Here is a 54,177-nt window from a genome sequence, read left to right on the forward strand (position 1 = left end):
TTCGAGTCCCACCCGCCCCGCACAGCACCGCAGCCTCACGCCTCCCCAACCTCGCCGCTCACGCTTCGCGGCTGCGCCGCTCGCGTTCGCGGCGTCCCTCGCGTGTGCTCCTCGCGGCCGCCGAGGGCGGCCGCTCGCAGGCACGCGCCGGCCGCATCCGCCGGCTAAACGGCCTCGTTCGGTCGCGTCGACGGGACGCGATCGCCCGAGGCGCCGAGGGACAGCCTCTTACCGGTCGACCGTCAGGAACGGACGGACATGCTGATCGCCGGAACCGTCGTCGCCGACTCCGAGACCGTCATCCCCGACGGCGCCGTCGTCGTCGAGGGGAACACGATCGCCGCGGTCGGCGAGGAGCCCGACCTCCGCGACCGCTACCCCGACCACGAGCGGCGGACGTTCGACCTCGTCGCGCCCGGCCTCGTGGGCGGCCACATCCACTCGGTCCAGTCGCTGGGTCGGGGGATCGCCGACGACGCCGCCCTCCTCGACTGGCTCTTCGACGCCGTCCTCCCGATGGAGGCCGCGATGGACGCCGAGGCGACTCGGGCGGCCGCCGAGCTGGGGTACCTGGAGTGTCTCGAATCGGGGACGACGACCGTCGTCGACCACCTCTCGGTGAACCACGCCGACGAGGCGTTCGAGGCCGCGATCGAGACCGGGATCCGCGCGCGGCTCGGGAAGGTGCTGATGGACCGGGACTCTCCCGACGGGCTGCTGGAGGAGACCGACGCCGCGCTCGCCGAGAGCGAGGCCCTCATCCGCGAGTACCACGGCGCCGCCGCCGGCCGCGTCCGCTACGCGGTGACGCCGCGGTTCGCCGTCACCTGTACCGAGACCTGCCTGCGCGGCTGCCGCGAGCTGGCCGACCGCTACGACGGCGTGACGATCCACACCCACGCCAGCGAGAACGAGGACGAGATAGCGACCGTCGAGGCCGACACCGGGAAGCGGAACGTCCTGTGGCTCGACGAGGTCGGGCTGACGGGCCCGGACGTGACGCTCGCGCACTGCGTCCACACCGACGAGCGCGAGCGCGAGGTGCTCGCCGACACCGGGACGGTCGTCACGCACTGCCCCTCCTCGAACATGAAGCTCGCCTCGGGAATCGCGCCGGTCCAGGACTACCTCGACCGCGGGATCCCCGTCGCGCTCGGCAACGACGGCCCGCCGTGTAACAACACGCTCGACCCGTTCACGGAGATGCGGCAGGCGAGCCTCCTCGGCAAGGTCGACGCCCGCGATCCGACGCGCCTCCCGGCCGCGACCGTGCTGGAGATGGCGACGGAACACGGCGCCCGCGCCGCCGGCTTCGACCGCCTCGGCGCGCTCCGCGAGGGGCACCGCGCCGACGTGATCGGGATCGCGACCGACCTGACCCGGGCGACCCCGATCCACGACCCGCTCTCGCATCTGGTGTACGCCGCGCACGGCGACGACGTGACCTTCGCGATGGTCGACGGCGAGGTCCGCTACGCCGACGGCGAACACGTCGGGACCGACGCCGCCGCGGTCCGCGAGCGCGCGACGCGCCACGCGGAGCGCGTGGCCGAGACGGCCGGCATCGACGTCGCCGAACCGTAGCCTCGTCGCCGTCGCTCTCGCGTCGTGAGAAGCGCGGGGAGGCCGGCGACCTACGAGGGGCGCTCCGCCGACGAGGCGACCGCGGAGGGGGACTGCGCCCACCGCATCGCGGCGTCGTCGTCGTTGAACGCCTCGGTGTCGACCCCCTCGACGTCGATGGTCCGCTTGAGGAAACGCCGCTTCGAGCGCTGCCCGACGACGGCGAAGCGGTCGACGCCGCGCGCGACCGCGATCTGCGCGGACTCGCGGAGGGCCCGCCGGCCGGCGTCGGAGCACGGCCTGCTGGTCCGGACGACGATCACGACGGCGTCGATCGCGTCGGGATCGGTCGCGGTCCGCCAGCGATCGAGGAGCGCCTCGCCGTCCGCGGGGCTCAGCCCAGTCCCGTGAGGGAACTCGACTACGAGGACCTCGTCCTCGACCCGCAGCAGCCAGCGCTCGCTCGGTTCCATGACACGACCTCCCACGTGCTTGGGTATAAACCACACTCTCCGATTATCGTATCAGATACTTGAATCCGTACGACGGAGCGGTCCCGGCGGCGCCGGTCGCCCGCCCGAGAGGATCAGTTCCGCCGGCCGGCCCCCTCGTCGAGCGCGTCGACGACCGCGGCCGCGAGCGCCTCGAACGACGCCTCGTCGGGGACGACGTCGACGCCGAGGCCCCGGTCGCGAGCGGTCTCCGCGGTCGGCGGGCCGATGACGCCGACGACCGCGTCCGTCAGCCCGGCGCGGGCCGCCTCGTCGACGCCGCGGTCGGCGGCCGCCGCGAGGAAGTTGTCGACCGTGAGCGAGGAGGTGAACGCGACCGCGTCGAGGTCGCCGGTCGCGGCCAGCTCGGCCGAGTCACCGGCGTCGTCCGGACGCGCGAGCCGGTAGAGCACGGTCTCGGTCACGTCGGCGCCGGCCTCGCGCAGGCCGTCGAGGAGCACGTCGCTCCCGTGGTCCGAGCGAGCGACGACGACGCGCTCGCCCGCCACGCGCGCCTCCAGCGCGGTGACGAGCCCGGCCGAGGTGTACTCCTCCGGGACGACGTCCACCGTCCAACCGACCTCGCGGGCGGCCGCGGCGGTCGCCGGCCCGATCGCGGCGACGTCCGCGTCGCCGGGCTCCCAGCCGGCCTCGGCGGCGAGCTCGACACCGGTCTTGCTCGTGAGCACGACGAGCGGCGCGTCGGCCGGGACCGCGCCCGTCGACTCGACTTCGAGCATGGGGTCCGGGACCGGCTCCGCGCCGAGTTCGCGGAGCAGTTCGACGGCCGACTCGATCCGCTCGTCGGCCGGGCGGAAGACGGCCACCCGCGGCCGGTCGGCGCCCCCGCTCACGCCCCGTCACCACCGGTCGCGTCGCCGCCGCGCCCCTCGCCCGGCGACCGAACTGGGGCCGAGTCGGCGTTCTCGAGGAAGGTCGCGACGCGGTCGCGGGTCGCGGCCACGTCGCCGATCACGGTGATCGCGGGCGGTTCGATCCCCGCCTCGTCGCGGACGTCGACGATGGTGTCGAGCGTGCCCGTCGCGACGCGGCTGTCGGGCCAGGTGGCGCGCTCGACGAGCGCGACGGGCGTGTCGCCGTCGAGGCCGGCGTCGCGGAGCTCCGCGGTGTACGCCGGCAGCTTCCCGACGCCCATCAGCACGACGATGGTCCCGCCGGTCGCGGCGAGCGCCGCCCAGTCGACCGCCGACTCCTCCTTCGTCGGGTCCTCGTGACCGGTGACGAACGATACGGAGGAGGCGTGGTCGCGGTGGGTCACCGGGATCCCGGCGACCGCGGGGCCGGCGATGGCCGAGGTGACGCCGGGGACGACCTCGAAGGGGACCCCCTCGGCCGCGAGGTGCTCGGCCTCCTCGCCGCCGCGCCCGAAGACGAACGGATCGCCGCCCTTCAGCCGAACGACGCGGTTCCCCTCGCGGGCCAGCTCGACCATGCGCCGGTTGGTGTACTCCTGGGGCGTCCACTCGCCGCCGGCGCGTTTCCCCACGTCCTCCCGCTTCTCCTCGGGGATCTCGCCGAGGATCTCGGGGCCGGGGAGCTTGTCGTGGAGGACCACGTCCGCCGACTCGATCAGGCGCTTCGCCTTGACGGTGAGCAGGTCCGGGTCGCCCGGCCCGGAGCCGACGAGGAAGACGGTGCCGACGCCGTCGTCGCGTCGTCGCGTCGGCGGCTCCTCGGCGTCCTCCCTTGGGGTCGCGCCGCCGTCAGTCATCGGTCTCCGCCTCCTCGCGCGCCTCGGCGATCAGGTCGTCGGCGCCGCGGTCGGCGAGGTCCGCGGCGAACTCGGCCGCCGCGGTCGCGTGCGACCGGATCGGCAGGTCGCGGGTCCCGGCCACCTCCTCGGTGCCGTCCGTCGAGAGCACCCGCGCCCGGACGTGGACGTGCTCGCCCTGGACCATCGCGGCGACCCCGATCGGCGCCACGCAGCCGCCGTTGAGCTCGCCGAGGACCGTCCGCTCGACGGTGACCGCCACGCGGGTCCGCTGGTGGTCGACCGCGTCGCGGACCGCCTCGACCACGTCCGGGTCGCTCGCGGTGACCGCGATGGCGCCCTGGCCGGCCGCGGGGACGAACTCCTCGCGCGGGAGCCGCGTCGTCTCCACCTCGTAGAAGAGGTTCGAGCGGCGCAGCCCCGCCTCCGCGAGGACGACCGCGTCGTACTCCGTCTCGACCTTACGCTCCATCGCCGAGCGTTCGAGGTCGGACAGCGAGTCGAACCACTCCTCGACGCTGCGCTCGAACTCCTCGTCGACCTCGTCGTCCGCGTCCTCCCCGTCGGCGCTCTCGCCGTCCGCGTCGCCCTCGCCGTCCCCCTCGGCGGTCAGCGCGCTCTCCTCGCCCGACGCGATCAGGCGGCGCTCGTGTTCCGCCTGGAGGCCGGGCGCGAGCAACTTTTCCAGCCGCGTGTCGACGTTGCCGCGGATCGGCTCGACGGTGAGGTCCGGGCGGGCCGCGCGGATCTGCGCGCCCCGGCGGAGCGAGCCGGTCCCGACGACGGCGCCCGACGGGAGGTCTTCGATGCCCAGCCCCTCCGGGTGGACGAGCACGTCGCCGGAGGGGGCGCGCTCGGGAACGCCCGCGACGACGAGGTCCGCCATCTCCTCGGTCGGGAGGTCCTTCAGCGAGTGGACCGCGAGGTCGGCGTCGCCGGCGAGCACCTCCTCGTCGAGGGCGCGCACGAACGCGCCCGTCTTTCCGAGCCGGTGGATCAGTTCGTCGGGGATCTGGTCGCCGCGCGTCTCCACCTGCCGGAGTTCCACGTCGCGGCGCCGGCTCGACAGCGCCTCGCGGACGGTCTCGGCCTGCCGGAGGGCCAGGTCCGACCCGCGGGTCGCGAGCCTGAGCGTTTCGGTCATACGCGGACCGAGGTCCCCCGCGTTCAAAAGCGCACCAGTTCGGCCGCCTCGGCGACCGCGGCGCCGTGGTCGCCGAGGCGCCGACGCGCGCTCCGGCTCGCTCGCGCCCGTCCTCGCGTACCGAGGCAACTCCGGCCACGGTCACGGGCCATTTATCCGTCCGCCCCGAAGGGTGGCTGAGATGGCACGCGCGAGCGTCGGGGCCCGACTCCACTTCGGCTTCTGTAACCTCAGCCTCTCCCACGAGCGGCTGTACGGCGCCCTCGGCGTCGGGCTCGCGGCGCCCCGCGCGGTCGTCGACGCGGAGCCGGCCTCGGCGGTCCGCGTGACGGTCGACGAGGCCGCGGGGACCCCCGCCGAGTCGACCGGATCCGCCGCGGCGGTGCGCGACGACGTCCGCGGGTACGCGACCGCGGCCGCCGACCTGCTCGGCGTCGACGGCGCCCGGGTCGCGGTCCGCGAGTCGCTCCCGCGGCACGCCGGCCTCGGCAGCGGGACGCGGCTGGCGGCGGCGACGCTCGCCGCGGTCGCGACCGCCCACGGCGAGCCGCCCCGGGTCCGCGAGCGCGCCCCGGCCCTCGGCCGCGGCGGGCGCTCCGGCGTGGGCGTCGCGACGTTCGAGGACGGGGGGTTCGTCCTCGACGCCGGGCACCCGACGGCGCGGTTCACCACCGACCGCCCCGCCGACGGCGAGTGGACCGTGCCGCCGGTGGCCGCCCGCCACCAAGTCCCCGACGACTGGCGGTTCCTGCTCGTCGAGCCCGGCGCGGACGCCGGCCGGAGCGGACCGGCCGAGGACGACGCGATGCGCGCCGCGGTCGAGCGCGCGGACCCGGCCCTCGCCGACCGGATCGGCGGGACCGTCACCCGGCGCGTCCTCCCCGCGGTCGCGACGGGCGACGCGGAGGCGTTCGGGGCCGCGGTCGCGGAGATCGGGCGGCTCAACGGCGCGTGGTACGCCGACGAGCAGGGCGGCGTGTACCGGCCGCCCGTCGGCGCGGTCGTCGACTCGCTGTCGGGCGCCGCGTCGGTGTTCGGCGCCGGCCAGTCCTCGTGGGGGCCGACCGTCTACGGCGTCACCGACGCGGCCCGCGCGGACGCGGCGCTGGCGGCCGGCGAGCGCGCGCTCGATCGGGCCGGCGTCGACGGCGAGGTGTCGGTCGTCCGGGCGTCGAACGACGGGGCGCGGATCGACGCGGCGGGCGGGACGGACCCGCCGTCTGCCGACCCGGAGAGGGGTAACACTAAGCCCCGCGGCGACGGGGCGTAAGGCATGTCCAGTGTTCCGTTCGGGGTCGCGCGCCTCGACTCCATCCTCGGCGGCGGGGCGCCGTCCGGCAGCGTCGTGCTGCTCGCCGGCGAGGCGGGCGCCGGCGCGCGGGAGTTCGCGTACACCAGCGCGGCGATGAACTCGCTGGCGCACGCCGACGAGGAGCTGTTCGACCTCTACTACGGCGACGTCGACGACGACGCGACCCTGCCCGAGTCGGTCCACTACCTCTCCTTTACCGCCGACACCGAGGCGATCACCCGGGAGATGGGGTACACGATGGCCGACGAGATCGTCGACGCGGCGGTCGACGGGATCTCCTTCCGGGACCTCTCGGCGGAGTACTTCCAGCTGTCGCCGGTGCCGCGCGACTGGTACGAGACGGCGACGACCTCGATCACCGAACTCGGCGAGCGCGGGGAGTACGAGGACGTGCTCACCGCGTTCGGCGACTACCTCTCGGAGCACGGCGAGCGGAGCCTCGTCTGTATCGACTCCGTCACCGACCTCGTCTCGATGGTCTCCGACGACACCGACTGGAGCGACGTCGCCATGGTGATGAAGGGGCTGAAGAAGGCGGCCTACGAGTGGGACGCCTTAGTCCTCGTGTTGGTGAACTCCGAGGCGCTCCGCGACCGCGAGTTCGGCACCCTGATGGACGCCGCGGGCGGGACCCTCCAGTTCACGTGGGAGAGCGGCGGCTCCCAGCGCGCCCGGACGATGTTCGTCCGCGAGTTCCGCGGCGTGCTCTCCCGGCTGGAGGCAGAGAACATCGTCCGCTTCGAGACCGAGATCCACGAGGGCGGGTTCGACATCAGCGACGTGCGGAAGATCCGGTAACGGCTCGGGGACGTGGTGAGCGCCCAGTATCGATCCGGAGAACGGCGCGACAGGTTACTTAAGCCTCGCCGCTCAACGGCAGGTAGATGACGGAGGATCCGCGATGAGCGACCACGACCCGGCGACGGCCGCCCTCGACGCCGCGGCCGAGGACGCCGGCGTGAGCCGCGAGGAGCTCCTCAGGCGCGCGCTCGTCTCGCTCGCGGAGTCCGAGGGGATCGACGTCCCCGACGCCGAGGAGGTGGCGGCGGTCGAGGCCCGCCTCGACGACCTCGACGCCGAGCTCGACGAGAAGGTCACCGACCTCCGCCAGCGGTTCGTCGACCTCTACCGCGAGGTCGAGTCGCTCGACGCCGGCGGGGACGGCGCGGGGGACGCGGCCGCGTCGCGGATCGACGACCTCGCCGACGAGCTGGCGGAGGTCGCCGCCCGGCTCGACCGCCTCGACGCGGCCGTCGCCGACGCGCCGACCGCGGACCGCGTCGACGAGCTCCGCGACCGACTGGACGCGCTCGACGACCGGACGGACGAGCTGGACGCCGTCCGCGTCCGGGTGGACGAGTTCGGCGACCGCCTCGACGAGGTGGACGGGCGGGTCGACGAGATAGACGGGCAGGTCGACGACGTGGACGACCGCCTCGACGGCGTCGAGGCGGACCTCGACGCGATATCCGCGGACGACCTGTCCGATATCGACGACAAGCTCTCGCGGGTCGCGAGCGGGGTCGTCAGGGTCAAGCGCCGGCTCGACGCGGCGGAGCGCGACCGCGCCGACCGCGAGCGCCTCGACGCGCTGACGCGGACGGCGAACCGGCACGGGGTGCGGGCGGCCGACTGCGACCACTGCGGCGGGGGCGTCGAGCTGGGACTGCTGTCGGCGCCGGAGTGCCCCCACTGCGGGCGCCGGTTCGAGGACCTGGAGCCGAACACCGGCTTCCTCGGCACGTCGAAGCTCCTCGTCGGGGACCGGCCCGCCATCGACGGCGACGTCGCGGACGGCGCCAGCGGCGACGAGACGAGCCGGACGATGAACCGGACGAGCACCGCCGCGAGCGACGGCGGGGCGGAGGGTGACCGCCGATGAGCGACGACCGCTCCGACGACGACGCGGCCGAATACGACCCCTTCGACGATGACGGCTCGGAAGCCGACCCGTTCGGCGACGACGGCTCGGAGAGCGGCCCCTTCGACGGCGAGACGTTCGCCGAGGGACCGAGCGACGAGGCCGGCGACGACCTCGACGGGCCCGACGCGGGCGGGGTCGACGACCCGTTCGCGGCCCTCGGCGAGGGGGTCGGGAACGACGCCGGACCCGACCGAGGCGAGGGCCGTTCCGGTGAGCGCGGCGAGACGCGGTCCGGCGCGGACCCGGAACCGGGCGCGCCCGCGGACGACCCCTTCGCGGAACTGGACGCGGACGCGGCCGACGGGCCGACCGACGGGGACCCCTTCGAGTCGATGGGGAGCGGGGACGTCGGCGAGGAGGACGTGTGGGCGGCGCTCGACGAGGGCACCGCCGTCGGCGCCGACGCGACCGATCTCGGCGACGCGAACGGCCCGACTCCCGGGACGCCGGGCGCGGCGGCGACCGGCGACGAGCGCGTGGTCGACAAGCGAAGCTACTGCCAGCGCTGCCCGCACTTCGCGGCGCCCCCGGAGACGGCGTGTACCCACGAGGGAACGGAGATAGTGGAGTCGGTCGACTTCTCGCAGTTTCGCGTCCGCGACTGTCCGATGGTCGACGCGGACGGCCCCGCCTTCGACGGCGAGTGACCGGAAGCAGTTTCGCTTCGGCCGCCGAGTACCCGCCGCCGATTTCTGAACACGTTCAAGCCTGACCGCCCGGTACGTCGTCCGTACCGTGGTAGAGTCCGGTTTAGAGGGGCGGCGGTCGGTCGAGCTCGGTCCGGGAGCGGTCACCGGCGCGATAGGGGATTCGATTACGGTGATCCCGCTCGTCGTCGCGCTGGCGCTGCTGACGGACGCCTCGCTGCCCCACGCGCTCGCCGCGTTCGGCACGTTCCAGATCGTCTGGGGGGTCCGGTACGGGCTGCCGGTGTCCGTGGAGCCGATGAAGGCGCTCGCCGCGCTCGCCATCGCCGGCGCGCTCACGTACGCCGAACTCGCGCTCGCGGGGGTGGTACTCGGCGTCGTCCTCCTCGCGATCGGACGCACCGGGACGCTCGGGTACGTCGAGCGGTGGATCGGCGAGCCGGTCGTCCGCGGCGTCCAGTTCGCGGTGGGCCTCGTCCTCCTGGAGACGGGGCTCGGCCTCGCGGTCGCGGACCCGCCCGTCGCGCTCGCCGGGGTCGCTGTCGCCGGCGCGGTCGCGCTCGCGGGCCACGGGAAGGCGAGCGCGCTGGCCGTCGCCGGCGTCGGCGTCGCGACCGCGCTCGTCGTCGCCGGCGTCCCCTCGCCCCGGCTCCCCGGTGCGCCGCCGACACCGGCGTTCGGGGCGGCGCTCACGCGGGCGGCGTTCGACGGCGCGGTCGCGCAGCTGGCGATGACCATCGGCAACGCCGCGCTGGCGACCTCCCTCCTCTTCTCGGACCTGCTCGACGCGGAGGTGGCGCCCGACGAGCTGTCGACGAGCATGGGCGTGACGAACCTGATCGCCGTGCCGCTCGGCGGGGTCCCGATGTGTCACGGCTGCGACGGGGTGGCCGGCAAGTACGCCTTCGGCGCGCGCACCGGCGGCGCGAACGTCGTCCTCGGCGCCGGCTACCTCGTCGCCGCCCTCTTCGCCACGCCCGCGCTGATCGCCGCGTTCCCGCTGGCGATGCTCGGCGCGCTGCTGGCCGTCGTCGCCGTCTCGCTGGCGCGCAACGTCACCGACTCCGACAACTGCGCGCTCTCGGTCGGAATCGGCCTCCTCGCGGTGGCGACGAACCTCGGCGTCGCGTTCCTCGTCGGCATCGTCGTCCACCTCGCGTGGGGGCGGATCGGCGGATAACGAACCGCGTGTATCTCATTCGGACAGAACTACCGTGGCGCGTGCCTGCGAGCGGCCGACAGGCCGCGAGCCAGCACGCGCGAGGGAGTCGGCCGACCGTAGGGAGGCCGACGAGGCTGGGGAGGCGTGAGGTGCCGTGCGGAGCGGCCGGGCAGGAATCAAAGGGGCAGTCGCCACGGCGCGGTAGGCGACGTAAGCACCGCAGCGAGCGACGCGAGCGAGGAGCGCAACGAGCGTACCGCGCCGTGGCGACTGGGGCTTTGGCGGCGTTCGGTGGAAACGACCCACACGCGCTGAAATCTCGGAAGGCGCGCGCATCAGTTCACGCCCGCTATCTGGCCGCACCCACCGGACCTAAACCTCTCAACCCCGTATCGAACGAGTATATGCAGTTCTGTGACGACTGCGGTTCGATGATGGTCTCTCGCGACGGGGAGATGGTGTGTCAGAACGACGACTGCGGCGCCACGACCGAGCGCGACGAGGCGCTCGCCGCCGAGTTCGAGTCGACGACCGAACAGACCGGCGACGAGGTGATCGAGACGGAGGAGGGCGCGAACTTCGAGGGGAAGCCGACCGCGAACGACGTCGTCTGCGACGAGTGCGGCCACGGCGAGGCGTGGTACACGATCAAACAGACCGGCGCCGCCGACGAGCCGCCGACGCGCTTCTTCAAATGTAAGGAGTGCGGCCACCGCTGGCGCGGGTACAGCTGACCGCGATGGACGCGGCCCCGTCGCGGCGACAGCCCTTCCGCGCGTCCGCCGTCCGCGCGTTCGCGGCGCTCGCGGTCGTCGCCCCCGCGGCGTTCCTCCTCGGCCGCGCGGTCGGATTCTGGCGCGTGCGGCTCGTCGTCGGCAGGTTGCTTGCGCTGCTGCCGGACGAGGGGGCTCCGGACCACGTTCGGGTGCTGCCGCCGCCCGCGGACGAGTACGCCGGGACGGTCCCGACGAGCCCCGCGGAGACCCGCGCGATGCTCCCCAACCGGGGCTTCTCGGAGCTGATCCGGGCGTACTTCCACGCCTACGAGCGCGACGGGGAGACGGTCCACGAGGTGGGAAGCTTCGTCCACCGCCCGGAGGGGATCACCGGCGACTGGCAGGTCCACGTCCGGCTGTTCCCCGCGCCCGACGGCTCGACGGAGGTGTGGGCCCACTGGGAGCGGAACCCCTACGTCGCGCCGCTGGCGCACCTGCGGATGGAGGGGTACGACCCCGCCCGCGGCGAGCGGATCGCGGCCGAGTTGATCGACGACCTACGTTAGCCGACTGACCCGCCCCTGCCGCCCGCTCACGGCTCGTCGCGAAGCCGCTCCCCGAGGAACGCCGCGGCCGCCTCGCCCACCGTTCCGCTCCGCCCGACGAAGAAGTGGTCCGACTCGAACGCGACCGTCTCGATCCCCAGTTCTCCCGCGCGCTCGACCACGGGCGCCCAGTCGGCCGTCGAGTCCCGGGTCGCGTACAGCACGCGCGTCGGCACGCCGCGCTCGGCGAGGTCATCGAGCGCCGCGACCGCGTCGACGTCGGGGTTCAGACGGGCCGTCGGCGCGAGCGCGCAGACGCCCGCGAGGCCGGGTCGCGAGGCGGCCGCGACGAGCGCGACCGTGCCGCCGAACGAGAAGCCGAAGAGGCCGACGCGGTCGTAGCGCTCGCGCGCCCAGCCGACCGCCGCGTCCGCGTCGGTGGTCTCGCCGTACCCCTCGTCCCAGTCGCCGTAGTCGAACCGGAGGCAGTCGACCCCGCGGTCGGTCAGGGCGTCGCTCACGGCGCGCAGCCGCTCGTCGCCGCGGTGACCGCGCTGCTGCGGGTGCGGCGGACAGGCGACGACGACCGCGTCGGCGCGCGTCGCGTCGTCGGGCCCGTCCCGGGCGCCGTCGTCCGCGGCGGCGTCGAGCGTGGCGCGCACGTCGCGGCTGCCGGGGATCAGGACGGTGTCGCTCACCGGGTCCGGACTCCGCGGTCGCTTCCGGTCACGGGACCTGCGTCACGCGGTCGACGTGCTCCATGTCGGCGAGGTCGGCTGCGAGCGCCTCCTGGTCGACGCCCGCCTCGTAGTAGAACACGATGTCGAAGGCGCCGCCGCGGAGGAGCTGCTGGCACTCCCAGACGAACTCCTCGCCGTCGAGCGTCAGCCCCTGGAACTGGTTCGACGAGAAGCTCGTGTCGTCGTTGCCCGCCTCGATGTACGTCTCGCCTTTCCCCGCGTGGTCGGCGATGACGTCGTTGGCGGCGACCGTCAGCTCGTGCATCTCTAAGTCCTCCTGGCCGTCGAGGTCCGTGTGGACGATACAGCCCACCAGCTCGATGTCGCCGGGCTCTAAGAGCGCCTTCGTACGGGTGTATAGGTCGGCGTCGACGGTTTCGCTCATGCGCGATCCTTCCGGCTCCCGTAATAAACGGGTGACGGTTCACCGGGCGGAGGGCGCCGGACGCCGACGCGGCTCAGCGTCGGAGCGACACGACGACCCCGTCCCCGCTCGCGTCGGACTCGACCAGGCCGTCGTCCGCGAGGTCGTCGACGAGCCCGCGGAGCCACTCTCGACCGTGGTCGCCCTCGGGCGCGTAGTCGACGCGGATCCGGTGGCCGAGCGCGTCTAGGTCCATCTCGTCGTGCTCGCCGAGCAGGCGGACGATCCGGCCGCGGAACTGCCTCCTGCTCCCCTCGAAGCTCGGCTGCTCCGGCACGTCCGGCGCGGTGAAGTCGCCCGTCTGGTAGGCGTGACACCACTCGCGCCACGGGCAGCCCGCCTCGTCGCAGCGCGGCCTCTTTCCGCAGGCGACGCCGCCGAGCTCCATGACCGCGTTGTTCCACACTCGGGACTCGCCCGCGGGCATGAGCGCCGAGGCGATCCGCCCGAAGGCGTCGTCGTCGTCCGGGGCGTCGAACGCGCGGTACAGCACCCGCTTGACGTTGGTGTCGACGACGGCGTCGCCGTTGTCGAACGCGAACGAGGCCACCGCGTTGGCGGTGTACGGGCCGACGCCCATCAGCTCGCGCAGCCCCTCCGGGTCCTCCGGGAACGACCCGTCGTAGTCGTCCTCGACCTGCCCGGCCGCCTCGTGGAGGTACTTCGCGCGGTTGTTGTACCCCAGCGAGTGGTCCGACCAGAAGGCGACCACGTCGGCGCGGTCGGCCGCGGCGAGGGCGGCGGTCGTCGGCCACTCGTCGAGGAAGTCCTCCCACGCCGGCACGACCCGGTCGAGCTGGGTCTGCTGGCTCATCACCTCGCTGACGAGGACCTCGTAGGGGTCCTCCGTGCGGCGCCACGGGAAGTCCCGGTGGTCCGCCTCGTACCAGTCGACGAGCGCCCCGCGGACCGCGTCGAGGTCGGCCGGGAGCTCGGGGACGCCCTCCGCGTCGGTCATGCGGATCCCTCCGGCCGGCGGCGGTTTATCGGTGCTGGTCCCCGTCGGCGACGACGGGCTCCATCGTCCGCGGGTCCCGGTCGGGACCCGGGTACTCTCCCCCGACGGCGTCGGGGTACAGCCTCGCGGGGTCGAACACCGTCGCGAACGCCCGCGGCTCCCGGACGCTCACGGGGAGGCGGTCGCGGAGCCCGGCGGCGGCCCCGGGCCCGGTCAGCGACGGGTCGAGTGTCACGACCTGCATCGCGCCGCCCCGGTACGCGGACGCCAGCGCGGGGTGGTCGCCCGGGGGCTGCGTCGCCGGCTCGCGCCACTCCCCGGCCGCCGCGCGCCAGTCCGCCGCCAGGTCGGGGTCCGACAGCGACGCGATCACCGCCTCGGCGTCGTCGAGGAGCGGGTCGCTGGCGACGAGCGTCGTCCACGCGTGCGACCGCAGCGCGTCGAGCGCCTCGCGCGCGGCCCCGCCGAGGAGGAGGTCGGCCGCGAGCGCGTCGGCGTCGGCGACGACGCGCGCCGGGCTGGGCTCGGGAGGCTCGGGGACCGCGTCGTCGCCGGAGGAGTCCCCGGCCTCCCGCGCCCCTCGCGCGTCGTCGAGGGCGCTCCGCACGTCCGCTTCGTCGCGGTCGCCGTCGAGCGCGGCCGCGCGCTCGAACAGGTCGCCGAAGGTCATGTACCACGGTCGGCGCCGCGGGCGTATCGTCCTTGCGGCCGCGGTCGGGTGCCGGGAGCGAACGCGCGGTCTCGGTCCGCGAGCCCGGACTTATTGGTCGCCCGGACCGAACCCGGCCCCGTGAGCGACCGATCCGCAGCCGACCCGACAGTCGCCGTCCCGCAGGTCCCGGTCGACGACCTCCGCGTCGACGCGAACGTCGACCGGCTCCGGCGCCGAGCGGCCGACTTACCGAGCGGGGTCGACCTCGCCGTCTTCCCGGAGTACGCGCTCACGGGGTTCGCGGCCGACGAGCGACTCCGCGGGGCCGCGCTCTCCCGCGGCGCCGCGCGCGAACGGCTCGAGTCCGTCGCGCGGGCGGCGGAGGCGGCGGTGATCGCGGGCTACGCCGAGCGCGACGGGGGGAGCGTCTACAATGCGACCGCGTACGTTCCCCCGCCGGACCGCGGCGCGGGCGGCGGGCCGACGGGCGAGACCCGCGACGGCCCGGGCCGGTTCGCCGTCTACCGCAAGCGACACCTGTGGGACGACGAGGCCGCGCGGGTCGAGCCCGGCGAGGAGCGCGTCGTCGTCGAGACGGCCGCCGGACCGACCGGCCTGCTGACCTGCTACGACCTCAACTTCGTCGCGGAGAGCGCGTGGTTCGCGGAGCGCGCGGTCGACGCGCTCGTCGTCGTCGGCGCGTGGCCCGCCGACCACGTCGCCAACTGGCGGCTCCTCTGCCGCGCCCGCGCGCTCGACGGCGTCAGGTGGGTCGTCGGGGCGGGCCGAACCGGGAGTTCCGGGGGCGGGCGCGCGCCCGACGAGGCGGCGTACGCCGGCAACTCCCTCGTCGCGCGCCCGGACGGCGCGGTCGCGACCGAGCTCGACCGAGCGCCGACGACGCTGACCGCGACGCTCGACCGCGACACGCTCGCCGCGCAGCGAGACCTCGTCGGCGCTATCGGCAAATACTAAATATAATTTTCTAATCTCGAAAAAGTACTTTTCTTAGTAGGAACTATTAAGTGGATCGCGCGTGTACATTGGGATGAAATGAGTACCCAGAAGCAGGCCCGTCAGCGATACGGCGACGTTCACGAGAGCGAAGCGCTCCGCGTCCCCGAGGAGAAGGCCGAACAGCTCGTCGACGCGCTCAACAGTGACCTCGCGGCGACGTACGTGCTCTACCACCAGATCAAAAAGCACCACTGGCTCGTCGAGGGCGCCGAGTTCCTCGACATCCACGAGTACCTCGGCGAGGTCGCGGCCGACCTCGAGGAGGGCGCCGACGTGCTCGCCGAGCGCGCGCAGGCGCTCGGCGGCGTGCCGCTCTCGGGCGGCGCGAACTACGAGGAGCACGCGCCGGTGACCCCCGAGGACGCCGACGCCTACGACATCCGGACGTCGCTCGCACACGACCTCGAGATGTTCGGCGACATCACCGAGCAGCTCCGCGAGCACATCCAGCTCGCCAACAACCTCGGCGACTACAACACCGAAGAGCAGCTCCGCGACATCCTCGAAGACATCGAGGAACACGGCCACCACATCGAGCACTACCTCGAAGACGACACCCTCGTCACGAGCGAGACGCTCGAATAAGCCGGCCGCGGCGGACCGCTTTCGGGCCGTTCCAGGTCCCGATTCTTCGCTTTTTCCACACCGCCGAGCGGCGCCGCCGGCCGCACTCTCGCCGACCGCGCTTCCGGTCAGTCCAGATCCGGCGCCCGCTCGCCGGCCGGTATCACGATCTCCAGCCAGTTCTCCTCGGGCGGGAGCGGACAGGAGAACGTGTCGCTGTACGCGCAGAAGGGGCTGTACGCGAGGTTGAAGTCGATCGTGACGGCGTCGCCGTCGTCGAGGTCGCCCTCGGGCTCCAGCTCCATGTACCGCCCCTGGTAGTACGTCTGCTGGCCGGTCGTCTTGTCGCGGAAGGGGACGAAGATGGCGCCGTCGTCGCCCGCCTGTCGGTACCCCGCGAGCGTGTGCTCCTCGCCGTCGACGTCGAACGCGAACGTGACGACCCGGAGGTACCGGACCGGGTTGCTCGCGGTTGTCTCCATCTCGACCGGCTCGGGATCGTCGTGGACCGTGACGGTCGCCTCGACGCGGTAGTCCGGGTCCGGCGGGAAGTAGTCGAGCCCGTCGAACTCGCCGCGCCGCTCGGGCGGGATGGGCGACTGCGGGTGGTCGTCGAAGAACTCGTCTTTCTCCCGTCGGTTCGCGCGGAGCCGCTCGGCGTAGTCCTCGCTCATGGCCGGTCCGACGGGCGCCGGCGGTTTCAGGCCCGCGGTTCGGCCGCCCTCCCGCCCCGCGACGCCCTCACAGCGCCTGGAGGTCCGCGAGGCAGTCGTCGAGGTCGCGGTTCGACGTGGCCAGCGAGACCCCGTCGACGCGGGCGAGGTCGGCGGCGTGGTCCCACAGGTCGCCGTCCTCGATGCCGTGGAGCACGACCGCGTTCGGCGTCGGGCTCACGACCCGGAGCGCCACGAGCGGCGACTCGCCGCGCGTCACCCGCGTGAACACGAGCGCGCGGTTCGTCGACTGGCCGTACAGCCGGTAGAACTCCTCGCTGGAGAGGCGCGTGATCGCCTGGATCGAGTCGATGACGGTGTGGCCGTTCACGTGGTCGTGGTCGCCGCGGACGATCTCCGTCGCGCCCATCGCCTCGTAGAAGTCCTCCAAGGGGACCGCCGTCGAGTACTCGCGGAGGTCGTGGACGATGTCGCTCTCGAACCCGGCCGAGAGCACCCTGGCGTGCTGGCGGAGGCGACCGCCGCCCCGGCGCTCGTCGATGTCGAGTAGCCCCTCGACGGTGCGGCGGACGACGCCGATCCCCGGGCTCTCGCGGCGGCCGCTCTCGTAGTCGGAGATGACCGACGAGGAGACGCCGAGCTGGTCGGCCAGCTCCGTCTGCGAGACGTCGAAGTCGGTCCGCCACTTCCGGAGGGTCGCCCCCGGATCGTCGCTCAGCGTTATCTCGCCGGCGATCCGGCGGGAGAGCTCCTCGCGTGCGTCGCTCATGGCGTGAACGGACGGCCGAGCGCCGCAAAAGGGTACCGTTCGTCGCGCGTCGAACGCCCCCGGATCACTCCAGGTACAGCGAGTAGACGATGACCGCGAACCCGACCGCCGTGAGGAGGCCGTCGATGGCGATGCCGACGGTCAGGCTCGCGCCGATGATCTGGTGGGAGACGCCGCCCAGCAGCGCCCCGACCGTGACGATGCCGAAGCCGACGCCCAGCTCCCGCAGCGACCGGTCGCCGGTCCGGTCGTACGCGCGGAGCGCGTAGTAGGTGATGCTGCCACCGAGCACCAGGATGGCGGTCTTTGCGACGATGATAGTCAGGTCGATGTAGGGGTTCATGTTTCCTCTCGTAGCTCCGACCACAGGTCGGCCAGTCGCTCGTCTCGGGTCCGCTCGGGCCGAGAGAACTCCACGTCGAACTCGCGGCGGTCCGCGTCGCCGTCGCCGTCGACCGAGACGGTGACGGCGTCGAACGACACCGAGTACCGCGTCGTGTGCTGCCCGTCCCGCCGGATGTCAGTCGACTCCGAGAGCAGGGAGGCGTCCGTGAGCTTCTCCAGCTTCCGGTAGGTCGTCGACAGGGGGATGTCGCACTCCTCGGAGAGCTCGCTCGCGGTCTTCGGCTCGGTGAGCGCCGCGACGATCCGACGGGCCGCGTCGTCGGCCAGCGCGTCGAGCACCTCGTCGACCGACGGCGGCTCCGGCTCTCGCGACGGGTCCCGCACCATGCCTGACGGTTCGGCCCCCGGAACTTAAACCATCGAACTTCGGTCCGAGCGCCGACCGATCGCCTGAGGGCGCGGCCGGCGGTCGCCCGGAACCGGTCGCGGAAGTCGCCCCGCGCGAGGCCGCCCGTTTTTGTACGGCCGCGGCGTACCGCGGGCCGATGGACACGTGGAAGCGGCGGGTCGTGTTGTACACGGTCTTCCTCGGCGTCGTGCTCACGGTTACCGCCGTCGCCTACCGATGGGGGATGCGGGTCTACGAGGGCGACCCTCGGACCCTGATCGAGTCGTTCCAGTTCGCGATCGAGATGTTCACGACGACCGGCTTCGGCGGCGACGCCTCGGACTGGCAGAGCCAGCAGATGCACGCCTTCGTCGCCGTGATGGATCTGGTCGGAATGCTGCTTCTCATCGGCGCGCTCCCGGTGGTCGCGACCCCGCTCCTGGAGTCCGCGTTCTCGACGACGGTCCCCCGGTCGCTGGAGGGCGACGTCGAGGGGCACGTCGTCGTGTGTTCCGACACCACGCGCTCCGACGCGCTGTTGAACGAGTTCGAGTCGGAGGCGGTCCCGTACGCCGTCGTCGAGCCCGACCCTGACCGGGCGCTGGCGCTGTACGAGGCGGGCCACACCGTGGTCCGCGCCGACCCGGAGACGACCGCGGGGCTCGAGAGCGCCCGCCTCGGGGCCGCCCGCGCCTTGGTCACGGACGTCTCCGACCGCGTGGACGCGAGCATCGTGCTCGCCGCGCGGGAGCTCTCGACGGACGTCCGCGCGATAAGCGTCGTCGAGGACCCGTCACGCGAACGCTACCACCGCCTCGCCGGCGCGGACGAGGTGCTGTCCCCGCGGTCGCTGCTCGGCGAGAGCCTCGCGTCGAAGGTGACGACGGCGGTGCGGACCGACCTCGACGAGGCGGTCGCGGTGGGCGACTCGCTCCGGATCGCCGAGGTGTCGGTCCACCACGGCAGCGGCCTCGCCGGGTCGACGCTCGCGGGCAGTCGGATCGGGGAGCGCACCGGCGTCGACGTGATCGGCGCGTGGTTCAACGGGTCGTTCGAGGCGGCGCCGCCGCCGGACGCGACGCTGTCGGCCGGGACGGTCCTCCTCGTCTCGGGCACCGAGGGACAAGTCGAGCGGCTCGTCGACCTGACGAACTCGGCCGCCCGCCGGTTCGGCGCCGGCGAGACGGTCGTCGTCGGACACGGACAGGTCGGACAGACGGTCGCGACCGCCCTCGAAGACGCCGACCTCCCGGTGACCGTCGTCGACCGCGAGGACGGCGAGGCGATCGACGTCGTCGGCGACGCGACCGATCCGGAGACGCTGCGGGAGGCGGGGGTCGACGACGCGCGGACCGTCGTCCTCGCGCTCCCGGACGACACGACGGCAGAGTTCGCGACGCTCGTGATCCGCGACCTGGCGCCGAACGTCGAGCTGCTCGCCCGGGTCGAGGACCCGGAGAGCGTGCCGAAGATGCACCGCGCGGGCGCCGACTACGTGCTCTCCCTCTCGACGGTGACGGGCCGCATGTCCGCGTCGGCGGTGCTCGCCGACCGTGACGTGCTCTCGCTCGACACGCACGTCGAGGTCGTCAGGAGCGAGGCGCCGGTCCTTTCCGGTCGAACCGTCGGGCAGGCGGCCGTCCGCGAGACCACCGGCTGTACCGTCATCGCCATCGAGCGCGGCGGCGACCTCATCACCGACGTGGGCCCCGAGACGCGGATCGAGCGCGGCGACGAGCTCGTCCTCGCCGGCACCGACGAGGGGGTCCGGTCGTTCGAGCGCGCGTTCGCCTGACCGGTTCGCGCCGCTGCCCCGCCCGCGCCACCGCTTCCGCCGGGACGAGTCGAACGCTTCAAGTATTCGCTGGCTGTTCGTACCCGTATGAAAGACCAGGGACGCTCCGCGCGCAAGCGGACCGGCGGCCGACTCAAGCACGCCTCGAACAAGAAGCGCCACCAGCTCGGCCGCGAGCCCGCCGAGACCACGGTCGGCGAGACGCGACTCCAGTACATCGACTCCCGCGGCACGGACACGAAGGTCCGCGCGCTCTCGACGAACGTCGCGCAGGTCGCCGCCGACGGCGAGGTCAGCGAGGCCGAGATCGAGAACGTCGTCGACAACCCCGCGAACGTCAACTACGCCCGCCGGAACATCGTCACCAAGGGCGCCATCATCGAGACGTCCGCCGGCCGCGCCCGCGTCACCTCCCGTCCGGGACAGACCGGCCAGGTCAGCGCGGTCCTGCTCGACTGAGCCCGCGCCCTTTCTGAAGGTATTTCCCCCCGCACGCCCACCAACCACGCGTGTACCTCGGCGTCGACGAGGCCGGCAAGGGGCCCGCACTGGGCCCGATGGTGGCCGCGGCGGTGATCGCCGACCCCGCGAGCCTGCCGGCCGACGTGGACGACTCGAAGCGCGTCGCGCCGGCTCGGCGGGAGGAGCTGGCCGCGGCCCTCCGAGACGACCCGGCCGTCGCCGTCGGCGTCGCCCGCGTCGAGCCCGCCGAGATCGACCGGGCGGACACCGACATGAACACGCTCACCGTCCGCGGACAGGCGCGCGCGGTCCGGGCCGCGCTCGCCGGTCTCCCGGCGGGCGTCGCCGAACCGGTCCGCGCCGTCGCCGACGCGGGCGACACCAGCGAGGAGCGGTTCGCGGAGCGGCTCGCGCGCTTCGTCGCCGAGGGCGGCGAGGCGGACGCCGCCGCGGGGGCCGACCGCGTCCCACCGGTCGACGTGACGGCCGCCCACGGCGCCGACGAGGACGACCCCGTCGTCGGCGCGGCGAGCGTCGTCGCGAAGGTGGAGAGAGACGCCGCGATGGCCGAGATCGACGCCGCGTATCCGGACTACGACGACCTCGGTAGCGGTTACCCGAGCGACCCGGCCACTAGGGCGTTCCTCGCGGCGTACGTCGGCGACAACGGGACGCTACCGGACTGCGCGCGAGCGTCGTGGGCGACCTGCGAGGACGCGCTCGCCGCCGCCGAGCAGTCGGCGCTCGACGAGTTCTGACCGCTGCGTCAGGGAAGAAGCGCTTGAACGCGTTGATGACCGCCCACTTGGTCCGCTCGATCGGCTGGCCGCTCTCGCCGCTGATGACGATGTCGTCGTTCGCGACCGCGCCGCCGGTGGCGGCGACGAGGACCAGCAGCGCCACGGCGAGCGCGAACGGACCGCGTGTGAGCTTCATTGCTGCCGCGGGGCGTCGCGAGTATTTAACCAGCTCAGCGATGCGCCCGTCCCGGTCGCCGGACGCCGATTCCGCATCGCGCACGCGGAGGCGCGGGCTTCAGAACAGTCCGGCCGCGAACCCGCCGACCGCGCCGACGAACGTCTCCCACACCGAGAAGCCGGTCGCGATCGCCAACACGGTGTCCGCGCCGAAGAAGGCGAACAGCAGCGCGGAGCCCAGGTGCGCGAGCCGCATGTCGATCCGCCCCGCGAACGTGTGGAAGAAGTACGCGTTCGCGAGGCTCACCGGGACGATCGCGAGCATCTCGCCGACCCAGATGGCGGAGGTCGCGCCGTACTGGACGCTCAGCCCGATGGTCACCAGCTGGGTCTTGTCGCCGAACTCGCCCGTCGCGGTGAGCGCGAAGATGGGCAGGAAGCCGCCGAAGGACCCGGAGTACCTGTCGAGCGGTCCGGGGAGCGAGAGCTCCTCGAACGGGTCGCCCCCGTCACCGTCGCGCTCGGCCGCGGGGGACGCGCCGCGCGCCGGCGCGGAGCGGTACAGGGCCACCGCGAAGACGAAGAACAGCGTCGCGGTCACGGCGTCGAGCGCGACCGGCGGGAGCGCCGACTGGAGCGCCCGGCCGAACGCGATCTCGACCGCGGTCCAGCCGGCGAACGCCGAGCTCGCGGCGGCGACGACGACCTTCGGGTCGTACTTCGTCGCGAGCCCGGCGATCATCAGTTGGACCTTCTCGCCGGGTAGCACCGCGAGCTGTGCCACGAGGGCGATGACGACGATCTCGGCGTAGCCGGTCATGCGTCACTCGCCTCCCGCCGGCCCGCGGGTCGGCGTGTAATCCCGGACGACATCGGCTCGGCTCACCTGACCGTCAGCAGGCGGCGCAGGATGTCGCCGTACGCTGGGCGGGTGATCAGGACGCCGACGAGGACGCCGAGGACGGTGAAGATGGCGAACCCGGAGAGGTCGCCGAGCGACAGCACCATCAGCGGCGACATCGCGATGATCGTCGTCGCCGCGGCCGCGCCGATGACCCAAAACGCTTGGCGGAACCGTGAGTTGAACACCGTCCGGGAGCTCACGTCGCCCTCGCTCATCACTTGGTCGGCGATGATGACGAGGTCGTCGACCCCGGTCCCGACCACCGCGATGAAGCCGGCGATCACCGCGAGTTCGAGCGGGTAGCCGAGCAGCGCCGCGAACCCGAGGAGCGCGTACACCTCCGTCAGCGCGGTGACGATCATCGGGAGGGCGACGCGGGGCTCGCGGTAGCGGAGGAACACCATTCCGGAGACGGCGAACACCGAGAGGACGCCGATGATAAGCGAGTACGTCCGGAAGTTCTCTCCCTGCGAGGCCGAGATAGACGAGGAGGTCCCTTCGCCGCTGATGTCGAGGTCGGCCGGGAGCGCGCCGGCGCGGAGGTTCAGCGAGATGGTCTGCGCCTCCGCGAACTCGCCGGTCGTGAGGCGGAAGTTCCCGGTGTCGGCCCACGAGCCGGCCGCCATGCTGTCGGCGAGCCCGGGATCCATCCCGAAGGAGTTGACGACCTCCCCGTCGACGACGAGCAGGAGACACGGGTTCCGGTCCCCGTTCACCACCTCGATGCCGCCGGTCTCGGGGTTGTACCCGCACCGGTCCGCCTGGGTCTGGTACGCGTCCTGGAACCCCCGCTGCGCGACGGCGTCCTGGAAGCTGTGCGCGGGCGACTGGCCGTTCTCGGCGGTGTTCCGGACGGTGACCGGCACGTACGCACCCGTGCCGCGGTCGCTCTGTGCCGCGGTCCCGATCTCCTCGAAGTCGTCTTGGATCAGCGCGCCCTCCTGCACGGCGGTCCCGTTGCCGTCGGGATACGCGATGTCGATCCGCACGGTCCCGCGCTCTTCGAGGAGGTCGATCACCTCCTGGCGCCCCTGTCCGGGCACCTCGACGAGGATGAAGTACTCGCCGGTGATCGACTGGACCTGCTGGACGCTCCCGCCCGAGAGGCCCGCCTCGTTGATCTTCCCCTGGATGACCTCCATCGTCTCGTCGCGGGTCTCCTGGGTGACGCCCTCGCGGATGTCGCCGTACTCGTACCCGCTCGCGTCCATCGCCGCGCGGAACTGGGACTCGGTCACGGACGGCTCCGTGACCTCCACCGCGCCCTCCTCGGGGACGACGCCGACGTTCCGGACCGACGCGTTGTCGAGCTCGGCCGCCACCGCCTCGGCGACCGTCCCCGGTGTGTCACCCCCGAACGCAACGTCCGTCGCGGTGTATCCCGACAGCGGCGCGCGGACGCGCGTCCCGCCGGCCAGGTCGAGCCCGTACTGGAGGTTCGTGATCCCCTGGCGGGCCTCGCTCGCGTTCTCGCCGGGCGCCGGCTCCGGCCCGAACCCGGGGCCGAACAGCGTCACCGTCGACCCGACCACGACGAGGACGAGCAGCAGGATCCGCCAGTTCTCCTTGATCGGTTCGAGCATTACCGGGCCACCCCCTCGAACTTGTACCAGCGAAGCAGCGAGACGTTCAGCAGGTACGTGTTCATCAGGTCGGCGCAGAGCCCCACCGAGAGGATGATCCCGATGTCACGGAGGAGCCCGACCCCGAACACCGAGGCGACGACGGCCATCACGACCATCGCGGCGATGGAGGTGAGCGTCATCGTCACCCCGGTCCGCATCGCGCGGCTGACCGACTCGTAGAACTCGCCGGTCCGGCGCAGCACGGAGTCGTTCAACAGGATGTCCGAGTCGACGCTGTACCCGATGATCATAAGCAGCGCCGCGATCGTTCCGAGCGTCATCTGGATGCCGAGGAGGTTCATCGCCGCGATCGGTATCACGAGGTCCGAGAACGCGGACGCGACGACCGCCAGCGAGGGAACGAACGTCCGGAACAGCGCGAACACCAGCACGCTCATCCCGAGGAACGCGAGCGCCACGCCGAACAGCGCGGTCCGCGCGGTGTCGCTCGCGAAGCTCGGCGACACCTGGTCGACCGCGGTCGTCGTCAGGCCAGCCGCCTCCGCCTGGTCCTGGAGGTCGTCCGCGAGCCCCTCCGGGTCGTCCTCGGCCGCCTGGAACGTGACGACGACCACGTCGTCGCCGGGGATCGTCCGGACCGAGTCGGGCTCGCGGTCGAAGGCCGTCCGGATCTGCTGTTCGACGTCCCCGTTCGCCTCGTCCGCGACTCGCAGCTCGACGCCGCCGGTGAACTCCAGTCCGAGGTTCGCCGGCGCACCGGTGGCCACGACCCAGCCGCCGATGATCGCCAGCGCGAGGACCAGAAAGGCGAGCGGCACCGCCGCGAGCTGCCGGTTCGAGTAGTCGGTGTAGTCGACTTCCGGCACCTCGATCGCTACCATAAATACCGCTTCCTCTGCGGGCGCGAATAAGCCTTCTTATCTGGGTGGCTGCGGCCTCTCGTCCGACCGTCCACGGCCTCGATAACGCGGCCGCTCGGCGCCTTCGAACGGCCTACCCGCTCGGCGGTAACGGTCAGTCAGGTCCGACGACGAGCCAGTCGGGTTTGACGACGACTGAGCGACCGGCGCGCTCGCGGGGCCTACGGGAGGTACCGCACGGCGACGACGCCGGGCTCCGACCGGATTTCGACGCGGTTCACGCCGAGCCGGGCCGCGCGCGAGAGCGTCCCCTCGCGGTCGTCGATCACGTCCCCGACCGCCGCCTCCGTCTCCGATTCCGGCGGCGTCAACACGTGGACCTCGCCGACGCCCGCTCGCTCCTCGCGGGAGAGCTCCCCCGTCGCGGTCTCCGCGGCGAGCTCCCGCTCGTGGACGGTCGGCGGCTCCGGGCTCTCCTCGATCGACAGCGACCGGCGCTCCGCGACCTCGATCACCTGATAGGTCACCTCCATCGGCGGGTCCGGCGCGACGGTCGCCTCGACGGCGTCGTCGACGTCGAGGCCGGGGTTCGAACTCAGCGTGTGGACCTGTCCGTCGTGGACGTCCTTCAGCACGGCCGAGTCGCTCTCGACGTGCGTGACGAGGAACGTGCTCTCCTTCTCGTCGGTCATTGCGTCCGGGTAGTCGGTCCGGCGCCTTCGGGCTTTCGAGCCGCGGCCGGCGGGGGGCGGCTCACGCCGAGCCGCCGCCCTCGGTCGACTCGGCGCGGTCGGGGGACCCGTCGTCGGCGCCGCCGCGGAGCCGGAAGTGCGTCGCGAAGACGGCGAGCCCGGCCGCGACCGGCGGGACGAACCCGGCGAGCTGCGGGAGGTCGTACAGCGCGTTGACGATCACGGAGTCGCTCGGGTCCCGGAGCCCCTCGGGCGCCGAGACGATCATCCCGAGGTACAGAGAGAGCAGGAAGAGGAAGCCGGCGACGCCCATCCACCGGTCGTACGTCGCCGCGACGCGGTCGCCGCGGCGGTGGCGCCGGGCGACGAACAGGATCGGCGCGAGCAGCGGCCCGACGGCCGCGAGGCCGGCGACCACGTACAGCGACCGCGAGAAGAGGAACGTCCCCCCCTGCGCCGAGGCGGTCTCGCCCATCCAGACGACCAAGGCGAGGGTGACGACGAGCGCGACGAACCCGGCCGCCAGCGCGCCGAGCGCGGCGTACGCGCGCATCGTCCACGACTCGGTCGCGCGGAACGCGTAGGGGATCGCGCCGAACACCCCGCGGTAGCTGTCTGCCATCACCCGTGGTATGCGCGTCGGCGAATTAAACCCCTCGTCGGCGGGAAGCCATTTATACGCGCGGCCGGATCGACCTGACGTGGGTCTCTACGACGCGTACCTCGCGACGCGCCACCGCCTCCACGACGCCGAGCCGCCGGCGCACGTCGCCCTCGTGCTCACCGAGCGGGACCTCCTCGCCGACGGTGCCTTCGACACGCTGTCGTCGGCGATCCGTTGGGCGTTCGAGTACGGCGCGGAGCGCGTCACCGTCTCGGTCTCCGTTCTCGACCGCGCGGTCGCCCCGACGCTCGTCCGGGAGTTACGTCGGCTCGACGCGCCGGAGCAGACCGTGGTCCGCGGGCCACAGGCCGACGAGTTCGACGGCGGCAGTTCGGGCGCGGCGACGGACCGGGGCGCGGACGCGGCGCCGGAATCCATCGACGCGCCGGTGAGGATCCTGGTCGGGCTCGGCGGGAAGGCGGAGTTCGCCGGCGCGGTCCGCGAACTGGCCGGCGACGTCGCCGACGGCGAGGTGAGCCCCGAGGCGATCGACGAGACGGACATCGCCGAGCGGCTGCTGTTCCCCGAGGAGCCGGACCTCGTGATCAAGACCGGCGCCGAGCGCCTCTCCGACTTCGCCATCTGGCAGTCGGTGTACGCGGAGCTCTACTTCACCGACGTGAACTGGCGCGACTTCCGCCGGCGCGAGTACCTTCGCGCGGTGCTGGACTTCCAGGACCGCCAGCGCCGCTTCGGCAGGTGACCGACCCCGCGGGGCGCCGACCCCGCCCTACCAGACGAGCCTGAAGAGCACGGCGAACGTCACCAGCGCGCCGACCGTCGAGAGGATCGGCACGACGTTCTGCATCAGCACGACGCGCGCGCTCGTCCCGGGGTTGAACAGGTCGGACGCGGAGGGCACGTCGCTCGCGTCGCCCTCGCCGATCTCCGGCATCTCGTCGGCCGCCAGCGCGCCGACGGAGACCGCCGGCTCCTTCTCGCCGCTTATTCCCTGTCGCACGGTCACCGTGCGCGTCGCGCGGCCCCAGCCGAGCCCGACGATCGACATCGTCGCGATGATGACGAACGAGGCGGGGATGCCGACCGCCGAGAGGCTGATCACGATCCCCGAGGAGACGACCGCGACGACGATGGCGGCCGTCAGCGGGAGGTCGGTGATGTCGTTACCGAGCGTGTCCAGCGTCCGCCGGGCGATGGTGAACGCGCCGACCGCGACCGCCGCGCTCCCGAGGAGGATCATCGGCGTCATCTCCACGCCGTCGAGCGCGACGAGCGGCGCGATGGCGTTCGCGATGTTCGAGGTGCCGGAGGAGAACGCCATCAGACAGCCGATGGAGATGACGACGACCCCCCCCGTCAGCTCGCGTCGCGTCGTGTTCGGGCCGAGGACCGGCCGCGGTATCAGCCCCGACCGGTCGAGTTCGAACAGCGCGCCCTCGGTGCTCTCGATCGCCACCCAGCGGTCGATCGCCGAGTAGAAGTAGCGGCCGACGACGCCCGACACCCAGAACCCGATGATCGGCGCGACGAGCCACCAGATCGCGATCTCGCCCATCACGGCCCAGTCGAGGGTGTTCGTCGCGATCCCGAGTCCGGCGATGGCGCCGACCGCCGTCATCGACGTCGACGCCGGGACGCCGGCGAAGTTGCCGACGAACAGCGCGCCGCCGATGAAGAAGAGCACGATGATGCTCGTCTCCAGCGTGAACACGTTCGCGCCGGTGACGAGGTCCTCGCCCAGCGTGGTCACCACGCGCTGCCCCAGCGTCCCCGCCCCGACGAAGAAGAACAGCGACATCAGCGCCGCCGCGCCCGCCTTCGATATCACGTCCGCGCCGACCGCCGGCCCGAACGCCGGTCCGGTCGTCGCCCCACCGATGTTGTATCCGACGAACGCCGCGACCGCGACGCCGACGAGAAGAAGCGGCTCAACCATATACCCGAACAGAACACACACGCGCTGTTAAACGGACGGGGTCTGCCGCTGCCCGGCCCGTCGATCGGCGACGGCGCCCGCGCGATTCGGTCGAGGAGGCGCGCTGCCCGCGCACAGATATCTCTCGGTGATTTTGCTCACTTCGTTCGCAAAATGCACCGGCCGAGATTTGAACTCGGGTTGCAACCATGGCAAGGTTGCGTGATACCACTACACTACCGGTGCGTACTTCGCATCTCGCAGTTAGACGGAGACTCACTTAAGTCTGTCACATCGGGACGGCGGGCGGACGCGGCCGGCGCCCGCCCGGTCGATCACCGGTCGCGCCGTCGGGCGATGTCCTCCGCGTGCGCGTCGTGAAGTTCAGCGAACGCCGCGGCCTCCGCCCGTTCCTGCGCCTCGCCCTCGCGGCGGTCGCGGATCCGACGCTTGATCGCCGCGAGCGCGTCGGCCTCGCCCGCCGCGATCTCGTCGGCCACCGAGCGGGGGTCGTCGACGACGCGGGAGACGAGCCCGGTCCGCAGGGCCGCCTCGGCGTCGAGGACTCGCCCCGAGAGCGCGAAGTCGAGCGCCTCGCCCTCGCCCATGACGCGCGGGAGCCTCACCGTGCCACCCCAGGCGCCGAACAGCCCGAGGGAGACGCCGGGCTCGCCGAGCGTTGCCCGCAGGGTGGCGACCCGGACGTCCGCCGCCAGGGCCAGTTCGACGCCGCCGCCCCGAGCCGGGCCGTCCACCCCGCAGACGACGATCGACGGCGACTCCTCGACGGCGGCGACCGCGCGCTGCCCCCGCCGCGCGAACGCGTCCGGGTCGTCGAGCGCGGCGACAGCGTCGAGGTCGGCGCCCGCGCAGAAGGCGTCGCCCGCGCCGCGGAGGTACGTCACGGGCGGGGCGTCTCCGTCCGCGGGCGCTTCGAACGCCTCGCGCAGGACGGTCAGGTCGGCGGGCCGAAGCGCGTTGCGCGCCTCGGGGCGGTCGAGCGTGACGACGCGCACGTCGCCGTCGGTTCGGGTTCGGATCACGAGACGGAATCCCGTTCGTTTCCAAAGGTCTTTGCCCTTCGCTCGTCTACGAAACGACAATGGACGATGCCGCGCGAGCGCGTGACGCCGCGCGCGAGGCGCTCGCGGACGTCGAACCCGAACAGCTCCGCGAGGCCCTCGACGCCCGAATCGGCGACGCGGCGGTGACCCCCGGCGTGCTGGCGCTGGTCACCGCCCGCGCGCTGGAACCGGCCGTCGACCTCGGGGACGTGGCCGACCGCGCCGCGGGCGTGCAGCTCATCTACGAGGGGTTGCGCCTCACCCGGACGGTCGCTCACGACGAGCCGTGGGTGACGGCGGCGACCGCCGCCGCCGACATCGACGCGGACATGGACATCCTCGCCGCCGACGTGCTCGTCTCCCGCGGCTTCTCGCTTCTGGCGTGTACCGACGCCGCCCGGCCAGCCGTCGACGTGGTGCGCGCGTTCGGCCGCGACCAGACGCTCCGCGACCGCGAGGGCACGGACGCCGAAACGGCGGCCGAACTCGACCGCAACCTGGAGGTGGACGCGATGGAGCTCGCCGTCGTCGCGGGCACCACCGCCGTCGGCGGCGACCCGCCCGCGGAGTTGCTCGAATACGCCCGCGACCTCGCGGCCGACTGCGACGGCGAGTTCCCGCCCGCGGGCCGCGCGCTGCCGGAGGCGACCGCGGACCGCATCGCCGACATCTCGGAGCGGGCCGTCAGCGCGACCGACCGGTGATCCGCGCGGCGACCCTCCGAGACGGCGCGGGATCCCCCGACGCCGCGTCGCCGGATCGAAACCCATAAAGTCGAATCCGGTCAACAACTGATTGCGTGCCTGGGTAGCTTAGCGGTAAAGCGCGTCCTTGGTAAGGACGAGACCCCGAGTTCAAATCTCGGCCTAGGCTCTTTCTGCCGTCCACTCCTTGTACGCACACTTTTCTGACTACGCTCGTCTGAACGAAACCCGTTCAAGATTCGCGTCTCTCGCTAAACAGGGCATCCCTCGCCGTCATGCGATTCGCTAAAATGTCAGGGCACACAAACTAAGTCACAGACAGCGGCAGGATTGCCCCGAAATCGACCGGGAGCGCGTCCCCTCAAGTGACACCCCGGATTTCGCTAATCGACGCTCACAGAGGAATGACTGAATCTTAGTCAGCAATGTGATAGAACACCCCCTCGATGCGGCTATCCACGTCGGTTACGCGGTGAGTGAGGCTCCGCCGAAACGACTATTGGTAAGACCAACGTATTACGTCTATATGTCTGAAGCGGCCACAGACGACGACGGTGGAGACGACATCGCCACGGTGAACTTCAAACTCACCGAGTCGTTCCTCGAACAGATAGACGATACGTGGCAGGGACGCGGGTTCAACAGTCGGAGCGAGTTCATCCGGTACACGCTTCGGGACGCCGTCGAGTTCCCGACGTTCGACCGCGACGAACTCGTCGCCCTGCTCGAAGCCGAAGAGGACGTCCGCGAGGGACGAACGACGAGCGCCGAGGCAGCCCGCGAGCGGTTCGGCACGAGCGATGAGTGACGACGGGTGGACGTGGGAACTCTCCTCGACGGCCGAAGACGACCTCGACGGACTGTCCCCCGCCGACCAAGACCGGATACTCGACAAGCTCGATGAGATCGTCTCCTCGCCGTGGCGCGACCCGCCGGACTACGGTGAGCCGCTCCAGAACAGCCCGTACAAGAAAATACGCGTCGGGGAGTTCCGGCTCTCCGTAAGTTTCCGGCAGGACGACGGGCGACTCGTCGTCGCACGTGTCAAGCGTCGTGGCGGGGCGTACACCGCCGACGATGACTAAGTTATGACACACCCTCGATGCGGCGAGATACGGTAGAGGTTTCACCGGATTTGGCCCGGTTGTCGTCGGTCCTGAGCCACATCATCGAAGGGGCTGTTCCCTCTGTACCTCGATGTGGTGAGTCGCTTCGGTCAGTACAGGAGACCTCCGGAACGGTTCCCAGAGTTTACTGGGTGGAGGAGTCGTTATATTTCTATTTTGTCTCTGCTACAGCCGATTGGGTAGGGAAAAATCGCCGTAAAGCAAACGCAACAGTAGATGATACAATCCCTATTGGGATGCCATACAAAATTGCTGACCCCACGCCGGTTAAAATCCCATAGTGAGGTTGGGGGTGATTAAGCGAGATGACAGTATACAGGGTAGAGCCGCTCATGATGATGACGGCGACGGCGATACTCACGAGTATTCCGTCGTTTCGGTGTGTATGTACCCCTGCCAGAATAATCGCAGATACCGTGACTCCAAGCGGGCTCATAAGCAAATCAAATGAGTTTCCCATACCGGAATTTCCAACAAGATAGAGTTGACCGAAGAACAAGGCCATGAGGATGACCGAGTAGCCGAGATACCGAAGCGATAGGTTCAACGACTTCCCGAGAAGAAGCGATTCTAACCGTGAGTCCATACACCGCGGTGATTCTCTGGTTGTATATGATTTTTCACTGAGAATCTCGTGGGAAACTAGACATATAGATAGTATCCAAAACGAGCAGGTACTCTATGACCAGGTTCAATACGCACCCTCTCCTTTCCAGCTAATTCACCACGGCATTTCTGAAACGAATGGGGATACTCCCCCCGATGAAGTGGGGCCACACGTATGAACCGCACAGCACCTCTCACAATTATGATGTGTCGAGTAGGACAGCGCTCATCCGAACACGTTTGTCGTTTTCTGGTGTCCACAGACGGCACACGGGGCCGAATACCCAATTCATTCATAAGTAGAGTTGTTAATAGAGTGATAAGAAGCACGCAAAGTGGAGTGTTACGGCAACGGTAGCCGCTTTCAGGGCCGAAGGACTCCTCGGTAAAGCGCGTCCTTGGGAAGGACGAGACCCCGAGTTCAACTCTCGGCCTAGCCTCTTCTTCCCGTCGGCCGCGTTCTCCCGGTAGTGGCCGCACCGCACTGCCGCCGGTGACCCGCCGCGACTTCCGAAACCCGGTATGCGACCCCCGCCGACCCGCACCCTTTTGCGCTCGGACGCCAAGGGTCGACCATGCAACGCGGCCGCCGAAAGCCGGACTGGCTGAAGTCGCGCCCGCCGTCCGGGAGTCGGTTCACCGAGATCAAGTCCACCCTCCGCGACCACGACCTCCACACGGTCTGCGAGGAGGCGAACTGCCCGAACATGGGCGAGTGCTGGTCGGGGCAGGACGGCCCCGGCACGGCGACGTTCATGCTGCTCGGCGACCGCTGCTCGCGCGGGTGTAACTTCTGTGACGTCGAGACGGGCGGGATGGAGCCGCTCGACCCCGACGAGCCCGCGAACGTCGCGGACGCGGTCGCCGAGATCGGGCTCGACTACGTCGTCTTGACCTCCGTCGACCGTGACGACCTCGCGGACGGCGGGTCGGCGCAGTTCGCCGAGACGATCCGGGCGATTAAGCGTCGCGACCCGGAGGTGCTGGTCGAGACACTCATCCCGGACTTCCAGGGCGACCCGGAGGCGATCCGGCGGATCATCGACGCGGAGCCGGACGTGATCGCGCACAACGTCGAGACGGTCGAGCGGCTCCAGTGGCCGGTCCGGGACCGGCGCGCGAACTACGAGCAGTCCCTCTCGGTCCTCGATCAGGTCGACCGCGAGTCCGACATCCACACGAAGACGAGCCTCATGCTCGGCGTCGGCGAGTACGACCACGAGGTGTACCGGACGCTCGGTGACCTCCGCGAGGTCGGCGTCGACGTGGTCACCTTCGGCCAGTACCTCCAGCCCTCGCGCTCGCACCTCGACGTGTTCGAGTACGTTCACCCGGACGTCTTCGAGACGTGGCGCCGGGTCGCCGAGGAGGAGTTCGACTTCCTCTACTGCGCGTCGGGCGCCATGGTCCGGTCGTCGTACAAGGCGGGCGAACTGTTCGTCGAGGCGCTGCTGCGCGAGGGGCGGTCGCCGGAGGCCGCGCGGCGCCACGCGCGGGCGGCGGGCGGCGACTGACGCTCCGGCCCCGTCAGAGCTGTCAGGCGGTTTCGAGGATTCTTGTCCGAACAGCGAGTTATTTACCGCTCGGTATCTCACCCTGTGACAGTGAGACGTACACATGGGAACAACTGACTCGTCGATCGTCGACTCGGCGCGGGCCCGGCCGGGGCTTCTCCTCGTCACCCTCCTCGGCGGCCTGCTCCTCGTCGACCTCGCGGCGAAGCTCGCGGGGGTCGGCCTCGGCCCGGTCGGTGGGTCGATCTCGGTCGACCGGCTCGGCTCGAACCTCTGGAACGGCGTCGTCATCGGCCTCGTGATCGGGCTCGCGGGAATCGGGCTCTCGATGACGTACAGCATCCTCTCGTTCGCGAACTTCTCGCACGGGGACCTCGTCAGCGTCGGCGCGTTCTCCGGGTGGGGCGTGGCGTTCCTGATCGCGGGGTTCGGCGACGTGCCGGTCCGCGCGCTCCTGACCGTCCGCGACGCGGGGAACGCCTCGCCGGGCGACATCGGCGCGCACATCCTCACGACGCCCGCCGCCATCCTCGTCGGGCTGGTGGCGGCGTTCGTCGTCACCGCGCTGCTCGCGGTGGCGCTCGACCGGGGGTTCTACAAGCCGATGCGCGACCGCGACGGGATCGCGCTGCTCATCGCCTCCATCGGCGCGGCGCTCATCGTCCGGTACCTGCTCCAGTTCGGCTACGGCTCCGACCGGCGCGGCGTCACCGCCAGCGTCGAGCAGTCGAACCTCGCGTTCGATCCGCTCGGACTGTCGGTGAACGCGCACGAGCTCACCATCCTCGTCGCCGCGGTGGGGCTGATGCTCGCGATGCACGCCATGCTCCAGCACACGAAGCTCGGGACCGCGATGCGGGCGATGGCCGACAACAAGGACCTCGCGCTCATCACCGGCATCCCGGCCGAACGCGTCGTCACCGCGACGTGGGTCATCGGCGGCGGGCTCGCGGGCGCGTCCGGCTACCTCTACGTCCTGCTCCGCGGGACGATCCAGTTCGACTTCGGCTGGCTCCTGCTCCTGTTGATCTTCGCGGCCGTGATCTTAGGCGGGATCGGCTCCGTCTACGGCGCCATCGCCGGCGGCCTCGTCATCGGGGTCGTGTTCACCACGTCGACGATCTGGATCCCGTCCGACTTCAACCAGGCCGCGGCCTTCGGCGTGATGATCCTCATGCTGCTGTTGCGCCCCGAGGGGCTCTTCGGCGGGGTGACGACAACATGAGCGACGCCGACGCCCCCGGCGACTCCGGGTCCGTATCCTCCGGGAGCGCGCCCGAGGCGCCCGAGAGCGCGACGGCGGCGCTGGTCAAGGCCGCCCGAGAGAGCGACCTCGGCCTCGTCGTCGGGACGCTGCTCGCGATCTACGCGGCCGCGACGCTGCTGACGTTCACCGACGGGCTCAACAGCGTCGTCGGGCTCATGGAGACGCTGACGTTCCTCGGTCTCGTCTACGCGCTCACCGCGCTCGCCCTGAACCTCCAGTGGGGGTACACCGGCCTCTTCAACATCGGCGTCGCCGGCTTCATGGCCGTCGGCGTCTACACGATGGGGATGGTCGTCCGCTCGCCGGACCCCGCGTTCGGCCCGCCCGGACTCGGCCTGCCGCTCCCGGTGGGGATCGCCGCGGGCGTCGCGATGGCGGCCGTGCTCGGCGCCGTCGCCGCCCTGCCCGCGCTGCGGCTCAAGGCCGACTACCTCGCCATCGTCACGCTCGGGCTCTCGGAGATCGTCCGCCTGTCGCTCCAGTCGAGCGCCTTCGACAACTTCCTGCGCGACACGGTCGGCGCCGGAACGGGCGGCGGTCGCGGGATGGGCATGCCGGACAACCCGGTCCGAGAGCTGTTCCTCGCCGACGGGCAGGCGGGGACGCCGACCGCGTTCGGCGAGTTCGTCTTCGGCGTCTTCGGCGCAGACGGCCTCGGGATCTCCAACCCGATCCTCATCGGGTGGGGGTACATCGCCGTCCTCGCCGCCTTCCTGATCGGGTTCTACCTCCTGGTGGAACGCCTCGGCCGCTCGCCGTTCGGCCGGACGATGAAGGCGATCCGGGAGGACGAACTCGTCGCCGACTCGCTCGGCAAGGACGTGAACCTCGTGAAGATCAAGGTGTTCGTCATCGGCTGCGCGCTGATGGGGCTCGCGGGCATCCTCTGGTTCGGCAGCCAGGGCAACGTCTCGCCGACCCCGCAGTTCCGCCCCCTGCTCACGTTCTACGTGTTCATCGCGGTGATCATCGGCGGGTCGGGGTCGAACACCGGCTCGGTCCTCGGCGGCATCGTCTTCGCCGCGGTCCTGTTCGAGGGGCCGCGCCGCGTCGGCGGGGTCGTCCGCGGGCTCATCGACGCGGAGACGCCGCCGTCGTTCGCCGACGCGCTCGTCTCGCTCGACCCGGTGACGTTCCTCGCGTACGCGACCGACAACATCGCACCGCTCCAGTTCGTCTTCCTCGGGCTGGTCTTGGTGTTCATCATCCACCGGCGCCCGGAGGGGATCCTCGGCGACCGGATCGAGACGGCCGCGGCCGTCGACCTCTCGGAGCGGCCCGGCGGGGGTGAGACCGATGAGTAGCGACGCGCCCGACGCGGCCGACGTCGCAGACGCGACCGGGGTCGCCGACGCGGTCGACGCGGCGGACGCCCCAGAGGACGAGCCCGAGGCGAACGACAGCGCGGTCGAGGAGGCCGCGAAGCACGTCCCGTCCGGGGCGCCCCCGCTCCGCGTGGAGGGGCTCGTCAAGCGGTTCGGCGGCGTCACCGCCGTCGACGGCGCCTCCTTCGAGGTCGAGGCCGGGTCGCTGACCGGCCTCATCGGACCGAACGGCGCCGGCAAGTCGACCACGTTCAACTGCATCACCGGCGTCCACGAGCCGACCGCGGGATCGGTGACCTTCGAGGGCGAGGACATCACCGGGCTCAGGCCACACGAGATCGCGCGGAAGGGCCTGGTTCGGACCTTCCAGATCGCCCGGGAGCTCTCCGAGATGACCGTCTTGGAGAACCTCATGCTCGCGCCGCAGGGCCAGGTCGGCGAGTCCGCGATCAGGGCCGTGACGCCCGGGCTCCGCGGCGCGGTGATCGGGGAGGAGGTCGACATCCGCGAGCGGGCCTGGGAGACGCTGGAGTTCTTCGAGATCGACCACCTCGCGCACGAGCACGCGGGGAACCTCTCCGGCGGCCAGCGGAAGCTGCTGGAGATGGCCCGCGCGCTGATGACCGACCCCGAGATGGTGCTGCTCGACGAGCCGCTCGCCGGGGTCAACCCGACCCTCCAAGAGAAGCTTTTGGACCGGGTCCACGACCTGCGCGCGGACGGCTACACCTTCCTGCTCGTCGAACACGACATGGACGTCATCATGAACAACTGCGAACGCGTCATCGTCATGCATCAGGGCAGCGTGCTCGCCGAGGGGACCGGCGACGAGATACGGAACGACGAGCGGGTCATCGAGGCGTACCTGGGGGAGGACCTATGACCGCCGACGGCGCGGCGGGCGAGGCGGCGGCCGACGCCGACGCCGAGGCGGTCGCGGCCGGCGCCGACGCCGGAGCGACACACGCGATCGACGGCGACGCGATCCTCCGGATCCGGGACCTCGACGCGGGCTACGGCGACCTCCAGATCCTCTCGGACGTGGTCTTAGACGTCGCCGACGAGGAGTACGTCACCATCGTCGGCCCCAACGGGGCCGGCAAGTCGACGGTGATGAAGACCGTCTTCGGGCTCACGACGCACATGGGCGGCACCGTCGAGTTCGAGGGGTCGCAGATTCAGGGGCTCGCGCCCGAGCAGATCATCCGCGAGGGGATCGGCTTCGTCCCGCAGACAGACAACGTGTTCCCCGGGCTCAGCGTCCGGGAGAACCTCGAGATGGGGGCGTACATCCTCGACGAGGTGCCCGAAGACCAGATCGAGACGATATACGACCGGTTCCCGATCCTCCGGGAGCGCAGCGAGCAGAAGGCGGGGACGCTCTCCGGCGGCCAGCGGCAGATGGTCGCGATGGGCCGGGCGCTCATGCTCGACCCGGACCTGCTGCTGCTCGACGAGCCCTCTGCGGGGCTCGCCCCCGACCTCGTCGCCGACATGTTCGACCGGATCGACCGGATCAACGAGAGCGGGACGGCCGTGCTGATGGTCGAGCAGAACGCGAAGGAGGCGCTGCGCCGCTGCGACCGCGGCTACGTGCTGGTGAACGGCGCGAACCGCTACACCGACCGCGGCGACGTCCTGCTCGCCGACGAGGACGTGCGGCGCGACTTCCTCGGCGGGTGAACCGCGGTCGTCCGCCGCTCGCGCGGCTCTGAACGGTGTCGACGACGCCGCTCGGGGAAGGATTATAAGATGCGCCGTCGCAGTGAGGCCCCGCCCTCTGTCGCGCGCGGCCCTCGCCGGCGACCAATTCGGACGCCGGCGCCGCCGTAGACCCCCTGCGAGAAGCGTCCGCTCGCGCGGGCGAGCGCCGCGGCTCGCGCGGGACGGAAAAATCGGAGAAGAGCCGGCCGACTCCCTACTGGTTCAGCACGCTCGACCACTGACTGGTGTACGTCGCCTGGTTCGGCTCGAAGGAGACGCGCTGGGTGATCGTCCCGTCGCGCTCCTGGAAGGCGCTCACGTACGCCTCCTCCAGCGACTGCCCGTAGGCGTCGTTGAGGTACAGCGTTCCGGACGACTCGGCGCCGACGGTGTCGCCGACTGCGAGGTCGGCCATCGCCGGCCCCTGGAGCAGGTCCGAGGGCGCGGTCCGGAAGATGTAGCCGTTGTCCTCTAAGTCCGTCACGTTCGGGTCGGTCGAGGACGGCGAGATCCCCACGACGCCGTTCGGGATGAACACCTGATCCGAGACCTGGAGGTTGACGTTCGACGACGCCGGGCCGACGACCGCGCCGAAGCCGGCGTTGACGAGGGCGTTCGCGCCGGAGATCCCCGCCTGCGGGTCGGTCTGCGTGTCCTCGACTCTCGTCTCAACGTCGACGTTGATGCCGGCGTCGTTGACCTGGGTGGCCGCGAGCAGCGCGCCGTCGCGGATCGGGACGCCGAGCGGCCCGAGGTCCCCCGTCTCCGGCATCAACACGCCGATTCGGGCGGTGAACGAGTCGACGCCCACGGGGTCGGCCGCGGTCGCGTTCCGGTCCTCCTCGCTGAGTTCGTTCCCGAACTCGACGGTGTCGAGCGTGACGAGGCTGCCGTCTTGGAAGTCGATGATGTCGTAGGCGGCGGTCGCGATGTCGCCGTTGGCGTCGAAGTTGACGCTCGACGACGCCCCCACGTAGTGGACGGGGTCGCCGCCGGCGACCGTCTCGACGGCCTCGGGCAGGTCAGCGGGGCCGAACTCCTCGCCGCCGGGGTTGGCGACGGTCCGGACGCGGTCGCGGATCGCCTGGCCGCTGTTCTCGCCCGCGGCGGTCGCCGCGAGGATCTCGACCGCCATCGCGTCGTACGCCTGTGCGGTGAACACGCCCGGTTCCTCGCCGTACGCCTCCTGATACGACTCGGTGAAGAACTCCGCGCCGGGGCCGCCCGCGGAGGGCGCGGTGCCGATGACGTTGTTCATGTCGTTGTCGACCTCGCTCGGCAGGTCGCTGTCGATCAGCCCGTCGGGGACGATGATGTCGAGGTCGGGCGCGCTGTCGGCGAACTCCGAGTAGAAGTCGCGGAACAGCTGGATCCCGGACTGCGGGAAGCCGACGACCATCACGGCGTCGGGGACGTTGTTCTGGTCCCCGCCGTCGCCGCCGTCGGACCCGTCGCTTCCGTCGCTTCCGTCGCCGCCGTCCATCCCGTCGCCGCCGTCGGACCCGTCGGATCCGTCCCCGCCGTCGCCGCCGTCACCGCTCTCCGTCGAGCAGCCGGCGAGCCCCGCAATACCGACCGCGCCGGCGCCCTTGAGTACGTCGCGTCGCTGGATTCTTCGCTTCATTCTGTGACCGTATACCATACGAGCCGTTATAAGTGTATCCACGGTCACAAATACCACAGCACCGGGATTCGGACGCGTCAGGCCGGTCTCGTCGCGTCCGCGCGCGCTCTACCGACAGACTCGCCGATCGGCGGCCGGCCGCAAACGGCGCGTCGTACCCACTCGCTGATAGGAGACTGGTCGTCGCCGCCGGAGGCGGTCGCGCCCGCCTCAGTACCCCTGCGCGTTCCCGTCCTTCCGGGGCTCCGTGGCGGCCGAGAGGACCCCGTCCCGGCTCCGCGCGATCTGGGCGCCGCCGAACATGACGGGCGAGAGCGTCCGCACGTCGTGGTCCCTGCGGACCAGCTTCGCCGCGGCGTCGTCGTCGAAGTGCGGCTCCAGCGCCAGTTCGCCGCTCTCGCGGTAGCGCCACCGCGGCTCGTCGAGCGCGCGCTGGAGCGGCATCCCGTAGTCGACGAGGTTGGAGACCACCTGGACGTGGCCCTGCGGCTGCATGTACCCGCCCATCACGCCGAACGCCGCCCAGTCGTCCTCGTCGAACCGGACGACGCCCGGGATGAGCGTGTGGAAGGGGCGCTTGCCGGGTTCGAGGCTGTTCGGGTGGTCCGGGTCGAGCGAGAAGGACGCGCCGCGGTTCTGTAAGGCGATGCCGGTGTCGCCGGCGACGAGCCCGGAGCCGAAGCCGGCGAACCGGGAGTTGATGTACGAGACGACGTTGCCCGCCTCGTCCGCGACGGTGAGGAGGACGGTGTCGGCGTCCTCGGCGTTCGCGTTCGGCACGCCGAAGGAGACGTCGTGCGAGGCCGTCTCGCCGACGCCGGCGGCGCGCTCGCTCGCCCACTCGCTCGACGCGAGCGGCGGGATCTCCTCGTACTCGGGGTCGGTGATGTAGCGGTGGCCGTCGTGGAACGCCCGCTTCATGGCCTCGGCGAAGTAGTGGACGCGCTCGGGCGAGTCGTAGTCGTACTCGCCGGCGCCGAGCTCGCTCGCGACGTTGAGCGCCTCCAGGGCGATCAGTCCCTGGTTGTTCGGCGGGAGCTCGTACACCTCCGCGCCGTTGTAGGTCGTCGACACCGGCTCGGGCCACTCGACCTCGAAGTCGGCGAGGTCGTCGACGGTCATGAACCCCCCCTGCGACTGGACCTCGTCGGCGATGGCCTCCGCGACCTCGCCCTCGTAGACGACGTCGGCGCCCTCCTCGGCGATCCGCCGCATCGACTCGCCGAGCCGCGGGAGCGTCACCGTCTGCCCGACGCCCGGCGGCTCGCCCTCGAAGAGGAACGCCTCGCGGGCGTGGTCGTCGGTGAAGAGCGCGTCGGCGCTCGCCCAGTGGGAGGCGATGACCTCCGACACCGGGTACCCCTCGGTCGCGTAGCGGACGGCGGGCGCGAGCGCGTCCGCGAGGGTGAGCCGGCCCAGCTCCTCGACGGTGGCCTCCCAGCCGCGGGCCGTCCCGGGCACCGTGACCGCGTGCGGGCCGTAGAACGGCATCCCGGCCTCGCCGGCGTCGTCGACCGCGTAGCCGCCGTCGTCGGGGTAGTACGAGTCGGCGTCGTCGTCCTCTGCGAGCGCCGCCTCGACGTTCTCTATCGTCGCGTCCGCTGGGGCGCCGCCGCACGAGCGCATCGCGCCGACCTCGCCGTCCGCGGTCCGGTACAGCGCGAACACGTCGCCGCCGAGCCCGGTCGAGGTGGGCTCGACGACGTTCAGCGCGGCCGCGGTCGCGACCGCCGCGTCGAACGCGTTCCCGCCCTCGCGGAGGACTTCGATCCCCGCCTCGCTGGCGAGCGGCTGACTGGTCGCCACCACGCCGCGCTGGCCGTACACGGTCGATCGGCGCGACGTGAACCGGTCTAAGTCTGGCTCCATACGACCTCGTCCGGCGCGCGGGAGAATAAAGCACCGACCGGATCTATCCGGTGTCTACGGCCCAGATCGGGCGGCTCAGAGGCGTCTCGCCGCGACCGGTCGCGCCGGCGCGTCACTCGTCGAACTCGGCGTAGTGCCGGACCAGCCCGCACTCGGGACACATCACCGTCGTCAGTTCCTTGCGTTCGTTCATGCCGAGCTTCCCGAGCAGCCCGGACCGCTTCTCGCCGGTCTTGACGTGCGCGTTCCAGGCGTCGCCCATGCTGAACTCGACCTCTTCCATCGTCACGGCGCAATCGGGACAGCGGTGGTCCATGAACTCGGAATCACGCGGCGGCCTGAAAACGATTGCCTCGACCGTTCTTCAGCGAGCGGGAGCCGTCAAACCGCCCGGTGCGACAGTCCAGAGCGGACGACGTCTCCGCGCGTGGGCCGGAGCGGTCGATGTCACCTCGAGACGCGGCGGGACTGCGGGGTCGCTCGGACGACGCCGTCCTCTCAGCGGGCGACAGACGCGATTCGCAGGCGTCGCTGGCCGTCTCGGCACGCTGTGATCGAAAGTCGGCCTCGGTACTCATAGGGCTCGTCGTCGCCGGGTGCCGAGTCCGGCTCGGAGCGGTGGTTCGTCATCGGCCGCTCGTCGGTAGTCGCGCCGTCGAATAAAAGGATCCGGCCGCGCCGTCAGTGCGACGAGCCGGCGTACTCGTTCCAGCGGTCGGTGCCGTTCGCGATCCGCCGCGTGTCGGACGGGTCGAACGTCGCCGCCGCGTTCGCGACCGCCTCGGCGGCGGTCGGGAGATCCTCGGTGTCGGTGGTCGCGCCGCCTTCAGTCGGACTGGTCGATGGACCCGATCGGTCGGTCGCCGGTTCGGTCTGCGTCGCCTCGCGCGTGCTCGGACCGCCGGGACCGGTCGTCGTCCCCGCCGTCGAGCGTGCGTCAGTCGTGTACTACGGGTGGCACGGATCCGACAAGGGGCGTATTCTTCATAATTGTTTATGTTGGTGTGAGGATCGCCGGACGGGGCGGACGGGGCGGGCGGACCGCGCCGAGCGCGTCGCGCCACCGGGCCGCCCTACCAGGCCGACCACGCGGTGAGCGTCTCGTCGCGGGCGTACACCCGCTTGAGGTCCTTCGCGTAGGCGAGGTCGCCGGTGTGGTCGAGCTTCTCGTGGCGGTACTCGGGGGCGTCCTCGCGGATCTGGAGCCCCTCGACGGTGAACTCCTCGTCGCCGAACTCCGTCGTCTCGCCGACGGTGAACTCGTAGTCGCCGGGGACGTTCACCCGGAGCGAGCGCGTCTGGTCCGCGTCGCCGTCCTTCGGGTGGAGCGTGACCGGGACCGCGACGTTGTCGACTGCCCGGGTCCACAGCGTCTCCACGTCGGTGATGTCGGCCTCCTCGACGCGGTTCTCGGGGCCGAGCTCGATCCCAGTGATCCGCACCTGCATCAGCGCGTCGTCGGTGTCGACGACGAACTCCTCGCCGGTGGCCACGTCGCCCTCGGCGGGCACGTCCATCGCCGTCGTGAACGAGTCGCCGTCCTGCGAGACGACGATGGTCACGGAGACGGTCTCCTCCTCCGGAATCTCGGCTTTGTGGGTATGGTCGCACTCGGTACAGCGGACGGTGGCCTGCCCGCCCGGGCTCAGGACCTCGTGGACGGTCGGCTCGGCGGGCGAACACGACGGGCAGGGGAGCCCGACGCGCGCGCCGGCTTCGGTGTCGCTCATTGGGCGCTCGTACCCGCCGCGCCCGTAAATATCCGCCCCTGTGGGGGCGGTGTGGGTCGCGCTCGCGTGGCGCGCGGCGGCGCCGTTGCGGTTCCGCGGCCGCGGGCCCCGCAGCCGCCGCGCGGTAAGGAAACTGGTTTACCGGTGTCCGGAAAACGGTCGCCCATGATCGTACCCGGATCCAGCTCGCAGCAGCTCGCGGCCGCGCTCGCGGCGGAGACGGACCGGGCGCTCGCGACCCCGACATACGACCGGTTCCCGGACGGAGAGGGGCTCGCCGCGGTGCCCGACTTCGACGCCGACGAGGCCCTGATCGTCGCCGCGACCGACTCAGACGAGGCGTGGGTCGAACTGCTCCAGCTCCAGGACGCCGTCCGCGAGGCCGGCGCGACGGACGTGACCACCGTCGTCCCCTACATGGGCTACGCCCGACAGGACGCCTCGTTCGGCGACGGGGAGCCGGTCTCGGCCCGCGCGATGGCCCGCGCGATCTCTACCGGGACCGACCGCGTCGTCCTCGTCAACCCCCACGAGGCGACCGTCGCCGACTTCTTCGAGGTCCCGGTCGAGGCGGTCGACGCCGCGGGCGTCCTCGCGGCGCCGCTCCCGGCCGACCTCGGCGACCCCCTGTTCCTCGCGCCCGACGAGGGAGCGATCGACGTGGCCGCCACCGTCCGCAACGCCTACGGCGCCGGCGAGACGGACTACTTCGAGAAGCGCCGCGACCGCGAGACGGGCGCCGTCGCGGTGTCGCCCTCCGACGCCCCCGTCGCCGACCGGGACGTGGTCGTCGTCGACGACATCATCGCGACCGGGTCGACGATGAGCGAGTCGGTCGCCGTCCTCACCGACCGCGGCGCCGCGCGCGTGCTGACGGCCTGCGTCCACCCGGTCCTCGCGGCCAACGCGGTGACGAAGCTCCGCGCCGCCGGCGTCGACCGGATCGTCGGCAGCGACACCGTCGAGCGGGGCTGTAGCGTCGTCAGCGCCGCGCCCGCCGTGGCCGACGCGCTCGACTCCCTGTAACGGATCACCCGCCGCCGATCTCGCGGATCTCCTCGGCCGGATTCCCGCCCACCACCGTCCGTGCCGGCACGTCGTCGACCACGACGGCGCCCGCGGCGACGACCGCGCCGTCGCCGATCTCGACCCCCGGCGTGATCACCGCTCGCCCGCCGATCCAGACGTCGTCGCCGACCGCGACGGGGTCGCCGAACTCCAGCCCGGCCGCCCGCTCGTCGGGGTCGATCGGGTGGGTCGCGGTGTACGCGTGGACGCCCGGACCGAGCAGGCAGTTCTCGCCGAACGCGACCGGCGCCACGTCGAGGAAGACGCAGCCGTAGTTCGCGAAGAAGCCGTCGCCGACGCCGACGTTGTACCCGTAGTCGCAGCGGAACGGCGGGACGACGGTCGCGTCGCCGCGCACCTCGCCGAACAGCTCCCCGAGCAGCCGCTCGCGGCGGTCGGTCTCCGTCGGGGCCGTGGCGTTGTACCGGCGGCAGCGCTCCTGCGCCCGCCGCCGGTCGGCGACCAGTTCGGGGGCCGACGGGTCGTAGGCCTCGCCGGCGAGCATCCGCTCCTTCTCGCGTCCCATACGCTTCCCGGCGCGGCGAGCGACAAAAGGACTGTCAGTCGCCGCGCCCGGGAGCGGCGCGAGGGATGAGCGGTGGCCGAGCGGCGGCCGGGCGGCGGCCCCCGCCTCAGACGATCTTCATCATCCGCGTCTCGAACTTCCCGACGCGGACGCGGACCCAGCCCGCGAGCCCGTCGTCGAGGTCGGGGTCGTCGGTGTCGACGCGCAGCGCGCGCACGTCGTCCAGCTTCGCCCGCGACGCGACGATTCGGAGGTCGCAACGCCGGATCACGGCCGGCGATATCTGGGGGTTGCCGCGGCCGAAGACGAACCCCTGGCCGCCGATGGGGGAGACGACGATGACGTTCTCCTCGCCGAGCGCGTCGAGGATCTCTGTCTCCGTCGCGTCGCGGGCGATCACCTCGCCGTCGCGCCACACGTCGACGCCGATCGGCGACGGCTCGAACCCCAGTTCGTCCTTGATCGCGCCCACGGTCGACCCCGGCCCGAGGACGAAGGTGACGCCCTCCCCGTCGCGCTCGCGAATGTCCGCCGCGACGCCCTCCGCCAGCGACTCGACGGTCCCGCTCGCGGTCTGTTTCGACGACTGGAGGTCCTCGGCGACGGGGACATGCGCGACGCCGCGCAGCGTCGGGCTCACCTCCCCCTCCCGGTAGGCGTCCTCGTCGATGTCCATCACCTCGCGGCGCTCCGTCCGCGAGAACGAGGCGGCCACCTCGGCGGCGTCCTCCGGCGAGACCGCGAACACCGACGAGTACACCTTCACGCCGGCGGGGACGCCGAGCATCGGCACGTCGGTCCCCTCCAGCGCGCCAGCGACGTCCGCGGCCGTGCCGTCGCCGCCGACGAACAAGACGAGGTCGACGGGGTCGGCGGGCCCGTCGCCGTCGGCCGCGTCGTCCCCGTCGAGCCCGGCGAACGCCCGCACGACGGCGGCCGTGTGCGCCGCGGTCGTGTCGGTCGGTCCCGGCGCGTCGCCCTCGAAGGGGTCGACGACCCGCGCCGGCTCGAAGCCGGCCGCGCGGACGACGGACTCGCCCATCGGGTCCGCGGCCACCGACACGACGGCGTCGGGCGCGACCGCGGCCAGCCGGTCCAGCGCGCGGCGCGCTCGCTCGGGCGCGCGCCGTTCCGCGCCACGCTCGACCGCCTCCACCACCTTCCCGTCGGTGCCCTTCAGCCCGACGCGGCCGCCCATGCCGGCGACAGGATTCACCGCGATCCCCACGTGCATGCCCGACGTTCACCGCGCCGGCCTCTTAAGCGAGCCGCGTCCGGCCGCGGCGCGCGGGCGTCCGCCCCCGGTGACTCACTCGAACGGTTCATAAAGCCCCTCAACACGCGGACACGGGAACCAACAGGCGTCCGCTCATCACAGCAGACGCCGATGGAACGAGCCCGCCATCGGCGACGTCAGCCGCTCGTCTCACCGGGACTGGATCCCTCCCTCGGTAGCTGCCACACGCCCACGCCTTCCGGTCCCGTTTTCGAACCCCTGTGACGCAGTTTCGGGACCGTCCTCGGTCCCGCGCCGACGGACTCCCTCGGAGAATCAATACTTAAGACGCCCCCAGAACAACCGCGAGACATGATCCTCGAAGCCGCCGTGACGGAGCCGTTGCCGATCAGCGCGACCGCGGGCGTGGTCCTGCTCGCGAGCCTCGCGCTCGTCGCCGTGTGGGTCGCGTACCTGTACCGCTAGGCCGCCCCTTCGCCGGCCGTCCTCCCGTCGCACCGACCGCTCCTGCCGATCGCTTCTCGGCCGCTCAGGCGGACCGCTCCTCGACCGCGTCCGCGTGCTCGCGGATCCACGCCGCCGCTCGCTCGGCCTCCCCCTCGCTCTCGGCGGTGATCTTCACTGTCACGACCTCGCCCGGGTAAGAGCCGACGCGCACGTCGAACCGCTCGCGCAGCGACGCGAACCGGTCGAGCAGCTCGCTCTCCGGCTCTTCCACGTCGACCGTGAGCACGTGGGTGAGCGTCCCCGCGAACTCCGCTTCGACCCGCTCGAACATCGCCTTCATCTCGCCGGGCACCCCGGGGAGGACGTAGACGGACTCGACGACGGCACCCGGCGCGACCCCCGCCTCGTTCGGCAGCGGGCGGCAGTCCGCCGGGAGGTGCGTCGTCTCCGCCGCGAGGTCGCTGCCGCTGTACCCCCGCTCGGCGAGCCACGCGGCCGCCTCCTCGTTCGCCGCGAGGTCGCGGCCGAACGCGGCCGCGACCGCCTCCATCGTCACGTCGTCGTGCGTCGGCCCGAGGCCGCCGGTGACGATCACCGCGTCGTACTCGGCGTGGTACTCGTTCACGACGCGCGCGATCTCGCTCACCTCGTCCGGCACGACTGTCACCCGTCGGACGGCGACGCCTCGCGCGTCGAGCCGGTCGCAGAGCCAGGTCGCGTTCGTGTTCTCGGTGTCCCCGACGAGGAGCTCGTCCCCGACGGTGACGACGGCGGCGTTCATACCCAGTCCAAGCGGCGCGCGGTAGAAAAGGACCGCGGCGGGGGCGACCGGACGGCGCTCGACGCGACGCGAGCGTCAGAGCCAGCCGTCGTCGTCCTCGTCGTCGTAGACGCCCAAGCCGAGGTCGCGGCGGCGCTGGCGGAGCGCCTCCAGCTGTCGCCTGAAGTAGAGCGTCCCCGCCGCCGCGGCGATCACGCCCACGAGGAGGATGACGCCGAACACCAGCAGGTCCCCCTCGCGGTACGACTGGACGACGATCGAGCCGCGGGACACCTCCTCCCAGACGATCCGGTCGCGGTCGCCGACCGTCTCGACCGCGTGGTCGCGCGGCGACACGTGGCCGACGACCGGGAACTCGGTGGTGAAGCCCGGCGGGAGCGTCACGGCGTACGACCCCTCGACGTACGCGCGCATGGTGAACCGGCGCGGCGACCCGGCGCCCGAGAACGCCACCCGGCCGCCGCTCATGTCGTCCGCGAAGCGGATCCACGTCTCGTCGGTCGTCCGCTCTATCTCGCCGCCGCGGGCGCGGAACTCGCTGCCCGTGATCACCTCGCCGTCGGGGTACCGGTACCGGAACGCCTCGAACTCGAGCGGCTGGTCGCCCGCGTACGGGGTCTGCTCGTACAGCCGGATCTCCTCCCTGTCGCCGACCGCGTACACGACGGTGTAGCGCGCGTCGGTCGAGAGCTCGAACGCGGCGTCGCGGTCCGTGTCGAAGTCGTACTCGCGGGGCGGCTCGGCGTCCAGCGTCTCGTTCGTCACCTCGCCGCCGCCGGTCGCGTAGCCGAGGCAGCCGGCGCTGACCGCGAGGAGGGCGACCGCCGCCGCCGCGAGCGCGAAGCGTCTGTTCACGTGTTACCTCCGGTTAGACCACACAGCGCATCTCGGCCGGGAGGTACGAGCCGATGGCGGCCAGCAGCCCCGGCGGGTCGGTCCCTTCGCCGCAGACGATGCTCTGTTCCAGCAGTCCGAGCCGCTCGACGGTGACGATGTCCTGCGCGTGGCCCGCGCGGTTCACCGTCGCGCGCGTCTCGCCGCGCGTCGCCGAGTTGACGTTCACCCGGCCGTCGCCGCGCCGCCAGTCGTACAGGCGGTCGCGCTCGGCGTCGGCCAGCCGGGACGGCTCCGCGTCCGGGTCGCCGGCGTCGCCCCCGTAGACGAACCGCAGGGGTAGGTGCTGGACGAGGCCGAAGCGCTCGACGACCTGCTCCGGCGAGCCGACGCCGAGGCCGAGCTCGTCGGCGGGCACGAACACGTCGACCCCGGCGTCGAGGGTGACCCCAACGTCGTCCCACGACTCGAGGGTGCCGACGTACTCCTCGCCGGCGTCGAGTCCGCCGTCGTGGGCGACTATCTCGCCCCACGTCTCCGCGAGGACGTTGCGCGCGACCGGCGCGTCCTCGCCGGTCACGTCGACCTGGACGAAGTCGTCGTCGCGCACGCCCACCTGCCAGTCGACGTCGAGCTCGCCGAGGTCGTTCGCCACGAGCGAGTTCATCCCGTCGAGCGCGCGGTCGCGAGCGTCGCCCTCGACGTAGCACTTGGTTGCGAGGACGACCATCAGCCGGTCACGTCCACGTTGAGCTCGTTGCGGAGCTCGTCGATGCGCTGGTCCATCGCGTCGCGGAGCCGGTCGTTGTCCATCGCGTCGAGGGGGGAGCCGCACTCGGGGCACTCGAAGCCGAAGTCCATCGCCTCGCCGAACTCGAAGCGGATCGAACACACCTCACAGAGGTAGAACTCGTGGGTGCGCTCGTACTCCTCGCGCTCCTCTAAGGCCTCGAGCAGCCGGTACATCTCCTCCTGGAGGTTCTCCGGGATGTTGTCGTAGTGGAACGTCCAGAGGTACGTGAGCCACCCGGAGTCCTCGTCGCGGACGCGCCGGTACGTCGCGAGGTCGTTCTCGTACAGGATGAACAGCGCGCGCCGCACGTCGTTGAGCTCCAAGCCGAGCTCCTCGGCCAGCTCCTCGTCGGTGACCTCGCCGTCGGGCGGCGCGGCCGCGACCGGCATCCCCGTCGGCCCCACCAGCTCGTGGAGGTACTTCTGGATGACGGGGTCGTTCAGTAGATCCTCAAAAGCCATTACGGGAAACTGGTGGTGGAATCCGGTTAAAACCTCCGAAAGGCGCGGTCGCGACGCTCCCGATCCGCCCCGCCGAGCGGCGTCCGGTCCGCCGCCGACCGACCCGCCGGTCCGGCAGAGCTTTAGGGGCCGTGACTCACACTCGCCCGTATGGCTGACTCGGTGGACGGACGGGGGCGACGCGCGCTCGGCGCCCTCGCGCTCCTCGCCGTCCCGACGGTGTTGGCGGCGGTCCCGCTGGCCGCGCTCGCCGCGCTGCTCGGCCCCGGCGGGCTCGGCGCGCTCCCGTTCGGCGCGGCCGGCGGCCTGCTCGCCGCGGCCGTCGTCGGACCGGCCGCGTCCGCGCTGCTCGGTCCGGTCCTCGTCGACAGGCGGATCGCGCGGCTCCCCGACGCCGACCTCGACGAGCGCCGCGCCGACTTCGTCGCCGACCGCGTCGCGTCGCTCGCGGCCGAGGTCGGCGTCGACCCGCCCGAGGTGACCGCGGTCCGCGCCGACGCCGCGAACGTCGCCGTCGCGGACGGCCACCGCGGGTCCCGACTGGTGGTCTCGACGCGGCTGCTCGCCCTCCCGAAGGCCGACCGGGACGCCGCGCTGCGCCACGCGCTCGTCAGGCTCCGGACGCGGCAGGCGCTGCTCGCGACCGCGACGCTCCCGGCGCTGGCGGCCGTCGAGACCGCGGCGCTGCTCGCGACGCTGCTCGTCGGGCGCCGGGGGGACCGCACCGCCGCGGACCGGCGCGTCAACCGGATCCACGGGTACGAGCCGGACCGCGAGCGCGTCCCGTCGTGGGCGTACGCCGCCGCCGGCGCGCTCTGCTGGCTGCTGCTGCTCCCGGCGTGGATCCCGGCGACGGTCGGCGACCGGTTCGCCGTCGCCGGCGGGCGCCGCGCCGCGGACGCGCTGGTCGCGCGCGCCGGCGCCGCGGAGCGCGAGGGGCTCGGCAACGCCGTCGCGTTCGCCGGCGACGCCGCGGGCGCCGGCGACTGGCCGCCGCTCCTCGACCGCCTCTCGCTCGTCTCCATGGCCGACGCCGAGACGGGCCGCGTCCGCGGGACGAGCCGGCAGGAGGCGCGGACGCGGCTCGCGCGGCTCCGCTCGAAGCGGACGCTGTAAGAGGGGCCTGCCGGTCCCGGCCCGACTCAGGGCCGCGCCGGGACCCGGAGCCGGACCGTCGTCCCGTCCTCGCCGGTCTCGACGTCGAACCCGCCGCCCGCCTCGGCCACGACCCAGTACACGAGCCGGATGCCGAGGCGGTCGGCGTGGGTCAGCGAGGTCTCGCCCGCCTCCAACACCTGCGTCTCGTGGTCCGGGATCCCGGGGGCGTCGTCGTCGACCTCGACGGTGACCGGGCTCCGCGACATCTTGAGCGGCACGCCGGAGGTCGTCGAGGAGGACCTGCGCCGCTCCGAGCGGGACGACGCCGACGAGTAGCGGAGCGCCGACTCAGTCGCGGTCGCCGTCCTCGGCGCTCTCGCCGGCCGCGTCGGCGCTCGCGTCCGCCGAGTCCCGGTCGGCGTCGACCACCGTCTTCCCGGTCGCCTCCGGCACCACGCGGCGGTCGGCGTCCGCCCACTCGCGGTCGAGCTCAGCGCCTCCGAACAGCCGGTCGAGGAACACCGCGAGCCCGGCGACCTCGGAGTGCGGCTGGTTCGTCACGCCCACGTTGAAGTCGGCGCGCTCGTACAGCGCCCACGGCACCTTCTCGCCGCCGACGACGACGAGGAGGTCGCGCGGCGGCGACGCCTCCCCCACCACCGCTGGCTCGTCGAGGCCGACCGCCTCCCGGACCGCCGCCTCCACGTCCTGGACGCGCTCGCCGTACATCGTCAGGTGGACGACCACGCCCTCGAAGTCGCGGACGATCGCCTTCTGGTCGTCGCGGAGTTCGACCGCGAACGGCCCGCCGAACCGGTCGGTGATGTCGCGGACCGTCTCCGCGGACTGCCCCGCGTTGTCGGGGAGGACCACCCGGTCGGCGCCGAGCGCCCGCGCCGTGAGCCCGACGTGCGTCGTCATGCGGTCGTCGCGCCCCGGCCGGTGGCCGTACCGGAGGACGACGACCTCGCGCGCATCGTTCATGCCACGGGCTGGGCGGGCGAGCGGGGTGTCGCTTTCGATGCGAGCGCGCCGGCGACGAGCCTCGTCGCGCTCGGTCCGATCCGCAGACGTGGATCGAAACGAGGTAAAACGGGTCGAGGTGACCACGTAACTGGAACCTTCTTGTGGGAGGCGGTCGCGGTATGCGCCATGACGAGCGTCAAGGAGTTCCGCGTCGACGAGCCGGCGACCGCCGACGGACTCGGCCGCGGTCGGTTCGTCTTCACGGACGCCTACTCGGTGTTCGACTGGGGGCAGATGCCCGACGCGATTCCGCACAAGGGCGCGAGCCTCTGCGCGATGGGCGCGTTCAACTTCGAGCTGCTGGAGCGCGAGGGGGTCCCGACCCACTACCGAGGGGTCGCGGACCCCGACTCCGGTCGCGTCGTCCCGCTCGACGAGGCGACCGCCCCGCCGACGGAGATGGCCATCGACCTGACGCAGGTGCCCGACCTCCCGTACGAGGGCCCCCACGCCGGCTACGACTACGACGCCTTCCACGCCGCGGGCGGAGAGAACTACCTCGTCCCGCTCGAAGTGGTCTTCCGCAATCGCGTCCCCGTCGGGTCCAGCCTGCGGCGCCGCAGGGAGCCCGCCGACTTCGGCCTCGACGACCTCGCCGGCGCCGACGGCGAGTGGCCGGACGAGCCGGTCGACCTCCCGGAGCCCGTCGTGGAGTTCTCGACGAAGTACGAGCAGCAGGACCGCTACCTGACCCGCGCGCAGGCCGACGAGGTCGCGGGCGTCGCCGACGTCGAGGCCCTCGAATCGCTCGCGCGCGACGTGAACCGCGTCGTCACCGACCGCGCCGAGGCGGCGGGCTTCGTGCACGAGGACGGCAAGATCGAGTGCCTCTCCGTCGACGGCGAGCTGCGCGTCGCCGACGTGGTCGGCACCTTCGACGAGAACCGGTTCTCCTACGGCGGCCGCGGGATCTCGAAGGAGGTCGTCCGCCAGTGGTACAAGGCGAACGACCCAGACTGGGTCGCGGCCGTGAAGGAAGCGAAGGAGTCGGTGGCGGGCCGCGAGACGGACGACTGGCGCGAGCTCTGCGACGAGTCTCCCGACCCACTCCCTCCCGCGGTCGTCGAGGCGGTCTCCGACCTGTACGCGGCCGGGGCGAACGCCTACACCGGCCGCGAGTGGTTCGACGCGCCCGGCGTCGAGGCCGCGCTCGACGCGGCCGAGGGCCTGTAACGTCAGGGGGATCGCCGGGAAGCGGGGGGCGGACCGTCACCATCGATCGGACGCGAGGGAACCTCTTTATCGCCGACGCGCGTGGATGGAGACATGCCCACCGAGGCCGACTTCGGGGAGCGGTTGGAGACCCAGACCGCGGCGTACCTCGACCGGATCGACGACTGCGTCGTCCTCCTGCCGCGCGTCCTCGACGAGTACGCCGACGAGGGTGCCTACCGGGACACTGTCGACGAGATAGCCGCCGTCGAAAGCGAGTGCGACGACCTCGTCCGCGACGTTCGGGCGCTCATCACGGATGCGGGGCCGGACGACATCGGACTGTTGAACACGCGGATCAACTTCAACGAGTCCGCCCTGCTCGACTTCTACAACGAGCTGGACGTGGTCGCGAACCACACCGAACGGATCGCTCAGGAGGTGGCGATGATGCGCCCCGACGCGAGCGTCGAGCCGTTCGCCGACATGCGCGAGATGGCGGACCGGATCGCCGAGATGGTCGCGGTCCTCGGCGACGTGGTCGAGGGGTTCGTCAGGGGGCTCACGCGCGCCGACGGAACGGAGACGTTGGCCGACGGAATCGAGGCGATCCGCGGCTTGGAAAGCGAGTGCGACGACCTCCGTAACGACGCGATCGAGACCGCGTTCGCCGACGAGACGATCGATCAGCCCCTCGTCTACCGCGGGCTCGCGATCCTGCTGGACGAACTCGCCAACGCCGTCGAGGACCTCACCGATCGGATCGTCGTTATCGCGAGCAAGGAGCCGGGAATCGTGGCCGAGTCGGCGTCGGACGCGGACGGGAACTGAATACCTCCCGTCACCGCCGCGCCCAGTCGAGCATGCGTCCGTAGAAGGGGTCGGAGGCGAGCGCGTCCGCGTCGCCGACGATCGTCAGCTGCTTTTTCGCCCGAGTGAGGGCCACGTTGACGCGGCGGTGGTCCTCGAAGATGGGCCCGTCCAGGTCGCCGGTCGCGACGAAGGAGACGAGGATGACTTCCTTCGAGGAGCCCTGGAAGCGGTCGACGGTGTCGACCGTCACGTCGGCCCGGCGACCGATCTCGGCGACCTGCGCGCGGAACGGCGCGATCACGCCGACGTCGTCGGGGTCGACGCCGGCGGCGACGTAGGCGTCGACGACCGCGGCGACGCGCTCGGCCTCGCGGACGTTCCGGTTGCCGTCGCGCTCGCCGTCCGGGTCGACGAACCCCACGCCGCCGGTCAGGTCGGGCGCGAGCGCGTCGGGGTCGACGCCGAGGTCCGCGAGCGTCTGCCCGGCGACCTCGGGCGTGGCGGGCCGGAGCGCGCCGTCGTAGAACTCCGCGGAGGCGAACGCCTGGATGCGCTGGCTCATCCGGTACTGGCGGTCGAGCATGACGCTCGCGTCCGGGTACGTCTCGATGAGGCGCTGGAAGAGGGAGGTCTTGAGGTCGTTCTCCGCGCGGACGACCGGCGGGAGTTGCTCGTGGTCGCCGACGAGGACGAACCGGTCCGCGAGGGTGATCGCGGCGTGGGTGCCCGGCTCCGTGAGCTGGGAGGCCTCGTCGACGAGCGCCACGTCGAACTCGCACTCGCGCATGACCCGGGAGCCGCAGGCCGCGGTGGTGGCGGCGACGACCGGGGCGTCCCGCAGCTCTGCCGCCTTCGCGTTCGGCTCGCCGCGCTGGACCAGCCGCACGTCCTGCATGTCGCCCCGGACCCCCGTCTCCGTGCCCACCCTGAGCACGTCGTCGAACCCCTGGTCGCGGAGCGCCGCCAGCGCGTTGTCGACCGCGCGGTTCGTGAACGCGGAGAGCAGCACGCGGTTCCCCTCCGCGACGAGGGCGCGTATCGTCCGCGCGATGGTGTACGTCTTCCCGGTGCCCGGCGGGCCGTGGATCAGCGCCAGGTCCTCGGCGTCGACCGCGAGCTCGACCGCCTCGTTCTGGGCCGCGTTGTTGCCGATGTACGCGTCGGGCGCGTCCGGGTCGTCGGTCCCGGGGCTGCCCGGCGGCCGTTCGCTCGGCTCCCGGAACCCGGGCTCGCGGCGGCCGAACAGCACGTCCTTGCGTTCCGGGTCGCCCTTCAGGACCGCGTCGTGGAGCGCGGTGAGCGACCGGTCGACGGAGATCTCGGAGGGGTAGACATCGAGCCGGCGCAGCTCGACCGGTTCGTCCGTCTCGACGACGACCTCGTCTTTCCCGAGTTCGGTGATGCGGCCGAGCTCCGCGTGGCCGGAGACGGGGTCGCCGTCGCTCGCGAGCGCCACGTCGCCCTCGCGGAGCTTCGAGACGGCGTCGCCGGGCTTCCGGGCGCGGAGCGCCCAGCGGGCGTCGTCGATCTCCGTCCGCGCGACCGGTTCGAGGCCGATCAGCGCGCGGTCGTCCGCGGCGCGTTCTTCGGGGCTCTGCTCCCACAGCTTCCGGTACTCCGCGTGGGTCTCGCGGCGCTCCTCCGCTAAGGCGACGTAGAAGCGGTCGAAGTAGTCGCGCTCCGCGTCGGGGACCGGCGTCCCGATCTGCCCCGCCTTCGACTCCTGGTCGAGCCGGCCGGAGACCACCATACAGGCGTCCTGCTCGAAGCAGTAGCTGCACGTCGCGTCCGCCTCGTACCCCGTCGGCACCGTCGGGCGCTCGCCGGGGTCGTTGAGCGCGCGCCACTCCATCGCGGCGAGGGCGTTGCGCTCGCGCACGACGA

58 protein-coding genes, 2 tRNA genes and 1 pseudogene (1 of these 61 only partly in view) are annotated in these 54,177 nt (G+C 71.7%); 27 read left to right on the plus strand and 34 right to left on the minus strand.

Annotated elements, in window-relative coordinates:
- Positions 1-258: 258 nt before the first annotated feature.
- Positions 259-1,584: a 5'-deoxyadenosine deaminase gene (locus EXE50_RS12935; protein WP_137705271.1), complete on the plus strand. Its 1,326-nt coding sequence runs from the start codon at positions 259-261 to the stop codon at positions 1,582-1,584.
- A gap of 50 nt (positions 1,585-1,634) precedes the next feature.
- Here EXE50_RS12935 and EXE50_RS12940 read toward each other — a convergent pair whose 3' ends face one another.
- The 4 genes from EXE50_RS12940 to hemC all read right to left on the minus strand — a co-directional run bounded on the left by EXE50_RS12940 (position 1,635) and on the right by hemC (position 4,930).
- Positions 1,635-2,036, minus strand: coding sequence for a hypothetical protein (locus EXE50_RS12940; RefSeq protein WP_053770798.1), 402 nt, complete (start codon positions 2,034-2,036; stop codon positions 1,635-1,637).
- Positions 2,037-2,149: 113 nt separating this feature from the next.
- Positions 2,150-2,908, minus strand: a complete 759-nt coding sequence (locus tag EXE50_RS12945) for a uroporphyrinogen-III synthase (RefSeq protein WP_137705272.1) — start codon at positions 2,906-2,908, stop codon at positions 2,150-2,152.
- Positions 2,905-3,786: a uroporphyrinogen-III C-methyltransferase gene (gene cobA / locus EXE50_RS12950; RefSeq protein WP_137705273.1), complete on the minus strand. Its 882-nt coding sequence runs from the start codon at positions 3,784-3,786 to the stop codon at positions 2,905-2,907. Before cobA ends, EXE50_RS12945 begins: the two co-directional genes overlap by 4 nt.
- A complete protein-coding gene (hemC, locus tag EXE50_RS12955; RefSeq protein ID WP_137705274.1) occupies positions 3,779-4,930 on the minus strand; it encodes a hydroxymethylbilane synthase in 1,152 nt (383 codons plus the stop codon). Before hemC ends, cobA begins: the two co-directional genes overlap by 8 nt.
- 181 nt (positions 4,931-5,111) lie before the next feature.
- Here hemC and EXE50_RS12960 point away from each other — a divergent pair, with 181 nt between their 5' ends.
- From EXE50_RS12960 to EXE50_RS12990, 7 genes are all read left to right on the plus strand, one after another.
- Positions 5,112-6,200 carry a beta-ribofuranosylaminobenzene 5'-phosphate synthase family protein gene (locus tag EXE50_RS12960; protein ID WP_137705275.1) on the plus strand — a complete coding sequence of 363 codons (1,089 nt, stop codon included), beginning with the start codon at positions 5,112-5,114 and terminating at the stop codon, positions 6,198-6,200.
- A gap of 3 nt (positions 6,201-6,203) precedes the next feature.
- Positions 6,204-7,040: an HTR-like protein gene (locus EXE50_RS12965; protein WP_053770803.1), complete on the plus strand. Its 837-nt coding sequence runs from the start codon at positions 6,204-6,206 to the stop codon at positions 7,038-7,040.
- 103 nt (positions 7,041-7,143) lie between these two features.
- On the plus strand, positions 7,144-8,124 hold the full coding sequence (locus tag EXE50_RS12970) for a hypothetical protein (RefSeq protein WP_137705276.1): 981 nt from the start codon (positions 7,144-7,146) through the stop codon (positions 8,122-8,124).
- Complete coding sequence (locus EXE50_RS12975; protein WP_137705277.1) at positions 8,121-8,813, plus strand: hypothetical protein; 693 nt, start codon at positions 8,121-8,123, stop codon at positions 8,811-8,813. Before EXE50_RS12970 ends, EXE50_RS12975 begins: the two co-directional genes overlap by 4 nt.
- A gap of 88 nt (positions 8,814-8,901) precedes the next feature.
- Positions 8,902-9,993: a putative sulfate/molybdate transporter gene (locus EXE50_RS12980; RefSeq protein ID WP_053770806.1), complete on the plus strand. Its 1,092-nt coding sequence runs from the start codon at positions 8,902-8,904 to the stop codon at positions 9,991-9,993.
- A 386-nt stretch (positions 9,994-10,379) separates the two neighbouring features.
- A complete protein-coding gene (locus tag EXE50_RS12985; RefSeq protein WP_053770807.1) occupies positions 10,380-10,709 on the plus strand; it encodes a transcription factor S in 330 nt (109 codons plus the stop codon).
- Positions 10,710-10,714: 5 nt separating this feature from the next.
- Entirely contained in the window at positions 10,715-11,257 is a 543-nt protein-coding gene (locus tag EXE50_RS12990) for a hypothetical protein (protein WP_137705278.1), read from the plus strand.
- A gap of 26 nt (positions 11,258-11,283) precedes the next feature.
- Here EXE50_RS12990 and EXE50_RS12995 read toward each other — a convergent pair whose 3' ends face one another.
- From EXE50_RS12995 to EXE50_RS13010, 4 genes are all read right to left on the minus strand, one after another.
- The gene (locus EXE50_RS12995; protein ID WP_053770808.1) at positions 11,284-11,934 is read right to left on the minus strand and encodes an alpha/beta hydrolase; all 651 of its coding nucleotides are present in this window, start codon (positions 11,932-11,934) and stop codon (positions 11,284-11,286) included.
- Positions 11,935-11,962: 28 nt separating this feature from the next.
- Positions 11,963-12,361: a DUF5778 family protein gene (locus EXE50_RS13000; protein ID WP_053770809.1), complete on the minus strand. Its 399-nt coding sequence runs from the start codon at positions 12,359-12,361 to the stop codon at positions 11,963-11,965.
- A gap of 73 nt (positions 12,362-12,434) precedes the next feature.
- Entirely contained in the window at positions 12,435-13,358 is a 924-nt protein-coding gene (locus tag EXE50_RS13005; protein WP_053770810.1) for an A/G-specific adenine glycosylase, read from the minus strand.
- A 25-nt stretch (positions 13,359-13,383) separates the two neighbouring features.
- Positions 13,384-14,028 carry a hypothetical protein gene (locus tag EXE50_RS13010; RefSeq protein ID WP_137705279.1) on the minus strand — a complete coding sequence of 215 codons (645 nt, stop codon included), beginning with the start codon at positions 14,026-14,028 and terminating at the stop codon, positions 13,384-13,386.
- Positions 14,029-14,148: 120 nt separating this feature from the next.
- Between EXE50_RS13010 and EXE50_RS13015 the strand changes: the two genes are divergently transcribed.
- On the plus strand, positions 14,149-14,985 hold the full coding sequence (locus EXE50_RS13015; protein WP_137705280.1) for a carbon-nitrogen hydrolase family protein: 837 nt from the start codon (positions 14,149-14,151) through the stop codon (positions 14,983-14,985).
- 78 nt (positions 14,986-15,063) lie between these two features.
- Positions 15,064-15,612, plus strand: a complete 549-nt coding sequence (dpsA, locus tag EXE50_RS13020) for a DNA starvation/stationary phase protection protein DpsA (protein ID WP_137705281.1) — start codon at positions 15,064-15,066, stop codon at positions 15,610-15,612.
- A gap of 107 nt (positions 15,613-15,719) precedes the next feature.
- Here the strand turns inward: dpsA and EXE50_RS13025 are convergent, their stop codons facing one another.
- From EXE50_RS13025 to EXE50_RS13040, 4 genes are all read right to left on the minus strand, one after another.
- Positions 15,720-16,265, minus strand: coding sequence for a DUF1684 domain-containing protein (locus tag EXE50_RS13025; protein WP_053770814.1), 546 nt, complete (start codon positions 16,263-16,265; stop codon positions 15,720-15,722).
- 67 nt (positions 16,266-16,332) lie between these two features.
- The gene (locus EXE50_RS13030) at positions 16,333-17,034 is read right to left on the minus strand and encodes a helix-turn-helix domain-containing protein (RefSeq protein ID WP_053770815.1); all 702 of its coding nucleotides are present in this window, start codon (positions 17,032-17,034) and stop codon (positions 16,333-16,335) included.
- Between the two features lie 64 nt (positions 17,035-17,098).
- Positions 17,099-17,377: a hypothetical protein gene (locus EXE50_RS13035; protein WP_053770816.1), complete on the minus strand. Its 279-nt coding sequence runs from the start codon at positions 17,375-17,377 to the stop codon at positions 17,099-17,101.
- Positions 17,374-17,766, minus strand: coding sequence for a helix-turn-helix domain-containing protein (locus tag EXE50_RS13040; RefSeq protein ID WP_053770817.1), 393 nt, complete (start codon positions 17,764-17,766; stop codon positions 17,374-17,376). The genes EXE50_RS13035 and EXE50_RS13040 overlap by 4 nt, the downstream gene beginning before the upstream one ends.
- Positions 17,767-17,924: 158 nt before the next feature.
- On the opposite strand from EXE50_RS13040, the gene EXE50_RS13045 reads away from it, so the two are divergent.
- The 3 genes from EXE50_RS13045 (at position 17,925) to rnhB (ending at position 20,782) form a co-directional block, all read left to right on the plus strand.
- Positions 17,925-19,562: a TrkA family potassium uptake protein gene (locus EXE50_RS13045; RefSeq protein WP_053770818.1), complete on the plus strand. Its 1,638-nt coding sequence runs from the start codon at positions 17,925-17,927 to the stop codon at positions 19,560-19,562.
- An 87-nt stretch (positions 19,563-19,649) separates the two neighbouring features.
- A complete protein-coding gene (locus EXE50_RS13050; protein WP_053770819.1) occupies positions 19,650-20,021 on the plus strand; it encodes a 30S ribosomal protein S8e in 372 nt (123 codons plus the stop codon).
- 50 nt (positions 20,022-20,071) lie between these two features.
- A complete protein-coding gene (rnhB, locus tag EXE50_RS13055) occupies positions 20,072-20,782 on the plus strand; it encodes a ribonuclease HII (RefSeq protein WP_053770820.1) in 711 nt (236 codons plus the stop codon).
- Between the two features lie 277 nt (positions 20,783-21,059).
- On the opposite strand, the gene EXE50_RS13060 is transcribed toward rnhB, so the two are convergent.
- From EXE50_RS13060 to EXE50_RS13080, 5 genes are all read right to left on the minus strand, one after another.
- Positions 21,060-21,761: a TMEM165/GDT1 family protein gene (locus EXE50_RS13060; RefSeq protein WP_053770821.1), complete on the minus strand. Its 702-nt coding sequence runs from the start codon at positions 21,759-21,761 to the stop codon at positions 21,060-21,062.
- A 62-nt stretch (positions 21,762-21,823) separates the two neighbouring features.
- Positions 21,824-23,428 carry a preprotein translocase subunit SecD gene (locus EXE50_RS13065; RefSeq protein ID WP_053770822.1) on the minus strand — a complete coding sequence of 535 codons (1,605 nt, stop codon included), beginning with the start codon at positions 23,426-23,428 and terminating at the stop codon, positions 21,824-21,826.
- Entirely contained in the window at positions 23,428-24,312 is an 885-nt protein-coding gene (gene secF / locus EXE50_RS13070) for a protein translocase subunit SecF (protein ID WP_121600237.1), read from the minus strand. Before secF ends, EXE50_RS13065 begins: the two co-directional genes overlap by 1 nt.
- 200 nt (positions 24,313-24,512) lie before the next feature.
- Entirely contained in the window at positions 24,513-24,983 is a 471-nt protein-coding gene (locus EXE50_RS13075) for a DUF5812 family protein (protein WP_053770824.1), read from the minus strand.
- Positions 24,984-25,044: 61 nt separating this feature from the next.
- Entirely contained in the window at positions 25,045-25,605 is a 561-nt protein-coding gene (locus EXE50_RS13080; protein WP_121600238.1) for a hypothetical protein, read from the minus strand.
- Positions 25,606-25,684: 79 nt separating this feature from the next.
- On the opposite strand from EXE50_RS13080, the gene EXE50_RS13085 reads away from it, so the two are divergent.
- The gene (locus EXE50_RS13085; protein ID WP_053770826.1) at positions 25,685-26,350 is read left to right on the plus strand and encodes an undecaprenyl diphosphate synthase family protein; all 666 of its coding nucleotides are present in this window, start codon (positions 25,685-25,687) and stop codon (positions 26,348-26,350) included.
- Positions 26,351-26,377: 27 nt separating this feature from the next.
- On the opposite strand, the gene EXE50_RS13090 is transcribed toward EXE50_RS13085, so the two are convergent.
- The 3 genes from EXE50_RS13090 to EXE50_RS13100 form a co-directional block, all read right to left on the minus strand.
- On the minus strand, positions 26,378-27,544 hold the full coding sequence (locus EXE50_RS13090; protein WP_053770827.1) for an inorganic phosphate transporter: 1,167 nt from the start codon (positions 27,542-27,544) through the stop codon (positions 26,378-26,380).
- Positions 27,545-27,698: 154 nt separating this feature from the next.
- Positions 27,699-27,769, minus strand: a tRNA-Gly gene (locus EXE50_RS13095).
- Between the two features lie 89 nt (positions 27,770-27,858).
- Positions 27,859-28,566, minus strand: a complete 708-nt coding sequence (locus tag EXE50_RS13100; RefSeq protein ID WP_137705282.1) for an enoyl-CoA hydratase/isomerase family protein — start codon at positions 28,564-28,566, stop codon at positions 27,859-27,861.
- 59 nt (positions 28,567-28,625) lie between these two features.
- Between EXE50_RS13100 and EXE50_RS13105 the strand changes: the two genes are divergently transcribed.
- The 4 genes from EXE50_RS13105 to EXE50_RS13120 all read left to right on the plus strand — a co-directional run bounded on the left by EXE50_RS13105 (position 28,626) and on the right by EXE50_RS13120 (position 30,376).
- Entirely contained in the window at positions 28,626-29,291 is a 666-nt protein-coding gene (locus EXE50_RS13105; RefSeq protein WP_121600241.1) for a hypothetical protein, read from the plus strand.
- 97 nt (positions 29,292-29,388) lie between these two features.
- Positions 29,389-29,460, plus strand: a tRNA-Thr gene (locus tag EXE50_RS13110).
- Between the two features lie 357 nt (positions 29,461-29,817).
- Positions 29,818-30,099: a ribbon-helix-helix domain-containing protein gene (locus tag EXE50_RS13115; RefSeq protein ID WP_053770833.1), complete on the plus strand. Its 282-nt coding sequence runs from the start codon at positions 29,818-29,820 to the stop codon at positions 30,097-30,099.
- Positions 30,092-30,376 (plus strand): type II toxin-antitoxin system RelE/ParE family toxin, encoded by a 285-nt coding sequence (locus tag EXE50_RS13120; protein WP_053770834.1) that lies wholly within the window; start codon positions 30,092-30,094, stop codon positions 30,374-30,376. Before EXE50_RS13115 ends, EXE50_RS13120 begins: the two co-directional genes overlap by 8 nt.
- 193 nt (positions 30,377-30,569) lie before the next feature.
- Here the strand turns inward: EXE50_RS13120 and EXE50_RS13125 are convergent, their stop codons facing one another.
- A complete protein-coding gene (locus EXE50_RS13125) occupies positions 30,570-31,004 on the minus strand; it encodes a hypothetical protein (protein ID WP_137705283.1) in 435 nt (144 codons plus the stop codon).
- A gap of 595 nt (positions 31,005-31,599) precedes the next feature.
- Here EXE50_RS13125 and lipA point away from each other — a divergent pair.
- The 5 genes from lipA (at position 31,600) to EXE50_RS13155 (ending at position 36,813) form a co-directional block, all read left to right on the plus strand.
- Positions 31,600-32,538 (plus strand): lipoyl synthase, encoded by a 939-nt coding sequence (gene lipA, locus EXE50_RS13135; protein WP_053770835.1) that lies wholly within the window; start codon positions 31,600-31,602, stop codon positions 32,536-32,538.
- A gap of 103 nt (positions 32,539-32,641) precedes the next feature.
- A complete protein-coding gene (locus EXE50_RS13140) occupies positions 32,642-33,763 on the plus strand; it encodes a branched-chain amino acid ABC transporter permease (RefSeq protein WP_137705284.1) in 1,122 nt (373 codons plus the stop codon).
- Complete coding sequence (locus EXE50_RS13145) at positions 33,760-35,109, plus strand: branched-chain amino acid ABC transporter permease (RefSeq protein ID WP_137705285.1); 1,350 nt, start codon at positions 33,760-33,762, stop codon at positions 35,107-35,109. The genes EXE50_RS13140 and EXE50_RS13145 overlap by 4 nt, the downstream gene beginning before the upstream one ends.
- The gene (locus tag EXE50_RS13150; RefSeq protein ID WP_053770838.1) at positions 35,102-36,013 is read left to right on the plus strand and encodes an ABC transporter ATP-binding protein; all 912 of its coding nucleotides are present in this window, start codon (positions 35,102-35,104) and stop codon (positions 36,011-36,013) included. Before EXE50_RS13145 ends, EXE50_RS13150 begins: the two co-directional genes overlap by 8 nt.
- A complete protein-coding gene (locus EXE50_RS13155; RefSeq protein WP_241982682.1) occupies positions 36,010-36,813 on the plus strand; it encodes an ABC transporter ATP-binding protein in 804 nt (267 codons plus the stop codon). Before EXE50_RS13150 ends, EXE50_RS13155 begins: the two co-directional genes overlap by 4 nt.
- A gap of 235 nt (positions 36,814-37,048) precedes the next feature.
- On the opposite strand, the gene EXE50_RS13160 is transcribed toward EXE50_RS13155, so the two are convergent.
- The 4 genes from EXE50_RS13160 to EXE50_RS13175 all read right to left on the minus strand — a co-directional run bounded on the left by EXE50_RS13160 (position 37,049) and on the right by EXE50_RS13175 (position 42,057).
- Positions 37,049-38,458: an ABC transporter substrate-binding protein gene (locus EXE50_RS13160; protein WP_121599831.1), complete on the minus strand. Its 1,410-nt coding sequence runs from the start codon at positions 38,456-38,458 to the stop codon at positions 37,049-37,051.
- A 210-nt stretch (positions 38,459-38,668) separates the two neighbouring features.
- Positions 38,669-40,327 carry a gamma-glutamyltransferase gene (gene ggt / locus EXE50_RS13165; RefSeq protein ID WP_137705286.1) on the minus strand — a complete coding sequence of 553 codons (1,659 nt, stop codon included), beginning with the start codon at positions 40,325-40,327 and terminating at the stop codon, positions 38,669-38,671.
- 112 nt (positions 40,328-40,439) lie between these two features.
- Positions 40,440-40,643, minus strand: a complete 204-nt coding sequence (locus EXE50_RS13170; RefSeq protein WP_053770841.1) for a hypothetical protein — start codon at positions 40,641-40,643, stop codon at positions 40,440-40,442.
- Between the two features lie 757 nt (positions 40,644-41,400).
- Positions 41,401-42,057 (minus strand): HVO_0476 family zinc finger protein, encoded by a 657-nt coding sequence (locus tag EXE50_RS13175; protein WP_137705287.1) that lies wholly within the window; start codon positions 42,055-42,057, stop codon positions 41,401-41,403.
- Between the two features lie 165 nt (positions 42,058-42,222).
- Between EXE50_RS13175 and prs the strand changes: the two genes are divergently transcribed.
- Entirely contained in the window at positions 42,223-43,083 is an 861-nt protein-coding gene (gene prs / locus EXE50_RS13180; RefSeq protein ID WP_137705288.1) for a ribose-phosphate diphosphokinase, read from the plus strand.
- 4 nt (positions 43,084-43,087) lie between these two features.
- Here prs and EXE50_RS13185 read toward each other — a convergent pair whose 3' ends face one another.
- The 6 genes from EXE50_RS13185 to EXE50_RS13210 form a co-directional block, all read right to left on the minus strand.
- Complete coding sequence (locus tag EXE50_RS13185; protein WP_053770844.1) at positions 43,088-43,651, minus strand: maltose acetyltransferase domain-containing protein; 564 nt, start codon at positions 43,649-43,651, stop codon at positions 43,088-43,090.
- A gap of 106 nt (positions 43,652-43,757) precedes the next feature.
- The gene (locus EXE50_RS13190) at positions 43,758-44,885 is read right to left on the minus strand and encodes an ATP-NAD kinase family protein (protein WP_053770845.1); all 1,128 of its coding nucleotides are present in this window, start codon (positions 44,883-44,885) and stop codon (positions 43,758-43,760) included.
- Positions 44,886-45,417: 532 nt separating this feature from the next.
- The gene (locus tag EXE50_RS13195) at positions 45,418-46,116 is read right to left on the minus strand and encodes a molybdopterin-binding protein (protein ID WP_137705289.1); all 699 of its coding nucleotides are present in this window, start codon (positions 46,114-46,116) and stop codon (positions 45,418-45,420) included.
- A 75-nt stretch (positions 46,117-46,191) separates the two neighbouring features.
- Positions 46,192-46,971, minus strand: a complete 780-nt coding sequence (locus EXE50_RS13200) for a DUF5803 family protein (protein ID WP_121599825.1) — start codon at positions 46,969-46,971, stop codon at positions 46,192-46,194.
- 13 nt (positions 46,972-46,984) lie between these two features.
- Complete coding sequence (locus EXE50_RS13205) at positions 46,985-47,680, minus strand: DUF2110 family protein (RefSeq protein WP_121599824.1); 696 nt, start codon at positions 47,678-47,680, stop codon at positions 46,985-46,987.
- Positions 47,680-48,204, minus strand: coding sequence for a transcription factor (locus EXE50_RS13210; protein ID WP_053770849.1), 525 nt, complete (start codon positions 48,202-48,204; stop codon positions 47,680-47,682). The genes EXE50_RS13205 and EXE50_RS13210 overlap by 1 nt, the downstream gene beginning before the upstream one ends.
- A 150-nt stretch (positions 48,205-48,354) precedes the next feature.
- On the opposite strand from EXE50_RS13210, the gene EXE50_RS13215 reads away from it, so the two are divergent.
- A complete protein-coding gene (locus EXE50_RS13215) occupies positions 48,355-49,320 on the plus strand; it encodes a hypothetical protein (protein WP_053770850.1) in 966 nt (321 codons plus the stop codon).
- A 26-nt stretch (positions 49,321-49,346) separates the two neighbouring features.
- Here EXE50_RS13215 and EXE50_RS13220 read toward each other — a convergent pair.
- Positions 49,347-49,553, minus strand: a pseudogene (locus EXE50_RS13220) (PAS domain-containing sensor histidine kinase); the annotation flags it as partial.
- A 97-nt stretch (positions 49,554-49,650) separates the two neighbouring features.
- A complete protein-coding gene (locus EXE50_RS13225; RefSeq protein ID WP_137705290.1) occupies positions 49,651-50,286 on the minus strand; it encodes a tRNA (cytidine(56)-2'-O)-methyltransferase in 636 nt (211 codons plus the stop codon).
- 168 nt (positions 50,287-50,454) lie between these two features.
- Here EXE50_RS13225 and EXE50_RS13230 point away from each other — a divergent pair, with 168 nt between their 5' ends.
- Positions 50,455-51,501, plus strand: a complete 1,047-nt coding sequence (locus tag EXE50_RS13230; RefSeq protein WP_053770853.1) for a phosphoribosylaminoimidazolesuccinocarboxamide synthase — start codon at positions 50,455-50,457, stop codon at positions 51,499-51,501.
- A gap of 93 nt (positions 51,502-51,594) precedes the next feature.
- Positions 51,595-52,311, plus strand: coding sequence for a DUF47 domain-containing protein (locus EXE50_RS13235; RefSeq protein ID WP_053770854.1), 717 nt, complete (start codon positions 51,595-51,597; stop codon positions 52,309-52,311).
- A 10-nt stretch (positions 52,312-52,321) separates the two neighbouring features.
- Here the strand turns inward: EXE50_RS13235 and EXE50_RS13240 are convergent, their stop codons facing one another.
- Positions 52,322-54,177 carry the 3' portion of an AAA domain-containing protein gene (locus EXE50_RS13240; protein WP_137705291.1) on the minus strand. It continues 865 nt past the right edge of the window, so 1,856 of the gene's 2,721 nt are visible here — the last part of the coding sequence; its start codon lies beyond the right edge, outside the window — the gene reads right to left on this strand; the stop codon is at positions 52,322-52,324.

Origin of the sequence: Halorubrum sp. ARQ200 (assembly GCF_005435115.1) — an archaeon.
Classification (GTDB): Archaea; Halobacteriota; Halobacteria; order Halobacteriales; family Haloferacaceae; genus Halorubrum; species Halorubrum tropicale.

Bases quoted from the DNA above. Each gene is read 5' to 3' on its own strand.
- EXE50_RS12935 (WP_137705271.1), top strand. From the start codon at position 259: ATGCTGATCGCCGGAACCGTCGTCGCCGACTCCGAGACCGTCATCCCC.
- EXE50_RS13155 (WP_241982682.1), top strand. From the start codon at position 36,010: ATGACCGCCGACGGCGCGGCGGGCGAGGCGGCGGCCGACGCCGACGCC.
- EXE50_RS13010 (WP_137705279.1), bottom strand. From the start codon at position 14,028: ATGACCTTCGGCGACCTGTTCGAGCGCGCGGCCGCGCTCGACGGCGAC.
- dpsA (WP_137705281.1), top strand. From the start codon at position 15,064: ATGAGTACCCAGAAGCAGGCCCGTCAGCGATACGGCGACGTTCACGAG.
- EXE50_RS13160 (WP_121599831.1), bottom strand. From the start codon at position 38,458: ATGAAGCGAAGAATCCAGCGACGCGACGTACTCAAGGGCGCCGGCGCG.
- EXE50_RS13230 (WP_053770853.1), top strand. From the start codon at position 50,455: ATGACGAGCGTCAAGGAGTTCCGCGTCGACGAGCCGGCGACCGCCGAC.
- EXE50_RS12965 (WP_053770803.1), top strand. From the start codon at position 6,204: ATGTCCAGTGTTCCGTTCGGGGTCGCGCGCCTCGACTCCATCCTCGGC.
- EXE50_RS13175 (WP_137705287.1), bottom strand. From the start codon at position 42,057: ATGAGCGACACCGAAGCCGGCGCGCGCGTCGGGCTCCCCTGCCCGTCG.
- EXE50_RS13035 (WP_053770816.1), bottom strand. From the start codon at position 17,377: ATGAACCCCTACATCGACCTGACTATCATCGTCGCAAAGACCGCCATC.
- EXE50_RS13145 (WP_137705285.1), top strand. From the start codon at position 33,760: ATGAGCGACGCCGACGCCCCCGGCGACTCCGGGTCCGTATCCTCCGGG.
- EXE50_RS13090 (WP_053770827.1), bottom strand. From the start codon at position 27,544: ATGGTTGAGCCGCTTCTTCTCGTCGGCGTCGCGGTCGCGGCGTTCGTC.
- EXE50_RS13190 (WP_053770845.1), bottom strand. From the start codon at position 44,885: ATGCACGTGGGGATCGCGGTGAATCCTGTCGCCGGCATGGGCGGCCGC.
- EXE50_RS13170 (WP_053770841.1), bottom strand. From the start codon at position 40,643: ATGGACCACCGCTGTCCCGATTGCGCCGTGACGATGGAAGAGGTCGAG.
- EXE50_RS12990 (WP_137705278.1), top strand. From the start codon at position 10,715: ATGGACGCGGCCCCGTCGCGGCGACAGCCCTTCCGCGCGTCCGCCGTC.
- EXE50_RS13075 (WP_053770824.1), bottom strand. From the start codon at position 24,983: ATGACCGACGAGAAGGAGAGCACGTTCCTCGTCACGCACGTCGAGAGC.
- EXE50_RS13050 (WP_053770819.1), top strand. From the start codon at position 19,650: ATGAAAGACCAGGGACGCTCCGCGCGCAAGCGGACCGGCGGCCGACTC.
- EXE50_RS13120 (WP_053770834.1), top strand. From the start codon at position 30,092: ATGAGTGACGACGGGTGGACGTGGGAACTCTCCTCGACGGCCGAAGAC.
- EXE50_RS12960 (WP_137705275.1), top strand. From the start codon at position 5,112: ATGGCACGCGCGAGCGTCGGGGCCCGACTCCACTTCGGCTTCTGTAAC.
- lipA (WP_053770835.1), top strand. From the start codon at position 31,600: ATGCAACGCGGCCGCCGAAAGCCGGACTGGCTGAAGTCGCGCCCGCCG.
- ggt (WP_137705286.1), bottom strand. From the start codon at position 40,327: ATGGAGCCAGACTTAGACCGGTTCACGTCGCGCCGATCGACCGTGTAC.
- EXE50_RS13105 (WP_121600241.1), top strand. From the start codon at position 28,626: ATGGACGATGCCGCGCGAGCGCGTGACGCCGCGCGCGAGGCGCTCGCG.
- EXE50_RS13005 (WP_053770810.1), bottom strand. From the start codon at position 13,358: ATGACCGACGCGGAGGGCGTCCCCGAGCTCCCGGCCGACCTCGACGCG.
- secF (WP_121600237.1), bottom strand. From the start codon at position 24,312: ATGGTAGCGATCGAGGTGCCGGAAGTCGACTACACCGACTACTCGAAC.
- EXE50_RS13115 (WP_053770833.1), top strand. From the start codon at position 29,818: ATGTCTGAAGCGGCCACAGACGACGACGGTGGAGACGACATCGCCACG.
- EXE50_RS13150 (WP_053770838.1), top strand. From the start codon at position 35,102: ATGAGTAGCGACGCGCCCGACGCGGCCGACGTCGCAGACGCGACCGGG.
- EXE50_RS13140 (WP_137705284.1), top strand. From the start codon at position 32,642: ATGGGAACAACTGACTCGTCGATCGTCGACTCGGCGCGGGCCCGGCCG.
- EXE50_RS13045 (WP_053770818.1), top strand. From the start codon at position 17,925: ATGGACACGTGGAAGCGGCGGGTCGTGTTGTACACGGTCTTCCTCGGC.
- EXE50_RS12970 (WP_137705276.1), top strand. From the start codon at position 7,144: ATGAGCGACCACGACCCGGCGACGGCCGCCCTCGACGCCGCGGCCGAG.
- EXE50_RS13060 (WP_053770821.1), bottom strand. From the start codon at position 21,761: ATGACCGGCTACGCCGAGATCGTCGTCATCGCCCTCGTGGCACAGCTC.
- EXE50_RS13025 (WP_053770814.1), bottom strand. From the start codon at position 16,265: ATGAGCGAGGACTACGCCGAGCGGCTCCGCGCGAACCGACGGGAGAAA.
- EXE50_RS13000 (WP_053770809.1), bottom strand. From the start codon at position 12,361: ATGAGCGAAACCGTCGACGCCGACCTATACACCCGTACGAAGGCGCTC.
- EXE50_RS13205 (WP_121599824.1), bottom strand. From the start codon at position 47,680: ATGGTCGTCCTCGCAACCAAGTGCTACGTCGAGGGCGACGCTCGCGAC.
- EXE50_RS12985 (WP_053770807.1), top strand. From the start codon at position 10,380: ATGCAGTTCTGTGACGACTGCGGTTCGATGATGGTCTCTCGCGACGGG.
- EXE50_RS13030 (WP_053770815.1), bottom strand. From the start codon at position 17,034: ATGAGCGACGCACGCGAGGAGCTCTCCCGCCGGATCGCCGGCGAGATA.
- EXE50_RS13235 (WP_053770854.1), top strand. From the start codon at position 51,595: ATGCCCACCGAGGCCGACTTCGGGGAGCGGTTGGAGACCCAGACCGCG.
- EXE50_RS13065 (WP_053770822.1), bottom strand. From the start codon at position 23,428: ATGCTCGAACCGATCAAGGAGAACTGGCGGATCCTGCTGCTCGTCCTC.
- EXE50_RS13210 (WP_053770849.1), bottom strand. From the start codon at position 48,204: ATGGCTTTTGAGGATCTACTGAACGACCCCGTCATCCAGAAGTACCTC.
- EXE50_RS13215 (WP_053770850.1), top strand. From the start codon at position 48,355: ATGGCTGACTCGGTGGACGGACGGGGGCGACGCGCGCTCGGCGCCCTC.
- cobA (WP_137705273.1), bottom strand. From the start codon at position 3,786: ATGACTGACGGCGGCGCGACCCCAAGGGAGGACGCCGAGGAGCCGCCG.
- EXE50_RS13125 (WP_137705283.1), bottom strand. From the start codon at position 31,004: ATGGACTCACGGTTAGAATCGCTTCTTCTCGGGAAGTCGTTGAACCTA.
- hemC (WP_137705274.1), bottom strand. From the start codon at position 4,930: ATGACCGAAACGCTCAGGCTCGCGACCCGCGGGTCGGACCTGGCCCTC.
- EXE50_RS13080 (WP_121600238.1), bottom strand. From the start codon at position 25,605: ATGGCAGACAGCTACCGCGGGGTGTTCGGCGCGATCCCCTACGCGTTC.
- EXE50_RS13185 (WP_053770844.1), bottom strand. From the start codon at position 43,651: ATGGGACGCGAGAAGGAGCGGATGCTCGCCGGCGAGGCCTACGACCCG.
- prs (WP_137705288.1), top strand. From the start codon at position 42,223: ATGATCGTACCCGGATCCAGCTCGCAGCAGCTCGCGGCCGCGCTCGCG.
- EXE50_RS12975 (WP_137705277.1), top strand. From the start codon at position 8,121: ATGAGCGACGACCGCTCCGACGACGACGCGGCCGAATACGACCCCTTC.
- EXE50_RS13225 (WP_137705290.1), bottom strand. From the start codon at position 50,286: ATGAACGATGCGCGCGAGGTCGTCGTCCTCCGGTACGGCCACCGGCCG.
- EXE50_RS13040 (WP_053770817.1), bottom strand. From the start codon at position 17,766: ATGGTGCGGGACCCGTCGCGAGAGCCGGAGCCGCCGTCGGTCGACGAG.
- EXE50_RS13195 (WP_137705289.1), bottom strand. From the start codon at position 46,116: ATGAACGCCGCCGTCGTCACCGTCGGGGACGAGCTCCTCGTCGGGGAC.
- EXE50_RS12940 (WP_053770798.1), bottom strand. From the start codon at position 2,036: ATGGAACCGAGCGAGCGCTGGCTGCTGCGGGTCGAGGACGAGGTCCTC.